We start from the raw sequence: 56187 nt of genomic DNA, 5'->3' as shown, positions 1-56187 counted from the left end.
TACGTGCGGGATTATGACTTCAGCGTTCTGCTGCTGGAGCACACCAGGAATCAGTCCGAGTTCAGTACGCCGGAGAATTTTGGAGATCTGCACGGCAAGCTGTTCAAGTGCTTCGTGAATTCAAGCGCCTACAAGGCCAATTTCAAGAAGCCGCCCGTTATCTGCCTGAGCGTGTCGAGTAGCAGGACCTATTATCGGACCGCCAATCAGCATCCGGTATTGGGTTTTGAATACGAGCAGGACGAATACTCGCTGACTGACGAGTATTTCAAAAAAATGGGGTTGAAGGTTCGCTATTTCATGCCTCCGAATAGCGTTGCGCCTTTGGCATTCTATTTTTCCGGAGATTTGCTTGGCGACTACACCGATCTCGAGCTTATCGGCACCATCAGCACGATGGATACGTTCCAGAAGATCTACCGGCCCGAGATTTACAACGCGAATTCCGCAGCCGGAAAATCCTATCGGCCAAGCCTGAAGCATCAGGATTTTTCACTGACCCGAATTGTTTACGATCGGGAAGAACGCAGCCGGCTGGCTATCGAGCAGGGAAGGTTTGTCGAAGAGCACTTCATCAAACCGTACCACGCTGTCCTTGAGCAGTGGTCCGCCAACTACGCGCTTTGATTAACCCAAAAACCACGGTCATCTATTGTGAAGAAATTGTTCCCGACTTCAACTGCCGGCAGCTTGCCCAAACCCTCCTGGCTCGCCCAACCCGAGACGCTCTGGTCGCCCTGGAAGTTGCAGGATGAGGGGTTGATCGAAGGCAAACGAGATGCTTTGCGCTTGTCATTGCAAGAGCAGCAACATGCGGGCATCGATATCGTCAGTGACGGCGAGCAAACGCGCCAGCATTTTGTGACGACGTTCATCGAGCACCTCAGTGGCGTTGATTTCGCGAACCGCAAGACCGTTCGAATCCGTGATCGCTATGATGCCAGCGTGCCGACGGTCGTCGATGCCGTTGCTCGACAAAAGCCGGTTTTTGTCGAAGATGCGAAGTTTTTGCGCCAGCAGACCACGCAGCCCATCAAATGGGCGCTGCCAGGCCCCATGACCATGATCGATACGCTTTACGACGATCATTACAAGAGTCGCGAAAAACTGGCCTGGGAGTTCGCAAAGATCCTGAACCAGGAAGCCCGGGAGCTGGAGGCCGCTGGCGTCGACATCATTCAATTCGACGAGCCCGCATTCAATGTTTTCTTCGATGAAGTGAATGATTGGGGCGTGGCGACCCTGGAGCGGGCGATTGAAGGTCTCAAGTGCGAGACTGCCGTGCATATTTGCTATGGCTACGGCATCAAGGCCAATACGGATTGGAAAAAGACGCTGGGGTCGGAGTGGCGCCAGTACGAGGAAGCCTTTCCCAAGCTGCAAAAATCCAGTATCGACATGGTTTCGCTGGAATGCCACAACTCACGTGTTCCCATGGATCTGATCGAACTCATTCGAGGTAAAAAGGTCATGGTGGGGGCCATCGATGTGGCAACCGATACCATCGAAACGCCTGAGGAAGTCGCCAGCACCTTGCGAAAGGCGCTTCAGTTTGTCGATGCCGACAAGCTCTATCCTTGCACCAACTGCGGCATGGCGCCTTTGTCTCGTGACGTAGCGAGAGGCAAGCTGAATGCTTTAAGTGCAGGCGCGGAAATCGTCCGGAGAGAACACTCGAACGCGTTCTGAGCTGAAGTCGATGCGATGCCTGGCAGGGTTGACGGCGACAGGTTTCAGGGAGTCCATTAAAAGGACTCCCTGAATCTGCTGGAATACGCCGCCCAGATTGCCCGAGCATCCAGATGAAGCAAGCATTTTTGTCGACTCCGGTTAAGCTGGCAAACGCAAGCGGGCCCGAAGGTCGTTTCCGATCGAAATGGGTCAGGCGACGCCGTGGACGGGGGCTTGCTCCGTTCAAGCCGCCGTTGTGGAAAGGCAAGGGGGCCGGATATCCGTTGATGGCGATGTTGCGCGTGCATCTGATGCGGCATTGGTTCGGCTCTAGCGGCCCCGCGACGGAAGAGGCGCTGTACGAGACCCCATCCTGCGCCAGTTCGCCAGTTCACCAGTTCGCAAAGGCTGAAGCGAGTCAACATTTCCCGACTGCTTCAGGCCTCCCTTGACATTTTCGAGCCCCCCCGGCATTCAGTATCTACCATGTCACTTTCCAGCACGGCCATCGAGCCATTGAGCTTTCGCGAAGCGCTCGGGCACTACGCATCCGGCATCACGGTCATTGCATCGCACGTCGATGGTGAGCCGATCGGCTTCACTTGCCAGTCGTTCCATAGCGTGTCGATGAGCCCGCCGCTGGTGTCATTCAGCGTCATGTCCGATTCGGCCAGCTATCCCAGGATTCGCCAGGCAGGTCGATTTGTCGTCAATATCCTGTCAGAGGGGCAAGTCAGTATCTCTAATCAATTTGCCCGGCGAGGCACGGACAAGTGGCATGGAGTCGAATGGCAGGAATCGCCGCTGGGCAACCCGATCATTGCCGGCAGCCTCCACTGGCTTGATTGTGAAATCCACGCCGAACACGTCGCGGGCGATCACCTGATCGTGATTGGTGAAGTGAAGGCGTTGAACCGGCAGGAAACGGCTGCTACGCAGCCATTGCTGTATTTCAAAGGGCAATATCGCAACATCGCCGCGCATGGCGAGGTCTGAGCGTTGACTTCCGTTGCCCGCTTTGACGCGTCGATCGATTGAAGGCGTGACCGTTTCCGTGAATTCGCCTGGCGCCGGAGCAAACGCGGCACTGCACCAATCCGTCAAATGTCGGGCCGGGTGGCGATCACGCCGGGTCGTCCAGCGGCCTGGATGACCTGTCCGGGATTCGAGGGAATCAGGAAGGAGGGCGTCAGTTGCCGGCCGCTGCTTGACTATCGAGTCCGCACGTTTGATTCGACGCAAGCGCGCAGCGATTGCGTCTCCCTTGCCCGCAATGGCGAGTACACTGAAAATGCCTTGGAAACAGGAGAATGCGATGATCGACGCTGGCCCCCAAAGAACCTTCCGAGGGCTGCCGCTAACCGTGGAGCAGGACGCGGAAGTGAGGCACTACATCAAGGATCGAACTCGGCGCGGGCTGCCATGGGACACGCCGGAGTTGAACGCAATGCTCAAGGACATGCTGCATCCCCCGGGTGACGGCGAAGGTGATCCGGCTTCCGCGGCGGACGAAACCCGGGCAGCCGCCGAGCGCGCGACGGCTTCGGTTGACGAAGCGATGGATCCCATCGAGGCGAACGAGGAGTGGCACGCGGCCATGGAGTCGGAGGGCATGAAAGGGCCGAGACGATAGACGCGGCGCAACGGACGCGCCGATTCCTGCAGCGCCGCATGCGGGGCATACGCGCCGTATGCCAGGCGTGTCAGGAATGCCACGTTCCGCGTTGCGCGTGCGCTGCGTCGCACCGGATGCGGCAGGACTGCCGACGCGCACGGCGCACCCATCGTAAGCAGCCCGACACGCAATCCGTCCGCAGGTGATTTCGGACGCAGCCGGTCACGGCACTCGCGTCGCATGGCGCCAGCGAAACTGCGAGCGGCATCTCGTCGCCTAGCGCCCGGCAGCGGGCGCCCTGTCAGTGTCTGAGCACGCAGACGGCCACGATTTCGTATCCGGGGTCGGCATGCACGTGCGCCGCCTTTTCCGCTTCCTCATACGAACCAAACGACGTGGCATCTTCAACCGCCGGTGCCATGCCGATATCGCCATCCTCGGCGGTGCAGAGGAACTGCTCGCCGGTCTTCACGACGTAGACGGACAACATGATTCCCTCCATCGTTTGCAGGGGGGAATTCCAGTCTAGCAGGCCGGAAAAGGGGTGCAGGCGGTTTGCAGCGTCCTTTCCGCGAGGCCTGCGACCGGCGCGAAAAGCCGTGCACAATACCGGCATGCAAAACCCAGACCTCGAACACCTCGTCACCGTCACCATGCCCTTTGGTAAATACAAGGGCCGGCTCATTGCCGACCTCCCCGGGCCTTACCTCAATTGGCTGGCCCGCGAAGGGTTCCCGCGCGGCGAAATCGGCCGTCAGCTTGCGCTGATGCACGAGATCGATCACAACGGCCTGCGGAGCTTGCTGGAGCCGTTGCGCAAACGCGGATAGCGCCGGTCGGATGCCATCGACGCAGCGCGCTGCGGCGGCCCCGCCTCGTCTGCGGAATCACCGCGCTGCCGCTGCTGACATAGAATAGAAAACAGTCCCTTGAGGACGAGTTGATGGCAAGAAAGGGGTGCCATATGAGACGCCTTTATTTCCTCGTACCCGATACGCAGATGGCGAAGGCCATCGTCGACGATCTACTGCGCGCACGTATCATCTGGCGCCATATCCACGTTCTCGCCGATCACAGTGTCACACTCGATCAGTTGCCCGAAGCATCGTTGCTGCAAAGCAGCGACGTCGTGCATGCGCTCGAACGCGGTGTCGCGCTCGGCGGCGCGGCCGGTGCGCTGATCGGACTCGTCGCGCTGGTATTTCCCCCGGCCGAGCTCGTGATCGCGGGCGGCGCCGTCGTCGGGCTGACGTTGGCGGGAGCGGGTTTCGGGGCGTGGACCGCCGCGATGATCGGCATCGCCGAGCCGAACGCGCGACTCCAGCGGTTTCGCGAGGCCATACAGGAAGGCCAGATCCTGATCATGGCCGACGTGCCGGCATTGCGAGAGCAGGAAATCGAAGAGATGGTCGCCCAGCATTTTCCGAAGGCGGACCTGGAGGGCGCTGAGCCTACTACACCGATCTTCCCCTGACGCGCAACAGCAAGCCGGCCCGCCCGACAGCCTGGTTCATCGATGCGTTTCGCCGCGCGCGCCGTTGCATGGCCGCGGCCGCGCGACGCCACGCGCCGACGGCCCGCCGATGCGCCGATCCGGAACCGCGAACGGAACGCCGCCGCCGTGCCACGCGACGAGCGGATCGTTCGCCGATTGTGCAGGCGACCCTGTCCGCCATGCCGGATCGGGCCAGGGACGCAGGGCCGACGCGGTGGCGCCTTCGGAACGGAAGCGCCGACGTCGAACCGTCGGCAAGGAGGTCGTATGGAACTGCACATTCAATCTCACCATTGGGAGCGTCGTACGCCCGACTGGGTCGCCGCTGCCGTGGCCGGGCTCGCGGGCGGTGCGCTGGTGATCGCGCTGGAATTCGTCTGGTCGACCCTCGTGCTCGGCACAAGCCCGTGGCAACCGACCCACAAGATCGCGGCGATGGTGATGGGCCGCAGCGCGCTTGGCCAGCTGACGCAGTTCAACCTTGAAATCGTGGCGATGGCGCTGCTGCTGCACTACGTGCTCGGCGCGATCATGGGGATGATGCTTGCCGCGATCATGGCGCCTTTCCGCTTCGATTCGAGCGTGGGCATGGAAGCCGTGATCGGGCTGGCGTTCGGGATCGTCGCGTATGGGTGGAACTTCTACGTCATGACGGCCGTGTTCCCGTGGTTCGTCTCCGAGCGCGGTTCCGGGCCCTTGCTGGCCAACCTGTTGTTCGGCGTGGTTGCGGCCATCACCTACGGCAGGCTGGAACGATTGCGCAAGCAGAACGCGGGCGACTGACCCATCGCGCTTCCCGCCGCGCCGAGCTTGAACGCGCGGCGCCCGCGGGAGACACGGAACCTGGTGTCGGCGGCTCTGGCGAGTGATACACGGCGAGGCGGCCTATGGCCCTTGCGATTGCCCTGGTCCTGATCATCCTGTTGGCGGTGGGGTTTCACTTTGCCAGTCCGTGGTGGATCACGCCGATCGCGTCGAACTGGGTGCGCATGGACGACATGCTGACGATCACGCTCGTCATCACTGGTGCATTCTTCGTCGCCATCAACCTGTTCATCGTGGTCGCACTGGTGCGCTATCGCCACCGCGGCGGGCATCGCGCCGCCTACGAACCGCATAACCGGAAGCTGGAATGGTGGCTGATCGGCCTGACCGTCGTCGGTGTGGCGGCGTTGCTGGCGCCGGGGCTGTTCGTCTACGCGGACTACATCCGGCCGCCGCGCAACGTGCTGCAGATGGAAGTGCTCGGCCAGCAATGGCAATGGCGATTCCGGTTCGCCGGCCCCGGCGGCAAGCTGGGCACGACCGACGTGCGCTACATCAGCAACGACAACCCGTTCGGCCTGAATCCCGCCGACCCGAACGGCCGCGACAACTACCTGATCGAGAGCCCCGAGGTACACCTTCCGCTCAACCGGCCGATCCAGGTCCTGACACGGTCGCGCGACGTGCTGCACGACTTCTACGTCCCGCAGTTCCGCGCGCGGATGAACATGGTGCCCGGCATGGTGACCACCTTCTGGTTCACGCCGACCAGGGCAGGGCGTTACGACATCCTGTGCGCGCAGCTCTGCGGGATCGGCCACTCCGGGATGCGCGGCGTGGTGGTGGTGGAGGACGAAGCCGCGTTCTCGCGCTGGCTGGCGCAGCAGACCACGTTCGCGCAGCAGCAGCTGGCCCGCGTGCAGGCCGCACCGGCCGCCGCGGGCGGCAGCGCGCAGGCGCTTGCCAACCTGGGCAAGACGCTCGCGGCGGCCAAGGGTTGCGTCGCTTGCCATACCGTGGACGGCAGCCCGCTCGTGGGCCCGACCTGGAAAGGCCTGTACGGCAAGACCGAAACGATGGCCGACGGCAGCACCGCGAAGGTGGACGAAGCCTATCTGCGCGCGTTCATCCGCAATCCGACGGCCCGCGTCGTGAAGGGCTTCTCGCCGATCATGCCGCACTTCGACCTGAGCGAGCAGGAACTGACCGCGCTGGTGGCCTATATCGAGGCACAGGGCGGGGCACCGGCCCGCACCGCGGCCCAGCCGTAGCGGAACAGACGGAGCAGACGCCATGACCTATGCGCACACCGACCACGTCTCGCAGAGCTTCTGGACCCGCTACGTGTGGAGCCAGGACCACAAGGTCATCGCCGTGCAGTACGCGCTGACGGCCATCGCGATCGGCCTGGTCGGCCTCGTATTGTCGGACCTGATGCGGCTGCAGCTCGGCTTCCCGGGCAAGTTCGCGTTCATCGACGCGAACCACTACTACCAGTTCGTCACCATGCACGGCATGATCATGGTGATCTACCTGCTGACGGCGCTGTTCCTCGGCGGCTTCGGCAACTACCTGATCCCGCTGATGCTCGGTGCGCGCGACATGGTGTTCCCGTTTCTCAACATGCTGAGCTACTGGGTCTACCTGCTGGCCGTGCTGGTGCTGGTGTCGAGCTTCTTCGTGCCGGGCGGGCCGACCGGCGCCGGCTGGACGCTCTATCCGCCGCAGGCCATCCTGCCGGGCACGCCGGGCGTGGAATGGGGCATCGTGCTGATGCTCGTGTCGCTGGCGATCTTCATCGTCGCGGCCACGATGGGCGGCCTGAACTACGTGACCACCACGCTGCAGGCACGCACGCGCGGCATGACGCTGATGCGCATGCCGCTCACGGTGTGGGGCATCTTCATCGCGACCATCATGGCGCTGCTGGCGTTTCCGGCGCTGTTCGTGTCGGCGGTGATGATGCTGTTCGACCGGACGCTCGGCACCAGCTTCTTCATTCCGGCCGTGGTGTCGATGGGGCAGACGCTCAAGCACGCCGGCGGCAGCCCGCTGCTGTTCCAGCACCTGTTCTGGTTCTTCGGGCATCCGGAGGTCTACATCGTCGCGCTGCCGGCCTTCGGCATCGCGTCGGATCTCATCAGCACGCACGCGCGCAAGAGCATCTTCGGCTACCGGATGATGGTGTGGGCCATCGTCATCATCGGCGCGCTGAGCTTCGTGGTCTGGGCGCACCACATGTTCATCGCCGGCATGAATCCGTACTTCGGCTTTTTCTTTGCCACCACCACGCTCATCATCGCCGTCCCGACCGCCCTCAAGGTCTACAACTGGGTGCTGACGCTGTGGCGCGGCGATATCCACCTGACCGTGCCGATGCTGTTCGCCATCGGCTTCATCAGCACCTTCGTGCTCGGCGGGCTGACCGGCCTCTACCTCGGCAACGTGAGCGTGGACATCCCGCTGTCGAACACGTACTTCGTGGTCGCGCACTTCCATATGGTGATGGCCGTGTCGCCGATCCTGGTGGTGTTCGGCGGCCTCTACCACTGGTACCCGAAGGTGACGGGCCGCATGCTCGACGACACGCTCGGTCGCGCGCACTTCTGGATCACCTTCGTCGGCACCTATGCGATCTACTTCCCGATGCACTATCTCGGCATCCTCGGCATGCCGCGGCGGTATTACGCGTACCAGGGCTACAGCTTCATTCCGCATTCGGCGCAGACGCTCAACACGTTCATCACGATCGTCGCGCTGATCGTCGCGGCGGCGCAGTTGCTGTTCCTGTTCAACCTCGCGTGGAGCCTCGTGCGCGGCCGGCGGGCCGAGGGCAACCCGTGGCGGGCCACCACGCTCGAATGGCAGACGCCTCAAACGCCGCCCGCGCACGGCAACTGGGGCGCGGCGCTTCCCGTCGTCTATCGCTGGGCGTACGAATACAGCCCGCCGGGGCAACAGGAAGACTTCGTGCCGCAGAACCAGCCGCCCGAGACCGCGCCTGAACCTGCACCGACCCATCCGGCACTGCACCCCGGCGAGGCGCACAAATGACCACGCTGCCGCGCCCCTTCGTGCCCGATGCGCCACCCGGCTTGCCGAATGCGGGCCGTACCGGCCTGGTCGTGTTCATGGCGGTTGCGACGATGCTGTTTTCGCTGCTGCTGCTCGCCTATGCGATGCGCATGCGTGAATCCGACTGGCAGCCGATCCCGCATCCGGCGCTGCTGTGGTGGAACACCGGCGCGCTCGCGCTGGCCAGCATCGCGATGCAGCGCGCCCGGCAACCGACCCTGCACCGCACGGCGTGGCTGGTGGGCGGCGGCGTGCTGGCGGCCGGGTTCGTGATCGGGCAACTGGCCGCGTGGCGCGTGCTGTCGGCGGCCGGGCAGACCGTTGCCGTCAATCCGTCCAACAGCTTCCTCTACCTGCTCACCGGCCTGCACGGGCTGCATGTACTGGGCGGCCTGGCGGCGTGGGGCGTGACGATCGCGCGGCTCCGGCGCGCCGACCCGTTCCGCGCTCAACGCGCCATCGCGCTGTGCGCGCTCTACTGGCATTTCCTGCTCGCAGTCTGGCTGGTGCTGCTGGCGGCGATGTGGTGGCTGACCCCCGGGATCGTCGTCGCCATCTGCGGGCCGGTGTATGGAGCCGCGCCATGACCGCGCCCACGATCCACACCGAATCCGCGGCCGAATCGCCTGCGGCCCCGCCCGCCGATGCCCGGCCCGACGGCTGGCGCGGCATCGTCACGGATTGGTCGTCCGACCGCGAAGCCTTCAGGGTGCCGTGGGGCAAGGCGATGATGTGGATCTTCCTGCTGTCGGACACCTTCGTCTTCAGCAGCTTCCTGATCGGCTACATGACGGTGCGCATGTCGACCACGGCGCCGTGGCCCGATACCGCGAAAGTGTTCGGGCTGAGCGTAGGCGGCGTGGAAGTGCCGTTGCTGCTGATTGCCATCATGACGTTCACGCTGATCAGCAGCAGCGGCACCATGGCGATGGCCGTCAACTTCGGCTACCGGCGCAACGCGAGGCCCGCCGCCGCGCTGTTGCTGGCGACCGCGCTGCTGGGCGCGACCTTCCTGTCGCTGCAGGCGTTCGAATGGAGCAACCTGATTTTCCGTGAAGGGATCCGCCCGTGGGGAAACCCGCTGGGCGCGGCGCAGTTTGGCGCGTGCTTCTTCACGATCACCGGGTTCCACGGCTTCCACGTGACCTGCGGCGTGATCTACCTGCTGCTGATCGCACGCAAGATCCTGCAGCCGGGGTTCACCGAACACGGCAACTTCCAGATCGTCGAGATCGCCGGCCTGTACTGGCACTTCGTCGACCTGGTGTGGGTGTTCATCTTCGCGCTGTTCTATTTGTGGTGAGGCAGGCCATGGAACATACCGATCCCGCCGATCGACCCGACGCCGCGCACGGCCAGCAGCATCCGATCGGCCTCTACCTGAAGATCTGGGGCCTGCTGTTCGTGCTGAGCACGTTCTCGTACCTGGTCGATTACTTCAATGTGCAGGGCCTGATGCGCTGGGTGCTGATCGTCGTGCTGATGATCGCGAAGGCCGGGCTGATTGTGTCGATCTTCATGCACATGATGTGGGAGCGTCTGGCGCTGGTGTACGCGATCCTGATACCGCCGCTGTGCCTGCTGGTGCTCATGGTGCTGATGGCGGCGGAAGCGCATCACACGTTCGGGATGCGGGCGCTGTTCTTTCACTGATGCGTTCTCCGGCCGATCCACGGGCGATGGGCGCCGTGTCGGAGCGGGCGGCATCGCGTCTTTGGGGAACGACGCGTCCCGGACATCCGTTCATGCAAACCTGAAGGGAGGCCCCCATGAAATTTTCACGCCGACGTTTTATTGCAGTCACCAGCGTTCTCGCCTCCGCGCTCGCCGTCGGACGCCGCGCGGCGGCGGCAGATGCCGGTGCCGGTGTCGTGCAGGAAACCGATGCAAATGCCCAGGCGCTTGGCTACAAGACGGACGCCAGCCGGGTCGACCATGCGAAGTACCCGAAATTCCGGGCGGGCGAGGCCTGTGCGAATTGCCAGTTCTTCCAGGGCAAGGCCGGCGCCATGACGGGGCCGTGCGCGATTTTCGGCGGCAAGCTGGTCAATGCGAAAGGGTGGTGCAGCACTTATACGAAAAAGGCGTAGCCAGGGAGCGAGCAACTGGCGATGTCGAAATTCACGTCACGCTGAATTTTTGCCATTCGACTCGGAACCCGGAACTCGGCGCTGTGCTGCGCCGACCGGTGGCCGACAGTCATCAGGCGCACGCGTTGCAACCGAAGCCATCGACTGCGGGGCTGGGCCGAACCTGATGCAGGGAGCGACGCGGACGCCGGGTTGTCCGGCTCATTTCGGCCACAAGTAGACACCCGGAAGCCTTCGGTGAATGGCGGTTAGCGAGAGACGAACCGTCACCCATCGATACGCGGCAAACGCATGGCTGAAATGCTGCGACATCATCCAGCGCGTGTTACGTCGACGCTTTCGCCAAACTCGTCCAGCAAGAAATTGATGAAGGCGCGGGCCGCCGCCCGGGTCGCGCGACCGAGGGGGAAATAGGCATGCACGTTGGTGCCGACCATCGACCAGTCGGTGAGGATCGGCACGAGCGATCCTTCCTCGAGCTCCCTGCGGCAGGCCCAGTATCCTATCGAGGTGATACCCAAGCCCGCCTTCGCGGCTGCAACCGCGCCTTCGTTGTCGCTGAACGATATATTGGGTTCGATTGGCACATTGCTGGTTATTCCGTTGTGCGTGAATGTCCAGGCGGTGCTGACAGTGGCCGCCGGTCCATAGACGATCCGGTGACCGACGAGCGCGTCCGGTGACAAGGGCGTGCCGCATCGCGCGAGATATGCAGGGGAGGCGACGATCAGTCGTGCGTAGCTCGTGAGCAGACGCGCCGTCGCATTGGAGTCTGGCAGGGTGCCTATCCGAATGGCGACATCGACCGCGTCCCGGACAAGGTCCTGGCGACGGTCGTCGAGCACCACGTCGATCCGCAGTCGCGGATGACGTTCAGCAAAACGGGGAAGTCGGGGGATGATCTCCCGCACCCCGGCACTCGTCGGCATCCCGATGCGCAGCGTTCCGCGAAGTTCGTCCTGCCGGACGCTCTGCCCGGCATCGTCAAGCTGGTCGAGCACGGCTTCGACGCGGATGAGATAGTCGGCGCCTGCCTCCGTCGGAATCACGGCGCGTGTCGTCCGCGCCAATAGAAGCGTGCCCAACTCGGCCTCGATGTCCGACACGGCGCGCGATGCCTGCGATTGCGAGATGGACAGCTCCCGCGCGGCGGCCGAAAAACTTTGCAGTCGGGCGACCCGGCAGAAAATCCGCAACGCGTTGATGTCCATCGTCTTCCTCCATGCGTCCTACGTTCTATCTATGCACATTCCGGATAGGTCATAACCGCGTTTCATGGCTAGTGCGTGGCGAGTCCGCCTTCTATATTGACACCGTAGCAGCACGAAACCGTCAATTCCGACAGGCCGCCACCTTCCTGGTTAGCGCGTTGGAGCATAGAGGATTAAACCATGAACAGCATCAATCACGATACGGCACCGACCCAATTCGTCGAGGCCAACGGCATCCGTTTCGCCTACCGCCGGTTCGGCAAGCAGGGCGGCGTGCCGCTTGTCTTCAATCAGCACTACACCGGCACCCTCGACCACTGGGATCCGGCGGTAACCGACGGTTTTGCAAAGGATCGCGAGGTGATCCTGTTTAACAACGCCGGCGTCGCCAGCTCCTCGGGCGAGACCCCGACGAGTTTCCAGGAGATGGGTGCCAATGCGATCGCCTTCATTCGCGCGCTGGGCCTGACCCAGGTCGACGTGCTCGGCATTTCGATCGGGGGCTTCGTGGCCCAGGAGATCGCGCTGCAGGGCGGCGACCTGGTCCGCAAGATCATCCTCGTCGGTACCGGGCATCGTTCACAGGACATGTCGGAAAGCCGCTCCGCTGAAATCTTCGCCGGCAGCTACGACCCGCCCGAACATCTGTGGCTTGCTGTCCATTTCGGACCTTCCGAAGCCAGCCAGAAGGCCGGCCTCGCCTTTCTTGAGCGCAAGCTGCGTCGTCAGGATCGCGATCCGCAAGTGAGCGAGCAAACCATTGCCGCTCAGGGCGAGGCGATCGGCAAATGGCACGTGCCGAACGATAGCGCATTGGCGTATCTGAAAGAGATCCGGCAGCCCGTGCTGATCGTCCAGGGCAGCAACGACGTCATCATTCCGACGAGGCATTCGTTCACGCTCCAGCAGCATCTGCCGAACGCGCAATTGATCGTCTATCCGGACTCCAATCACGGGTCGATTTATCAGTATCCGGAGACGTTCGTCGCCCATGCGACGACCTTCCTCGACGCCTGAAGCCCGCCGCCGACTCGTCAATCGAACCGGCGGCACCTGACGCGACGGAGCACCAGATGACCAGACATCGCCAACTCCACCTCGGCGCATTCATGCGGCCGGCGGCCATCCACACGGGTGCGTGGCGCTATCCGGGCGCCGATCCGCATGCGAATTTCAGCCTCGACCAGATGCGTCGCTCGATCCGGCGACTGGAAGAGGCGAAATTCGATGCCTTCTTCATGGCCGACCATCTGGCGTTATTGAACATGCCGATCGCGGCGCTGATGAGGAGCCACACGGTGACGTCATTCGAACCTTTCACGCTGCTCTCGGCGCTGTCGGCGGTGACTGAGCGGATCGGGCTGATCGCAACAGCCTCGACAACCTTCGATGCGCCGTACCACGTTGCCAGGCGGTTTGCGTCGCTGGACCACATCAGCGGCGGTCGGGCCGGCTGGAACGTGGTGACAACGGCGAACCCCGACGCGGCCCTCAACTTCGGCTACGAGTCCCAGATGGGGCATGACGATCGCTACGAGCTTGCACGGGAGTTTGTCGATGTCGTCACCGGTCTATGGGACAGCTTCGCCGATGACGCCTTCGTCAGGAACACCGAGAGCGGGGTCTTCGTCGATCCCGCACGAATTCATGCGATCAGTCATGCTGGTCCCTCACTGAAAGTGCGCGGCCCGCTCAACATCGCACGGCCTCCGCAGGGCTGGCCTGTGATCGTGCAGGCCGGTGCGTCACCGGCAGGGCGGCAGTTCGCGGCGGAAACCGCCGAGGTCATTTTCGGCGCCCCGCCGACGATAGAGGCCGCACGCAGCTTCAATGCCGATGTCCGTACCCGCATGGCATCGATCGGCCGCGCCCCCGACGCGCTGCGTTACTTGCCCGGCGCGTTCGTGGTCGTGGCCGACAGCAAGGATGAGGCGCTCGAGCGCCGCGCGACGCTCGACAGCCTAATCCACTACGACAGTGGCATCGGCTCTCTGAACGCGATGCTCGGAATCGACGTCTCTGGCCATGATCCCGATGGACCACTACCGGAGATCCCGGAGACTGAAGCTGGCCGCTCGCAGCGCGAGCGCATGGTCAATCTCGCGCGGGAGAAGGGTCTGACGATCCGGGAGCTGGCGCGAGCCGCCGGCAGCTATTCGGGCTTCGCCTTCGTCGGCACTGCAACATCGATCGCCGACGAGATGCAGGAGTGGTTGGAGACTGAAGCCGCCGATGGCTTCAACGTCATGTTTCCCTGGATTCCAGGCGGCCTCGACGAGGTGGTCGACAAGCTCGTCCCGGAGCTCCAGCAGCGCGGTTTGTTCAGACGCGAATATGAAGGGCACACATTGCGCGAGCATCTCGGCCTTCCACGGCCAACCAACCGTTTCTTTCCGCACGAGCCCAGCGAGGTCGTCTGATTTCATTTTCCGATAAAGGATTTCTCCATGGCACGCATCGTCACATTTGCTGAATATGGCGCACCCGATGTTCTGAAGATCGAGGACGTCGCATTGCCGGAACCGGGACCGGATGAGATCCGCATCGCCGTCAAGGCGATCGGTTTGAACCGTGCGGAATCGATGTGGCGCACCGGCGTCTATGTCGAACCGGTCAATCTTCCCGGACGGCTGGGCTATGAGTCCGCAGGCGTTGTCGAGGCCGTCGGAGAAAACGTCACGCACCTCGCGGTGGGCGATGAAGTTTCCACCATGCCGGCCTTCTCCATGAACGATTACGGCCTGTATGGCGACCATGTGTTGGCGCCAGCAAGTGCCGCCGTGAAGAAGCCATCGTCAATCTCGTTCGAAGAAGCGGTTTCAATCTGGAATCCCTTCATCACGCCGTGGGGAGCGTTCATCGAAAGCGGCATCGTGACGCATAGCGATACGGTGATCATCACTGCCGGTTCGAGCAGCGTGGGCATCGGTGCGATCCAGGTTGCGAAGCTTGCAGGGGCGAAGGTCATCGCAACGACGCGCACCAGGGAGAAGGTCGCGCCAATCAGAGCGGCCGGTGCGGACCATGTCGTCGTCACCGACGACGAGGATCTGGCGGTCGAGGTCGAACGGATCACCCAAGGCGCGGGTGCAACCGTCGCGTTCGATCCGATCGGTGGTCCCGCTTTCCCCAAGCTTGTCGACGCCCTGGCGCCGGGCGGCACGGTCATGATCTATGGCGCATTGAGCGACGAAGTGACACCGCTCCCGATGCTCCGGACGCTCGCAAAGGAGGTTGTAATCCGGGGCTATAACCTGTTCTCGATTACGACCACCCCGGCCCGTCAGGCCAAGGTAGCCAGATTCGTTTATGAAAATCTCGAAGCGGGCAAGCTGAAGGCAACCATCTCGAAGTACTTCCCGTTCGAACAAATCGTCGAAGCGCATCGCGAGCTGGAGAAGAACCAGCATATCGGCAGGATCGTAATCACGCTGTAATTTGCGGCAGTCGTCCGCAGCGAACTTCCGCGCAACGTTTTTTCAACTCGTCTTTGCAGCGGTTGCAAAGCATCGGGCGATTGATATGCGCGTGACTCACCCTCTACTCAATGGACAGCATCATGGCAAATACGCTTCAAGGAAAGATCGCTCTTGTGACGGGCGGCTCACGCGGTATCGGTGCCGCAACCGCCATCCAGCTCGCCGCGGAAGGCGCGACCGTAGCGCTAAGTTATTCCAGCAGCGAGACCGCGGCCAGAGCGGTCATTGCAACGATCGAAGCGTCCGGTGGCAAGGCTATTGCCCTGAAGGCCGACCAGGCGGACGCAACTGCGGTTAAAGCATTGATTGCCGACGTTGTCGAGCGGTTGGGCCGGATCGACATTCTGGTCAACAACGCCGCCGTTTTCGTGACGGGCACGGTGGCCGAGACCACCGACACATCGGGCTTCGAGCGACAGCAGAAGATCAATTACGAAGCCGTGGTAACCGCAATTCGGGAAGCATCGCGGGTAATGGATAGCGGCGGCAGGATTATCTCGATTTCGTCGGCCCTCGCGTGGCGATCGACCTGGCCAGGCCTTGCCGATTACAGCGCAACAAAGCGCGCGATTGAGGGCTACAGCAAAGGTGCTGCGCGGGATCTGGGCCCGAAGGGCATTACCGTGAACGTTATCGGAACCGGTTCGACGAATACCGAGATGAATCCTGACAACAGTCCCTTTGCCGAGGCGCAGGCAGCCGCCACGGCGCTTGGGCGCTTTGGTCGGCCTGAAGAGATCGCTTCCGTGGTCGCCTTCGTCGCCAGCCCGGCGGCGAGCTTCATTACCGGCGCGATCATTCCCGTTGACGGGGGCTACAGCGCGTAACGCAATACGAGCCATGTGACGCGATGGTCGCGTTTCGTGGCTCGGATGACTTTGAATCTTTTTTCGTAACGGGTTACCGAAGGAGTCTGAACATGAATCATTCGCCAGTAGTACTTGTGACGGGAGCGCTTTCTGGAATTGGTCGCGCGACAGCAATTGCCTTCGCTAAAGAGAAAGCGCGGCTCGTGATTTCGGGCCGTCGGCTCGAAGAAGGCAGGAAGTTCGCAGAGCAACTGCGTTCGTCTGGTGCCGATGTGGAATTTGTGCAGGCAGACGTGCGTTTCGAGGACCAGGTCCAAGGCTTGGTCGACCGCGTCATTTCCCGTTTTGGTCGTCTGGATATTGCGGTGAACAGCGCCGGTTACGAGGGCGAGCCGGCACCGATCGTCGAGCAGAACGTCGATCAATATGCGTTCGTTTTCGATACGAATGTTCTCGGCACGTGGCTGGCGCTCAAGCACGAAATCCGCGTGATGACGGCCCAGGGCAGCGGAAGCATTGTCAATGTATCGTCAACGATGGGCATTCGCGGCGCCCCCCGTAACGCACTTTACGTCGCCAGCAAGCATGCGGTCGAGGGCCTGACGAAATCCGCCGCACTCGAGACGGCGGCGCACAATATTCGAGTCAACGCGGTGGCTCCGGGGCCCATACAGACTGAAATGCTTGACCGCATAACGGGTTCCGAATCGAGCAAGGCCGCGATGCTCGCCACCGTGCCACTTAAACGCGCGGGAACGCCCGAGGAGATTGCAGATGCCATCGTTTTTGTGGCGTCGGATAAAGCGAGTTTTATGACCGGAGAAGTGCTTCGGGTCAACGGGGGACGCACTGCTGCGTGAGACTTGCTCACAGCCCACTCGTGATTGGATGACCTCGCTGCCCGCACTGCGGGCTCGAGATTTTGTGCCATTCAACACCTGAAGTTCAGGCCGCGTTGGCGGGTCTGCGCCCACCTTTTCATTGCATGCTCAGACATCCTATGCAAGCTCCCGCTCTTCCACTTTCTCTTTGAACGGATCCGTTCCAATGGTTGGGGCCGCGTCACAAGCACCGAAGTTGTAACCGGCATAGCGCGCGAACATTTGCATGTCGTTCCCTTCGGTGAGACACTTTTGCAACGCGTATGCTCGAGCGGATTCGGAAAGGAAAAATCGATGTTCGCCGTTACCGGGTTCCACACTCACCAACGACTTCTCAGTCAGTTCAGCAATGCCGCTGGCAACGTCAGACAGCGTATATGTCGTATCACCCACTAGCGCACGCAACGCTTCAAAAGTAAAAGCACTCCGGAATGCCGCAACGTGACCGAATAGTTTCTGACTCGATGGGCTCAGCGACGCAAAGCTCCGGTCGAAGCTGGCCCGTAACGTCTGGTGGTGCGCAAGAGCGGTCCTGTATCCATGCGTCAGCAACTCGAAGCGATCGTCGAGAAATGCGTGAACACCTCGAACGCCCAATGTACCGACACGTCCGACTGCCATTTCGATCGCCAATGGATTACCGTCTAGCCGACGACAGATATCACCAACGAGATGAGCGCTTTTTCTTAAATTATCAACGTCGAAACCTGACTGTTGCGCGCGCTGCAAGAACATTTGCACTGCCGCACAATCCAGAACCTCCGTGGTGGATGAACCTGGAAGCGGCACTTCAAGCGGGTGTACCTGGAAGACAACCTCACCTAATACCCGCAACGGTTCGCGGCTCGTTACGAGTACCTGTAAATTGTCACGCCGCATGCTAAGTGAATCGACAAGTCGAGCGACTGCATCGATGACGTGCTCTGCGTTGTCTAGCACTAGTAGTGTGCGGTCTTGCGGCAATGCTGCGACTAGCTCGTCAACCCCCGACCTGTCGTCCCGTATCGATACGCCGAATGCCGCAGCAACTTTTTGCAGAACCATGTCTGGAGAGGCAGCATCGGCAAGCTTGACGAAACGTGTGACGTCAAAGCGGCCGCATACTGCCGCATGAGCAACTTCAATTGCCGCGCTGGTCTTCCCGACTCCGCCGGCGCCCACCAGTGTCAATACACGCGTCGTGTCCAGCATTGCCGCGATATTGGAGACCAGTCTGTCGCGTCCCGTGAGTGCGCGGTGCCGTATCGGGATATCGCCGTCGCTCTGCCAGACCGGTGTAGCCACCGTCAATTTCGCGTCAGGGGCCTGCGTCTGCCTTAGTTGGTAGCCGCGACCGGGTACGGTCACAATCAGGTCGCGCTGCGGTCCGAGCAATTTTCGCAACGCGCAAAGGTGTACATGCAGATTGTTTTCTTCAACTACTGTTCTAGGCCAGACCGCGTCCATCAACTCGTCTTTCGTTACGAGACGTCCCGCCGCAGACAAAAGTACCGCGAGCACGTCAAAGGCACGCGAACCTACGTGGATAGCTTCCCCATCACGTCGCAATGAGCGCGTCGACAAATCGACTTCGAGTGTGCCTAGCAACATGGCATCAGACCTCGTCAATCAGACAAACCGGGCCACTGAGCCAGCAACCACGGCCTTCATCGGCCACATCCCGGAAGTTCACCGTGATCGCGGATGGACGTCCCATCGCCACGCCTTGACGCACGACAACGCCGCGTACCCCCTTCGCGACGAGCCCATAGCGATGCGCGCCGAACAGCAGCGCTGCCGCTGCGATGCCTGTCGCCGCGTCTTCCGGGTAGCCGGATGCGCGCGGGAATTGCCGTGCCTCGAACACGTGCGGTGCGTTGGCATCGAACGAAAACGGATACAGACCGGTCGACGACAGCGCGTCGCATAAGGCTTCGATGAGCTCTAGCTTCGGCGTGATCGCATTTAGCCGTGAGATTGTGCGGATCGGTACCAGCGTTTTGGTGCGGCTCGTCGTCGCGTTGGCGATGCCGAGGGGCAGCAGATCGTTCGCATCAAGGTTCAATGCATCGAGTGTTCTTGCGATGAGCGCCGCGTCAATGACCGGCTCGACGCGTCCCGCAGGCTGGCTGACTTCGATCCGCGCGTCGGACGTGTTGTACCGTGCTTCGACGCTTCCGCTCAGCGTCTCGATCAGAGCGGTGTTCGTGCGCCATGCGCCTGTGTGACGCAGCAGCCACAATGCGCCCAGCGCCGCGTGTCCGCACATCTCCATCTCGTGGTTGGGCACGAAAAAGCGGAAGCGGAAATCGTGGCGCGGGTCGACGGCGCGCATCACAAACCCACTTTCCAGACCATAGGCGCGGGCCACGTCTTTCATTTGCGCCTCGGTCCAGCCGTTCGCGTCGAGGGCAACCGGGGCCGGGTTGCCGCCTTCGTCAGTGGTGGAAAATACCCGTACAAGTCGTACTCGTTGTACGATGCTCATGCGATTGTTCCGAAATTAATCCTGCTCATCGGCGTGCTGCCCTTTGTGAAGCCGGCGCGAAGGCCAGTCCGTCATTTCTCGCAGCATGCACGATCGGCGTTTTTTCTTCGCTTCCGTTTGGGCCGGAACATGCTCACTATTGGGCCATGGCGGTTTGCGTTAGTGCGTTGCTACAATCCACCGGAAAATCCCAAGTCGCAGGTTCGCGTTATGTTTTATCAAACGTCTAAATCGCACATTCCCGCCGACCGTGTGGCCGCGACCTGTCGCATCACGATGGCCGATTACGTGACGTCATGGCACGAGCACGAAGAGTTCATGTTCCTGCTGCCACATCAAGGCGCGCTGACGCTGACCTCGGAGCGTTCGAAGCACGCGCAGCGCATCAGCGCCGGCGTGCTTGCGATGGTTCCGGCCGGGATTTTTCACGACACGGCGAGCAATCGCGGAGAGCATTGCCATACGGCGGTATATGTGGAGCGCGACTTCGTTTCGTTTTGTGCGCGCAAATCCAATGGTCGAATCGCCAAGGGCGAGGCACCGCGCTACTGCGCGCCGCCACATGCACTGCTTGGCGCGCTGCGTTTGCAAAGACAGTTCGACGCGGCCGGCAAAACGGGGGAAGCACATGATATGTCGCGGTATCAACACGATCTGGTCGATCGGCTGATTGCATCTGCGTGCGTGGAGGCCGTGCTAAGTGCCGCACCGAGCGATACCAATCCGAAGGTTTCGCGCGGACAACTGGTCGGTGAGATTAAGGCGTATCTTGACGTCATGCTGGCGGAGCGAATTGATATAGAGGCAATCGCTTCAGAATTCGCCATATCGCGACGTCATCTCACTCGGATCTTCCGCGAGGAGACAGGCGAAAGCCTCACCGCTTATCAAGTCCGACAACGTGTAATGCGTGCGCGTTCGCTCTTGGATGTTCCCGGCACGACCGTGCTGTCGGCGGCCTTGAGCGTAGGGATCGAATCGCCATCCTATCTGGCAAGGCTGTTTAACAAGTTCGGTATGCCTTCGCCCCGCGATCTAAAGGCATCGAGTCTGCCCGATGCAACTGACGCTTCTTCACTTGCGAGAACCCTATCAGACTCAAACCATTCACCCGGTAATCCTGGAGTGCCTAACCGCTCGCGATAAGGTTGCTGCCGGCGGTTTGGACGCGGCTGTTCCAGACTGTGACGCTGAACGGCCGATTCTGTTGGCCGTTATCGAGAATTTCGAAAGTCTGCGCCGGGTCGACTACGGTCGACCGCATCAGGCGGTAGCCCGCCATCATCGGTCATCGTCCCTCGACGGGCCTGACGGCCGTCCGCCGGCGCGAAGCGGACGGTGGTGCAGAGCACCCGACCGGCGCCAATGTAACCGGCGCATTGCGACTCGCCGAACGGCTTGGCCCGGACGCCACGATCGTGACGATCATGTGCGACACGGGCATGCAGTATCTGAAGTCGTTCGCGCAAGCGATCGGCCGATGGCCTTCGGGTGGATCGGGGCGGTCGATCAGTCGAACCTGATCAGGTCCTTGAAGATCAGGTGTCCCCAGCTTTTTCCGCGCGCGTGCACCAGCCATCCGCCTTTCGAAAGCCCGCCAAGCTGGATCGGCGCGAAACCGAGTTTTTCCGCAAGCGCACCGACCTCCGCTGCGGCGCCGTCATCGTCGCTCGCCAGGAACACGACGCGCCGGCCGCCGTGGACGGCCGGGTCCTGGTCGAGGACGGCAGCGACCAGATGGTTGAAGCCTTTCACCAGCCTCGCGCCGGCGAACGCTTTCGCGACGAAGGCCGAGGACGGGAGGCCGTCCAGTTCGTCAAGCGGGGCCTGCGTGTTCATCGCGTCGATGACCGTCTTCCCGGTCCAGTCGGCCAGTGCTTGGGCGACCGCCGGGTGCGACTCGAAACGAACCGCCAGAAAGAGGATGTCCGCCTTGACCGCTTCCGCAAGGGTGGTGGGGACGATCGTTGGCCCGATCGCGGCGGCATCGGCCGCAAAGCTTGCCGGATCGCGTGTGGTTGCAACGGCCACTTCGATGCCGTGGCGGGCGAAGGCCCTGGCAAGCGCGCGGCCGATCTTGCCGAAGCCGATGATTGCGTAACGCATGTGTTTCTCCTTCGTTTCGCGGTGGGCTCAGAGCTTGTAGCCGCCGCTCGCCTCGATCGTCTGGCCGGTCACCCAATGGCCTTCATCGGAAGCCAGAAACGCCACGACATCGGCGATTTCCGACGGCTCGCCAACGCGGCCCAGCGCGATTTGCGCCTCGAGCGCCTTGACGAGTTCGGGGTTCTCCCGAAGGGCGGCGTTCGCATCCGTTCGCGTGAAGCCCGGCGCGACGGCGTTCGCGGTGATGCCGCGCGGCCCCAGCTCGATGGCGAGCACATGGGTCAGCGTGTTGATCGCCGCTTTCGCCATCGAGTAGACGGGCGCCGCCGTAACGGGCTTCGTGGCGGCAGCGGAAGAAATGTTGATGATGCGTCCGCCGTCGGCGAGGCGATCGAGCGCGGCTTGAATGATGAAGAAGGGCGCACGGGCGTAGACCGCCATCAGGGTGTCCCAGCTCTCCGGCGTCGCGTCCTTGAAGCCAAGCCAGCCGGAATTGCCGGCGTTGTTGACCAGGATGTCGAGGGTTTTGCTGCCGTGCCGTCGGGTGAATTCGTCGTCGAGTCTTTCAAACAAGGCCGGGACGCTCGCCGGGGCGACGAGATCCGCATGGATCGCAAACGCGGCGCCTCCCGCTTTCTCGATGGCCGCGACCGTCTCGTCCGCGCCCGATCGGCTGGCGTTGTAGGTCAGTGCGACTGTCGCCCCGTCCCTGGCCAGACGTTCGGCGATCGCGCGGCCGATGCCCCGTGATGCGCCGGTCACGAGCGCGGTCTTGCCCTTTAGCGATTGGGTCATGTTGTCTTGCTCCTCAGAGTTGTGCCAGGCCGCCGTCGACGGCGACCTCGCTGGCGGTCATGAAGCTGCTGTCCGACGACGCAAGAAAGGCGGCCGCCGCCGCGATCTCCGCCGGATCGGCCATACGCTGGAGCGGCGTCAGCGCACCGTAGGCCCGCTGGCCTTCTTCGCCCAGCGCCTCCTTGGCCAGTTCGGTTGCCGTCGCCCCGGGCGACAGCACGTTGACCCGGATGCCGGTGCCCTTCAGGTCCTCCGCCCACGTCCGGGCGAGGTTGCGCACGGCGGCCTTGCTCGCGCTGTAAGCCGTGAATCCGGGCGCTCCCGTGGTTCCGGCGCTCGACCCGGTCAGGATGATCGAACCGCCCGCACCCATCAGCGGCAGCGCCTGCTGGACCGTGAAGATCGTCCCTTTCACATTGGTGTCGAAGATGTCGTCGATGTGCTCGGCGGTGATCTGGCGGAGCGGAAGCGGGCTTCCCGTCCCCGCATTGGCGAAGACGATGTCGAGGGTCCCGCGCTCCGCCTTCACTGCCGCGTAGAGCCGGTCGAGATCGGTCGAATCGGAGACAGATCCCTTCACCGCGCGGGCATGGGGCCCAAGGTCGGCCACCGCGGCATCGAGCGCTTCCTGCCGACGGCCGAAGAGGAAGACGAACGCGCCTTCCTCGATGAAGCGCTTTGCCGCGGCGCGGCCGATGCCGGTTGCGCCACCGGTGATCACGGCGGTCTTTCCGTTCAGTCTGTTCATGTCGTGCATCCTTCGAGACAAAAGTGACGAACCTGATTCTGGCGCGCTTGATTCATGAAGCCAATTGACTGAATATCTATAAGTACCATCTACTTTATAGATAGATATGCTGGACAACGTCACCATCAACCAACTTCGGGCGTTCGTCGCCGTGTGCGACCAGGGAAGCTTTTCCGGAGCGGCAAGGGAACTGAGGCGAGCGCAGTCGGCGATCAGTCACGCGATCAGCGCGCTCGAGAGCGCCTTCGACGTGGTGCTGTTCGAGCGCAACACGCGCAAGGCGACGCTCACGGCCGCAGGCCGCAGCCTCCTGCCCGATGCGCGCGGGGTGATCTCACGCACCGAGGAAATGAAGATGCGTGCGGCCGCGATTGCCGAAACCGGCGTCCCGCAGGTCTCGATCGCCGTCGACACCTATTTTTCGCGTGCGCACCTGATCGAATGCCTGCGCACGCTGCAGGCGGAGTTTCCAACGATTGCGATCAATCTGCGCATGACGACCATGCAGGGCGGCGAGCACCTGGTTCTGCAGGGCACGTGCGGATTGGCGGTGACGATCACGGACGTGCCCGAGCTGAGCCCGGGCACCATCGAACGACATCATTTATGGGATGCACAGATGGTGACCGTATGCGGGCCGTCGCATCCGCTGGCCGCCATGGCGCAGCCGATCCCGCGGGAAGAATTCGGCCGGCACATCCAACTCGTCGTCACCGACAACCAGCCCGATGCGGAAAAGACCCAGCAAGGGGTCGCCAGTGAACGCCAGTGGTGGGTGAACGACCTCGGCGCGAAGCACGACCTGCTCAGGGGGAGCTTGTGCTGGGGACACATGCCGCGCCATATGGTCGAGGCGGACCTCGCGAAGGGAACGCTCGTCGAGCTCAAACGGCGCGGGTGGCACATGCACCCCCTGACGTTCATGATCTCGCAGCGGCGCGGGTACGCGTTCTCCGGATGCGAGACACGGCTGGTCGAGCTTCTTGGCAAGTGCCCTTCGCAGAGGGGGGGAGAGTGAAGTCGACGTAATGTGCGGGCGATTTCGGGAATTGCAGTTGTCGCTGATGGGGCGGTCACGGTGTTGATGGACAGCACCCGTTCAGCCGGCAAGAGGGTAGAGCTCGCCTTCGTCGCCCCGGACGAGGGCAGCAAGCGCCACCGCCAGGTGCATGGCCGCCGCCATCGTTGGATCGACTGCGGATAGATTCCGAGGCGCATTGAAACTTGCGCGGCCCCTGTTCCAGCTAAAGGTCTTGATCCATTCGCCACCGACGAGGATCGACACATCGCCGGGTCTTCCCGGAATCGAAATCCTCTCGCCCGTCACGGGATTCACCGACGTGACTGCGCTCGAGTCTTCTTTCAAAGCGGCTTGCCCGCGGATGGCGGCCAGCCATTCATCCAGGGAGATGGGCGGATCACGTTCGATGTGGAGTCGATAAGCCATGGCAGAAGCGGGAACGAAGGGTGGGGATGACGCTAACACGAATGACGGGTTCGGAGAAAATCGGGTGATTGCAGTGGGTTGGATGCAGCCGAACGCATCGGGATGTATTCGCCAGGAGCGGTCAGTCGACATCGACGCTCCAATCGTCATCGACGGACTTGTAGCGCGGCGCTGAATGCTTTTGACGATTGTTGACAACACCGCACTCCGTCTCGGAATACTGTTGATCCATCTAGCCCCGTATGATCGCGGTTTTCAGATCCGTCGTCGGGACAGTGGGTGGGGGCGAGGGACTCATTGTGCATCCAGAGGATTGCTCAACGATTTTCATTGCTCGCAGATACAAGAGCCGAGCGTTTTTCTCATCGAAGCGGAAACTCATGAACCGCCGATTCAAATCATGGTTGCTGGCGTTCGTAACTAGCGCCGTCTCTGCCGGCATTGTGACAACGTTGAATCTGGTGCTTGCAACACCGGAACAGCCGCAGCCCGTTTGGTTGATCGAATTGCATGCGGCGTGTGCGTTCGTCGGCGCGTTTGCGATCACTCGCTTCATTCAGGGCACTCCTGCGTCATTGAAGGGACCTACCACCCGCTCCTCTGTTGCGCAAGGTGTTGTTGCCGATACTAGAATTGGCACCGTGAACTTCGTCGTGCCAGGAAACAGCGCGTTTTTCTCGCCAGTACGTTGCCTCATGATTCTCTGCTTTGTACTGTGCCTCATGGTGCAATTCATCCAGGTTGGCAAGTTGGCTGACGACGCAAGCGGTTCGCCCGCCGGCAACAGCCAGCAAATACGGAGGCTGACTACATGACGTCAATCGGTGAGCAGCGCTACGAACCATCGACGACTGCAGACGTCACGGAAGTAAAGAATGATGCGCGTCGCAGGTCCATGCGGCAAGCATTTGCCGTTGTTCTTCTCGCGCTGGGTATCGCGTCTATCTGCGTCGGACTTTACAACCTGATTCAAGCTTTCAACGCCATTGATTTCCCGATGGCATCCAAGCTATGGCTCACGCGGGCACTCACCGCAATGGTGGTCGGCTGGATTTGTCTGCACGTCAGCAGTAAGCGCATCGAATCCCTTTAGGGCGGCGGCTGAAGGTTCACTATTCTTCTTCCTCTGCGCTGTCGCACTCGTCTTTCGGTGTTCAAAGCTTCCGGGGATGTAGCTCAACCGTCATTGCCGGACCGAATTCGGCTGCGGTCGTTGGAGATTGGTCAAAAATAGCGTTCTTCTGCGCGGGTGTTTCACATCACATTTGCTTTTTTTGAAGGCACATATGGATGCACTAGCCAAGGCACTGGTACTTGCCGTTAGGTACATCGATCAGCGGAGCAACTCGCACACCGAGGACGACGACGTGAACGCACTTGAGGAGATCGCATCTGCACTTGCAGTCGCATCGACAGCAGAGCGCAAAGCCTTTGCCAAGGGCGCAACGTCGCTTGGCTTCCCGGAGCTAGTCGAGCAGGTCATCTTGGATTCGCCGCAATGATCTCCTGGCAAGCCCAACATCTCATCTGAGCCGAGGTTGGGGTGGCTAAGTCCGGCGTTAAACGACGTATCTTGTTGACCAGTGTTCGCTTATGAGAATTCCCCTCTGACCGCTTCGGGTCGGTTGTTGTAGTTCGAATAGTGGCACCTTCATGTCTGTCCCAGCGACCGACCAGAAGGCAATCTGGCCTCCAATCAAATGCGCCTGTCCAAAACCGATTCCTTTCGGACAGGGGGGCGCCCTGTCCGAAAATAAGGGTTGAGATGTTTTGGACATGGGCTTATATTCGAACACCCATTTCGTACAGATTGAGTGCCCGATATGTCCCGAACCTTTGCCTATGCCCGCGTCAGTACGTCGGACCAGACCACCGCGAACCAGTTACGAGAGATCGTGGCGGCCGGCTTCTCGGTCGACAAGCGCCGCGTCGTGTCGGAAAGCATTTCGGGGAGCGTAAGCGCCGGTCAGCGGCCGGGGTTTGCGCAGTTGCTCGTCAAGATGGAAGAAGGCGACGTGTTGATCGTGACGAAGCTCGACCGGCTCGGCCGCAATGCGATGGACGTACGGGCCACGGTCGAGGGATTGGCAGAACGCGGGATCCGGGTTCATTGTCTCGCCCTGGGCGGCGTCGATCTTACGAGCGCGGCCGGCCGGATGACGATGCAGGTGTTGAACGCGGTGGCCGAGTTCGAGCGGGATCTGTTGATTGAGCGCACACACGCTGGTATCGCTCGCGCGAAGGCGGAAGGCAAAGCGATGGGGCGGCCGTCCGCCCTGTCGGACGAGCAGCGGGCGGACGTGCTGCGCGAGTTGGACGCGGGGGCGAGCGTGGCCGCGCTTGCTCGGCGATTCGGCACGAGCCGCCAGACGATCATGCGGGTACGCGACGCAGTCTAAGCGGCGCACGCCGTTCGACTCACGTGTATAAGGCCGGACTAGACCAAACAGGCAGCGTCAGATCGTCTGGCCCAGTTCGGCCATTTCCAGTCATTTGCGCGCACGCCAAGGAGGACGCTCGAACGTCAGATTCTATCTAGACAACGGACCCTAGGCCGCCGATTAGAGGCGTCGAGCACCGCTCAGAGCGACCAGATCGCCTACTAATGCAGCCTGGGGTCGACGAGTGGCCAAAGCCATCATCGCGTCGATTCCTTCATCAGTTAGAGTAGGATTGAAAGAAGCTTTTCCCTGAAAATCGGCGCGACCCAAGGATCGTCCTTCACTCTATCGATAGCGGTATTCAAGTCTTCGCCCAACACGTGACGAACCTTCGCAATTGTTTGCGCAGCGAAGATCAGATCATTCAGAAATTCAGGCGGAGCGACATCATGGCCAACGTACATTCCAGCGGCAATGTCCGATCGCATCAGTCGGCCAAGCCAATGAATGTAGTCGGTAGCGACGCCAATTCGATGAGATTCTGGCGCAGCCGACAGTACCGCAACGTTTAGCGCGATAATGGAAAGGAACAGTGCGGCTTCATGCGCATCCCATGCAATCGTCTGCTCAAACCGTTGCGTCTCGATCAATCTAACGAATCCGTGGACTTTCGGGTTAAGTTTGGCACGAACGAAGTTGGTAGAATTTTGTTTGCGCGCAATGGTTTTTCCCAGATTTTCGAGGACCGAACGCCGCACGTCAAAAGGCAAAAACCAGCCACTCCGTTGTCCCGTGTCCGGAAGTCGTTCGAGAACGCCATTAAGCAATTTGTCGTCCAGCATGTTTGCAAGCTCGTCCGTCCCGCGGCTCCTGAGATAGTCGGAAACGAACACGACGATGGCGTCACGGTGCTTGACGACCTTAAACAGGGCGTCTGCGAAATTCTCTACGTCGATGTCCTCCGGCCAAGCGCACAAAAGCGCGTCAATACAGGCGCTTACCTGTGGTTTGAACTCGGAGTTGCGAATAATGACGTTCCAGACATCTGCCAAAAAGGCCTTAACCGGTGCTGCCCACGTAGGCTCTGTATCGCTGGAGGCAGAAGTTATTACTGCGCTAGGCGCAGGCGCTGTCGGTACATCTGCGCTCTTCCAAATAACTTCAGGCTGGAGTCCTTGGGTCTGGCCGCCGACCATTTCCAAAATGTAGGCATAGATACGCCACGACATTACTTGGTTGAGCTCGCAGATGGCGAAGGGCCAATCCCCGGCCGCCTTGCTCAGACTATTGGAAAGCAGATACGCCTTTGGAACGCCTTTCTGATCGACGACGCAAATGTAGCGATCGTGGAACGCCTGCTCCGAGCCGTTACCGTGTTTGATATGCACAATGGAGACTCGCCCGGCCAACTTCGGCGCCCATTCCGTAGCCATGCTGATCAGTTTAGCAAGATAATCACTGCCGGCCGTCGCAGCAGCCGTGTCAGCGTCAGGATCGACCTTGCCTGGCGATACGATGATAAAAAGCTCTGCGGTTTCGTTTCCTTGGCGGGCTACGACCCGCTTAAGCGAGTCGCTTCCAAGGTACGGGTCGACGAGATACGCTTTTGCCAGACCAGGTTGCTCGACCTTTTTTTTAATCCATCGAATGACCTCGAGCTGTCCCTCCGCGCCACGCTCGAACCAAACGTTTTCAAACGTAGGCGAAAGCGGTCCGACCAGTGCGGTCAAATTCGCATGATTCTTTCGCAAGATGTCGAGGCCGCCCGAGCGATTGGCGATCGACGGTCCTTCAAATGAAGTAGTGTGAACGCGGTGTCGAGCTTCAAGGTCAGGACTCTTAGGCGCACCCGGAAAAGGCGGAGGAAGTGCGTCAACAGCGCCCAAGGCTGACAGGGCGAACTGGAACCCTTGGTTGAACATGGCGTTCAACTGATCTACAAGCTTGCCAGCTTCGTCGAACACGCCTATCGAAACGTCGGTGATGTGCGCTGGCGCCGAAACGACGGTCTCAGGTGTGCCGGCGTCGATGTCGAGAAGTACCGCACTGAGAACTTCGTCGTGGTTTCCCAACGTGACTTGCAAGCTGAACTTTTGATCTAGCGGTGCGGCGTGGCGGCGCACGAACAGCCGCAGCGTGGGGGCTTTGGTTCGGAAGTCAGGCTTTTCAGGAACCACATCAAACAGTGGACCATCTAGATACATGCTCGCCGGTGCGCGGTAGAAATAGTCTATAGCTCCGATCGGTCTGTGCCGCCCGAAGATCTCACCGGTTCCGGAGATAGCACCGATTCTTGAGACCAGCATTTCAAGCGCTTCTGACACGGTGCCTGGTTTCAGCTTCTGGTCTAGCGCTTTTTTCAACGCCTTGAAGGGTGTTTCCGTCGCAATGCCTTTTCGATATAAAAGGCCAACGCCGCTTATGCGCGTCCTCTGATTTTTCTCCTCGACTGTGAGCGGGCCAAACGGCAGGCCCTCGATCGTTTGCCCGGCAGCGATCGGACATTCATCAGGTAATGTCAGACGGCCCTCATTGATCGCATTTTGAAGTCCGACCTCTTCGTCTGCTGGAATAATCTTATCCCAGACGATGAGATCAAACGGGGTATCTAAAACGGCTGAACGGCTAATGCCATCAATCGCGACATCGTTCGGCAAGTTGGGCTCGGGATAGATGCCAGGTCCGCGCACAGTTCGAATCAACGCGTAGCAAAGCGTAGGATTGAGTCCGTCGGCCACGACACCGAACACCGTGAGTGCTAAAGGCATGAACCGTTACTCCAGCAGGGAGGGATAAATTTGCTTCTGGTCGAGCCATCTTCGTATCGGCGAAAAGCCAAAACCGATGAGGTCGGAAAACTATCCAGTCAAAGCCCTTTTACCGACGGCAGTTCCGTTTAGAAGGCCATAAGTGCCCGCAGGCGTTAGTCGAGCCTCCTCGAGGATAACCTGAAAAAGGACCGCATCGGTGAGGCGATCTGATTGGAAACGTGAACCTTCTGTCCGGCGCGAACAAAGATGAAAGGAAGGACCGTTGCACCTCGAAACCAGACGTCTACTAAGGATGGTTTGCAATGACCGGAGCGGGTCGATCTGCGCCGGTCGCGTGCGCCGGGCGGCGGCCGGCCGAGTTCGGCCACTTTGAGACATCCAGGCCTACGACCACGATTGCCGACAATTGCCGAAAACCGGCGCCGCGTCCGCAATCACGGTAGTGGTTGGACTCACACTGCAAGCATCATCAGCACCCGGGCTCCTCAAGGCTGGTCGAGCCGAATCGCGTCGATGAATGCGCGCAGTGCGGGTGGCATTTGTCGAAGGCTCGGGTAATAGAGAAAAAATCGCGAGGGCTTCGGACTCCAGTCACGCAGTACAGGAACGAGCCTGCCTGTTGTGATGAACGCTTCCGCGTACGCCTCATACACGTAAGCCAGACCCGCGCCGTCGAGGGCGGCTCGCACCATCATTTCGTCGTCGTCGAACACCAGCGGGCCGCCAGCCGTGATTGTCAGCGCTTGTTCCGCCCGTTCGAATTCCCAGGCGTAGCGGCTTCCGCTTGGAAAGCGTCGACCAATACAGGCATGGACCATCAATTCGCGCGGCTCCGATGGCTGACCATGGGCAGACAAATATTCCGGAGAAGCAACGACAACGAAGCGCAGTGCATCGCCGAACGGCACTGCGATCATGTCTTTTGCGAGGCTCTCTCCAAATCGAATACCCGCATCGAAGCCCGCGCCGACAATGTCCACCAGACTATCGTCGGTGACGATTTCCACTTCGATGCGAGGATAGGTCTTAACGAAACGCGTGAGGATAGGCGCTAGCAGCAGCCGAGCCGCAGGACGCGGCACGTTGAGGCGGAGCTTTCCCGTCGGAGCCGCTTGGAACGCGTTCAATTCCGCCAACGCGTCGGCAATGTCGCGAATGGCCGGTTCCAGTCGAGAAAGCAGTTGCATGCCCGCTTCGGTGGGAGTCACGCTGCGGGTCGTGCGGTTCAGGAGACGAACACCAAGCCGCTCCTCCAGCCCGCGCAAAGCATGGCTAAGTGCCGACGCAGACACGCCGCGCTCGACTGCAGCCTTGCGGAAGTTACGATGGCGGGCAACGGCAGCGAAGGCGTCCAGCTCGTGTAGATCAGGCATAAATTGATGAATCAGGCTCAGTAGTTCATCCAGAATACCGTAACTTATCCAGCGATATAAAGCGTTCCATACTCTCGGAAACCACTCGGGAGGACGCACATGAAAACACGCGATTTGGGGCAGTCTGGACTTTCGGTCTCTGCCATCGGCCTCGGTACATGGGCCATTGCTGGTCCAGGTTGGGAATTTGGTTGGGGCGCACAAGATGATAAGGATAGCCTTGCCGCATTGGAGTACGCAGTCGAGCGGGGCGTGAACTGGATTGATACAGCTGCCGTGTACGGGCTGGGTCATGCTGAGGAGGTGGTGGGCGAGCTGCTCCGGCGGGTCCCGCCATCACGCCGTCCGCTGGTATTTACGAAGGGAAGCCTGATCTGGGATTCGGTTACGCGCCGCATTTCGCATTCGTTGGACCCAGCTTCCCTCGCCCGTGAAGTAGAGGATAGTCTGCGCCGCCTGCGGGTCGACGTGATCGATCTCTATCAGATACATTGGCCGGCGTTCCCGCCGGGCGGCCCGGATGACGGGATAGAAGCGGCCCTCACCACACTTGCGAAGCTACGAGCGGAAGGGAAAATTCGCGCGATCGGCGTGTCCAATTTCGATGTGCCGCAGATCAAGCGCGCTCAAGCCGTCACCGAGATTGCTTCACTTCAACCGCCGTATTCCGCCTTGATGCGCGACGTCGAGACCGACATCCTGCCCTACTGCGAACAGGCCGGAATCGGCGTCATTCCATACTCCACGTTGCAGTCTGGATTACTTGCCGGTTCCATGACTCGTGAGCGCATAGCCGGCTTACCGGATGACGACTGGCGGAAGACCCGAAGTCCAGACTTTCAAGAGCCTCGGCTGACGCAAAATCTGGCTTTAGTCGAAGCGTTCAGGCGTATCGGCGATCGACACGGATTGAGCGTGGCGGCGGTTGCTATTTCCTGGACGCTCAGACAGCCAGCGATCACTGGGGCAATTGTTGGTGCCCGTCGCGCCGACCAGGTGGATGGACTGATTGATGCTGCGGACTTTCGATTGAGCGATAAAGAAGTCGCCGAAATTGCACGGTACCTGCCGGAAGGGGCAGGTACCAACGTCCCCGAAGCCACATCTTGAATTTTTGGAGCCGAGGGCTCTACCACCATCTGTTCGTGACGCTCAGAGTCGATAGGTAAGCGAATGTCCGCCAACCCGGACGTCGAGCGTCCGTTCTGGGTCGGTAACGGCAAGGGTAGGCGTAGGTGTTGGCGTAGCTTTGTGCGCCGACCCTTGTCAGATAAGCCGCAGGTACTGCTGCATCGTTGGAGTGACGGGTGGAGGTGCGGCGGTGGGGTGAGTGCTCATGTGACCGGGAAAAGTTACTTTGGCTGCCCGAGTTTACCAGCGGCCCGCACGGGACCGCTCGAAGTTCGCCGTTCGGCCAGTTGCTGGAGATCACGACCGGCGGCGGCCGGCCAGAAGCGGTCCTTCGACTTCGACGCCCTGATCGTCCACAATCGGCATCGCAGATTCCCGCCCGAACCGCCATGACCATGTATACGCCTACGCTACGCCTAATCGACCGCCAGTCGTCGAACGACATCGAACGTCTGCAAGCCGTGCTCGAAGATGCGCCAGGCTATAGCCTGGCCGTGGAAGGCAGGCTGCCCCCTCCGAACGCCGCCATCGAGGTACTTGATGCGCTACCGCCCGGCAAAAGCCACTCGGACAAATTCGTCTACGATATCTCTCTCGACGTCGAGGCGGTTGGATGTTTGGAAATGGTACGGGGCTATCCAGAGGTCGACATCGCGTTCATCGGCTTGCTGTTGTTCCGGGAAAGTTCGCAGGGACGGGGCTTGGGCCCGCAGGTTTTGCGGCTCGCCGAAGCAATCGGAATGGGCTGGCAGTGTCGCGCATTACGCATTGCAGTCATCGATACCAATCCGAGAGCGTTCGAATTCTGGAAACGCGAAGGCTTCATTGAGTTGCTTCGCAAACCAGCGATGGATTTTGCCGCCCAAGCAATCGTGATGGAGCGTGCGCTACCGGCCGCAATATCTAGCTAAGGCAGATCGTTGTCCCATTGAGTTCGATACCTCGCGACTGTTCGTTATCGCCGTCAGTCGGTCACGACCGGTCATTCGACTGCACTGCACGAATCGTCGAAAATGACGGTATCGAAACGAACTTCGTCAGGTGCCAGAAGAAAGACGGAGGAAGCGTTGCAGCGGATATTTAAAAATGCCGCCGGCGGAGGCGCCGCCTCGATGTCGAACGTGTCGACACGGCCGGACTTGGCCGTTCGGCCGTTCCCGGTCCTCCCCATCTCGACGGCCGCCTTGAATCGGGCCTCAATCGCTCCGACCAAGGATGGCGGGCCACGAACGCATCGGGGCCGGCGCCTTGTCCAGACCGGGTTCCAGCTTCGGCGAACAGCGTGCCGGCTGAAGTGAATCCCGATAGCCGACCGCCTGCCCATGACGCTTCCAGGGTCGTCATGGAAAACTGTATGAATATACAGTATAGTGTCCGTCGAAATCGAGCCGCACGGGTACAACCTTGCGGCACGTGCGCCGCGCCTGCGGGCATCCGCCGCAGCGTTCCGGCACCGTGAAATCTGGCTAACTCATTCAGACGGGCAGGCAAATTGTCATCCAGCAATCTGATCCGCATTCGCGGAGCGCGTCAGCACAACCTCAAGAATCTTGATCTCGACCTGCGCACCGGCGAGATGACGGTCGTCACCGGTCCGTCGGGCTCCGGCAAGTCGAGTCTCGTGTTCGACACGCTGTACGCGGAAGGGCAGCGGCGCTACGTCGAGACGTTCAGCGCGTACGCGCGGCAGTTCCTCGACCGGATGGATCGCCCGCAGGTCGAGCGCGTCGACGGCGTGCCGCCCGCGATCGCGATCGACCAGACCAACCCGGTCCGTAGTTCGCGCTCGACCGTCGGCACGATGACCGAGCTGAACGATCACCTGAAGCTGCTGTACGCGCGCGCGGCCGAGCTGTTCGACCGCAAGACCGCGCGGCAGGTGCGACACGACACGCCGGAGACGATCTACGCGGATCTCGTCGCGCGCACCCAGGCGGACGATCCGCGCGTCGTCGTCACGTTCCCGGTCGAGCTGCCGGAGGCGGTGTCCGATGAAGAAATCGCGCAGTGGTTGTCGGCGAGCGGCTATACGCGCGTGCAGGCGCAGCGCGAGGTCGCGTCGCCCACCGGGCCGCGCAAGGTGCTCGACGTGGTGGCCGACCGCTTCCGCGTGCAGGGCGCCGACAAGGTGCGCGTCGTCGAGGCGATCGAGGCGTCGCTGAAGCGCGGCGGCGGGCGCGTGAACGTATACGTGCTCGCGGCGGAGCCGGAAAGCCCGGATGGCGCGGCCGCCGAGCCGCAGGTGTGGCGCTTCTCCACCGGGCTCCACGATCCCGACAGCGACCTGCGCTACGCGGAGCCGCAGGCGGCACTGTTCTCGTTCAATTCGGCGTATGGCGCGTGCGAAACCTGCCGCGGCTTCGGCCGCGTGATCGGCGTCGATCTCGGCCTCGTGATCCCCGACGCGCGCAAGACGCTGCGCGGCGGCGCGATCAAGCCGATGCAGACCCCCGCCTGGAAGGAGTGCCAGGACGACCTGATGCGCTACGCGGCGAAAGCCGGCATTCCGCGCGACACGCCGTGGGCCGAGCTGTCGGACGCCGAGCGCGACTGGGTCGTGAACGGGTCGCCGGACTGGAACGGCAAGTGGCAGAGCCAGTGGTACGGCGTGAAGCGCTTCTTCGGCTATCTCGAGTCGAAAGCGTACAAGATGCATATCCGCGTGCTGCTGTCGAAATATCGCAGCTACACGCCGTGTGACGTGTGCGGCGGCGCGCGCCTGAAGACGGAATCGCTGCAATGGCGGCTCGGCTCGAAGGAAAACGCCGACGGCGTGCTCGCGCCCGCCGGCCGTTTCATGCCGCGCGGCGTCGACTGGAGCCGCGCGCAGCTCGAAGCGCTGCCGGGCCTGACCGTGCACGACCTGATGCTGCTGCCGATCGAGCGCATCCGTCGCTTCTTCGATGAAATCTCGCTGCCGAGCGCGCTGCTCGACGACGCGCTGAAGCTGCTGCTCGCCGAGGTGCGCACGCGCCTGAAATACCTGTGCGACGTGGGGCTCGGCTACCTGACGCTCGACCGGCAGAGCCGCACGCTGTCGGGCGGCGAGGTGCAGCGGATCAACCTGACGACGGCACTCGGCACGTCGCTCACGAAAACCCTGTTCGTGCTCGACGAGCCGAGCATCGGGCTGCATCCGCGCGATCTCACGCGGATCGTCGAGGCGATGCAGCGGCTGCGCGACGCGGGCAATACGCTGGTCGTGGTCGAACACGATCCGTCGGTGATGCTCGCGGCCGACCGGCTGATCGACATGGGGCCCGGCCCGGGCGAGCGCGGCGGCACGATCGTCTACGACGGCACGCCGGGCGACATCCGGTCGGCGCACACGCTGACGGGCGAATATCTCGGCGGCCGCAAGCACGTCGCGCACGCGTCGAACTGGGCGCGCCGGGTGGTCGATGCGAACACGCCGCGCATCGTGCTCGAAGGCGCGAGCGAACACAACCTGCGCGACGTGACGGTCGAGATTCCGCTGCAGCGGCTCGTCTGCGTGACGGGCGTGTCGGGGTCCGGCAAGTCGACGCTGCTGCAGGACGTGCTCTATCCGGCGATGGCACGGCACCACGGCAAGGCGACCGAGTCGCCGGGCGCGTACCGCGGCCTCACGGGCGCCGACCAGGTCGGCGACGTCGTGTTCGTCGACCAGTCGCCGATCGGCAAGACCACGCGTTCGAACCCGGCGAGCTACGTCGGCGCGTTCGACGAGATCCGCAAGCTGTTCGCGAAGGCGCCGCTCGCGCTGCAACGCGGGTACGGCGCCGGCACGTTCAGCTTCAACTCGGGCGACGGCCGTTGCCCGACCTGCGGCGGCTCGGGCTTCGAGCACATCGAGATGCAGTTCCTGAGCGACGTCTACCTGCGCTGCCCGGACTGCGACGGCAGCCGCTACCGCGCCGAGATTCTCGAAGTGCGCATCGAGCGCAACGGCCGCGCGCTGAGCATCGCCGACGTGCTCGACCTCACGGTCAGCGAAGCGGCCGCGTTCTTCGCGACCGACGCCGAGGTGCTGCGTGTGCTGCAGCCGATCGTCGACGTCGGCCTCGAATACGTGAAGCTCGGCCAGCCGGTGCCGACGCTGTCGGGCGGCGAAGCGCAGCGCTTGAAGCTGGCCGGCTTCCTCGCCGAATCGGCGGCAGCCGTGAACGGGCGCCGGGTCGTCTCGGAAGAGGCGCGCATCGCGCGGGCGAAGCTGTTCATGTTCGACGAGCCGACCACCGGGCTGCACTTCGACGACATCGCGAAGCTGATGCAGGCGTTCGGCAAGCTGCTGGCGGCCGGCCATTCGCTGATCGTGATCGAGCACAACCTCGACGTGATCCGCGCGGCCGACTGGCTGATCGATCTCGGGCCGGAAGGTGGCGACGGCGGCGGTCGGGTGCTGTGCGCGGGTACGCCCGACGACGTGAAGGCCTGCGCCGAATCGCATACCGGCGTGGCGCTGTTGCAATACGACCGCGCGATGGATGCCGAACTGGCGGCCGCCGACGAAGGCAAGCCGCTGCAGGCCGTGCTGAACGCGGCGCGCGAGCGGCGGGCGATCGAAGGCGAAGATGTCGTGCGGATCGTCAACGCGCGCGAGCACAACCTGAAATCGCTCGACGTCGACATCCCGCACGGCAAGTTCAACGTGATCACCGGCGTGTCGGGTTCCGGCAAGTCGACGCTCGCGTTCGACATCCTGTTCCACGAAGGCCAGCGCCGTTACCTCGAATCGCTGAATGCGTATGCGCGCTCGATCGTGCAGCCGGCCGGCCGCCCCGAAGTCGACGCGGTGTACGGCATTCCGCCGACGGTGGCGATCGAGCAGCGGCTGTCGCGCGGCGGCCGCAAGAGCACGGTCGCGACCACGTCCGAGGTCTGGCACTTCCTGCGGCTGCTGTACGTGAAGCTCGGCCTGCAGCATTGCATCCACGACGGCACGCCCGTCACGTCGCAGTCCGTCGAATCGATCGCCGCACAGTTGCTGCGCGATCATCGCGGCGAGCACGTCGGGCTGCTCGCGCCGCTCGTCGTCAACCGCAAGGGCGTCTATACCGATCTCGCGAAGTGGGCGAAGGCGCGTGGCAGCACGCATCTGCGGGTCGACGGCGAGTTCGTGCCGGTCGATCCGTGGCCGAAGCTCGACCGCTTCCGCGAGCACACGATCGAGTTGCCGGTGGCCGACATCGTCGTGTCACCGGACAACGAGGCCGAACTGCGGCGCGTGCTCGACGAGACGCTCGAGCTCGGCAAGGGGGTGATGCATCTGCTCGCGCCGCTCGACGGGCTGCACGATGCGATGCAGAACGATCATTCGACCGCGCGCGTCGGCACGGTCAAGGTGCTGTCGGTGAAGCGCGCATGCCCGGTGTGCGGCACGAGCTACCCGGAGCTGGATCCGCGGATGTTCTCGTACAACAGCAAGCACGGCTGGTGCACGACCTGCGTCGGCACCGGCGTCACGCTCACGCGCGAACAGCGCGCGGCGTACGACGACACGGTGCTCGCCGGGGATGATCGAGGCCGCGAGCAGACGCTGCCGTCCGACGAGCAGGAACCGGAAGGCGTGGGCAACGAGCCATGCCCGGATTGCAACGGCACGCGGCTGAACCCGTCCGCGCGCGCGGTCACGTTCGACGCGCATCCGATCGTCGAGGTTGCGCAATGGACGGTGTCCGACACGCGGCGCTGGATCGACGGGCTGGAACTGACGGGGCGCGATGCGCAGATCGCGCGCGACATCGTCAGCGAGATCGGCAGCCGCCTCGCGTTTCTGGAGGAAGTCGGGCTCGGTTACCTGAGCCTCGATCGCGCGGCGCCGAGCCTGTCGGGCGGCGAAGCGCAGCGCATCCGGCTCGCCGCGCAGCTCGGCAGCAACCTGCAGGGGGTCTGCTACGTGCTCGACGAACCGACGATCGGCCTGCATCCGCGCGACAACCAGATCCTGCTGGACGCGCTGCGCAAGCTCGGCGACAAGGGCAATACGCTCGTCGTCGTCGAGCATGACGAGGACACCATTCGCCGGGCCGATCACATCATCGACGTCGGCCCGGGCGCGGGCAAGCGCGGCGGCACGCTGGTCGCGCAGGGCGCGGTCGCGGATCTGGCCGCGCAGGCCGATTCGGTCACGGGGCGCCTGCTCGCGCAGCCGATGACGCACCCGCTGCAGCCGCGCCGCAGTGTGAGCCTGCCGGGCAAGAAGGGGGGCGCCACGGTGCCGGAAGCCTGGCTGACCGTGCATGGCGCGCGGCTGCACAACCTGCGTGACGTCACGGTCGGCATTCCGCTCGCGCGGCTCGTCGCGGTGACGGGCGTGAGCGGCTCGGGCAAGTCGACGCTCGCGCGCGACGTGCTGATGACGAACCTGCTCGACGCGGTCGGCCGCTCGGTGCTGTCGTCGCCGGCCACGCGCCGCGCACGCAAGGCCGCGCAGCAGGACACGCCGGGCGCCAACCGCCGTTCGAGCGTGCTCGCGCGCAGCGCACCGCGGCCGTCGCTGAACGTCACGCATGCGTGGCAGGGCTGCGAGTCGCTGAGCGGCTGGGAGCAGATCGATCGCGTGCTGGAAGTCGACCAGACGCCGATCGGCAAGACGCCGCGTTCGTGCCCGGCCACCTATATCGGCGTGTGGGACACGATCCGCAAGCTGTTCGCCGATACGCTCGAAGCGCGGGCGCGCGGCTACACGGCGTCGCGTTTCTCGTTCAATACCGGCGACGGGCGCTGCCCCGCATGCGAAGGGCAAGGCGTGCGCACGATCGGGATGAGCTTCCTGCCCGACGTGAAGGTGCCGTGCGACGTGTGCCACGGGCAGCGCTTCAACCCGGAAACGCTCGCCGTCACGTGGCGCGGCCGGAACATCGGCGACGTGCTGACAATGGAGATCGACGAGGCGGTGGAATTCTTCGCGCCGATCTCGAACATCGCGCATCCGCTGCAGCTGATGAAGGATGTCGGCCTCGGCTACCTGACGCTCGGCCAGCCGTCGCCGACGCTGTCCGGCGGCGAGGCGCAGCGGATCAAGCTCGTCACCGAGCTGACGAAGGTGCGCGACGACATCACGCGGCGTGGCCAGAAGGCGCCGCACACGCTGTATGTGCTCGACGAACCGACGGTCGGCCTGCACATGGCGGACGTCGCGAAGCTGATCCGCGTGCTGCACCGGCTCGTCGATGCGGGGCACAGCGTCGTCGTGATCGAGCACGACCTCGACGTGATCGCGGAAGCCGACTGGATCATCGATCTCGGGCCGGAAGGCGGCGTGGGCGGCGGCACGATCGTCGCGGCGGCGCCGCCGGAAGTGCTCGTGCAGGTGAGCGCGAGCCACACCGGGCAGGCGCTCAAGCCGGTGCTGGCGCGAACGGGTACGGACGAAGGGGAAGCCGAGCACGAGGGGGAAGCGCGGGTAGGGTGAGCGTGACGCTTCGTATCGACGGCCCCGCTGCCGGGCGAGGATGTCCCCCAACCAACTTGCAAGTGGCTGGGGGCGCACCGCAATCCGACCCACGCACCCCTCTTCGAGGGGTGTTTTCTTTCAAGCGCCACGACGAGCCGGAGACGCCGGCCGATCTGGCTCAGCCCAATTGCCTGGGACTCCGGCAGGTCAGCGGGGCCATTCATCCACGGGAGTTTGCGTCGCCGGAAGCGTCAGGGCATGGCTTCACCGCGGAGCCGCCGGGCAGCATCGCCACCAACGAGGGCGATGGGGATGATGATCCGCGCGAAGCGATCGTAGCTTCCCGCGCCCGAGGCTGCCGCGCGAAGTCGAACGGCCGGCAAGCGGGGCGATCGCAGTCCTGGATCGCTGCGCCGCGCCCCATGCATTCACGCTTGCGGCGCGACCGATGCGCCGGTGATGCCATGCCGCCGCAGCGAATCCGCGACGAAACCCGACGCCTTCATTTCCTCGACGAACGCATTCAGCGCCGCCGCGGCCGCTTCGCCGCGGCTCTTCGGCACGCCCATGGCCTGCCGGATCACCATGAACCGCTCGTCGAGCAGGCGCAGGCCGGGCGTTTTCGCTGCATCGGCCTCGAGCTGCTGCTTCACGCCTGCCGCCACTTCCAGTTGTTGTTCGAGGAAGGTTGGCACGACGGCTTGCGACGTCGGCGCACGCACGATCTGCGCGGCCTTCAGTTCGCGCGTGAGGAACAGGTCGTAGGCGCTGCCTTTGCCGACGGTCACGCGGTTGTCCGGCTGGTCGACGTCCGCGTTCGTGCGGATCGGCGACGCGTCACGCACCAGATAGAACCCTTCGATCAGCACATACGGCGCAGTGAACGCGACCGTTTCGCCGCGCAGCGGATCGATCGCGAAGAAGCCGAAATCGGCACGCTCGTCGGTCAGCGCCTGCACCGACTTTCCGGCGGTGTCGAACACTACGAGCTCCAGTTCGGCCGACAGGCGCTCGGCGAACGCGCGCGCGAGGTCGATCGACACGCCGAACGGTTCACCCGTCGCCGGGTCGCGGTTCGCAAGGATCGGGTTGCCGAGGTTGATCGACGCGCGCAGCTTGCCGGTCGGCGTGAACGCGGAGAGAACGGAAGGGGCGAGGGGCATGGGAGGCTCGTTGCGGTCGTAGGGTCAGGGTTTGGGGCGCGTCGAGGTACGACGGTGCGTCGGCATCGAGCTTATCACCGGGCTTTCGTCATGGAGCGGCGTCGAGCGGCGCAAGCCTGCCTGCGTCGCCAGCCGGGAGACGCGATAGATGCGCCTTCCCCCTCGTCTTGTGGCCCGAACGGTTATCGATGGGCGAAGGAGTTGAACGGATGCGACAGGCGAGTGGATGCGGGAAAAGAGGGGGATTTGCTTGCTCCGCGCCGGCGGCGGCGGGCGGTTGGCCGTGTCGTCGCACCGCGTCGGCGCCGTCCAGCCGGGAACAGTGGGCTTTGATTCGCCCGGCAACCGCTAGAATTACGGTTTTAGTCCGGAATACGTCCATGTCTTTTGCCTCGCTTGGCCTGATCGATCCCTTGCTGCGTAATCTGCAGGACCTCAATTACCAGGCCCCTACGCCGGTGCAGGCCAAGGCGATTCCTGCCGTGCTCGGTGGCAAGGACGTGATGGCTGGGGCCCAGACCGGCACGGGCAAGACGGCGGGTTTTGCGCTGCCGCTGCTGCAGCGGCTGGTGCAACACGGCCCGGCGGTGTCCAGCAACCGCGCCCGTGTGCTGGTGCTGGTGCCCACGCGTGAACTGGCTGAACAGGTGCTGCAAAACTTCGTCGCTTACGGCAAGGGCCTCGATTTGCGATTTCTGGCCGCTTACGGTGGCGTGAGCATCAACCCGCAGATGATGAAGCTGCGCAAGGGCGTGGATGTGCTCGTGGCCACGCCGGGCCGTCTGCTGGATCTCAATCGCCAGAACGCGGTGCAGTTCGACCAGGTGCAAGCGCTGGTGCTGGACGAAGCCGACCGCATGCTGGATCTTGGCTTTGCGCGTGAGCTCAACGCCGTCTTTGCCGCGCTGCCCGCCCAGCGCCAGACCCTGCTGTTCTCCGCCACGTTTAGCGACGACATCCGCGCGATGGCGGCGACCATTCTGCGCGGCCCGGTCAATATCAGCGTCAGCCCGCCCAATGCCACGGCCAGCAAGATCAAGCAGTGGGTGGTGACGGTGGACAAGCGGAACAAGCCCGACCTTTTCATGCACCTCGTCGCCGAGAACAAGTGGGAGCATGCGCTGGTATTCGTCAAGACGCGCAATGGCGTGGATTACCTCGCGGCCATGCTCGACGAAGCGGGCTATGCGGTCGACACCATCCACGGCGACAAGCCGCAACCGGCGCGCCTGCGTGCGCTGGAACGCTTCAAGACGGGCGAAGTACAGATGCTGGTGGCCACCGATGTGGCCGCGCGCGGGCTGGATATCGACGACCTGCCGCTGGTGATCAACGTGGACCTGCCGATCGTGGCGCAAGACTATGTGCACCGTATTGGCCGTACCGGCCGCGCCGGCGCCAGCGGTGTGGCGGTGTCCCTGGTGTGTGCCGACGAAGCGCCGCAACTGGCGGCGATCGAGGCGCTGATCAAGCAAACGCTGCGCCGTGAAGAAGAGCCGGGTTTCGAGGCTGAACACCGCGTGCCGGAAACCAGCGCGACGGGCCAGATCATCAAGAAACCCAAAAAGCCCAAGAAGCCGAAAGTGCCGCAAGCTGCGTCGGGTGCCATGCCGGCGCCGGGTAAAAAGCCGCGTCCGCAAGGTGGTGAGAGCAAACACAAGGCTGCGGCGCCGCGCGCTGGGCTTGCGGGTCAGGGCAAGCGCTCGTCCAGTGGCAGTCCGTTCAGCGCGCAGAAGCCACGCAGCAAACCGGCCGGCCAGCCGGCCGCGGGCGCGCGCAAGCCGGCTGGCAAACCTGCTGGCGGCCGTGGCAAGCGCCCGTCCTGATTCGTTGGGATGAGGCGTGCCAGCCATGGAGGCATGGTTGGCGTTTTGGGGGCCGCCGCTGCTGGCTGTGAAAACTCAAGGGCAGCGGAACTGCCCGATTCGCCAGGTTCAATGCAAATCACTTGCGACGATCGACGCCAACGCCCGATCGCCGTCGCGTTGGGCCGTGTCTTCCGTGGAAAAGATGTCGGTACTGAATGCGATCAGTTTGAAGCCGGATCCCGCGGAGCGGGGAACCGTGATGCCCCAGTGCCAGCCTCCATCTTGCTGGAACACGTGGAGGGCATGAGGCGCTTGGGCCAGTGCGGGTGAAGAAGTCGTCATGGCGTGCTCTCCCGTCGTAGGGCGACTGCGGGGCAACTACATCGGACGCGCGAACCCAGTCTACGAGCACTTTTGCTGCGGCGCAATATTCGAGTCTCGCGAACATGCCAACGTGTGAATCGCCACAATTTTGAAATACAAATATGCAACGTCGGAGATGACTGGCATATTGATGTGACGATTAGGATTGTTCGGAGGCTTTATGGATCGCAGTTCGCTTGTGTGGGCGGGGGTGCCGCATAGCAGCGACGGCGTCGTGTTTCAGATTCGGGTCGGCCGCGGGCTTCAGCGTTTTCATATTGCTCGATTGATTCTCGAGAAGGCGTGCGACCTTGAGAGACTGGCGTCTGACGCGCGACAGCTCGAATGCTTTTACGAGCATTTGGCGCCGATCCTGGCGGTCGCACGGAAGACGCGCTCAAAGGCGAAGGCCGATACGGTGTCGCTGAATGTGTCGGATTTTGTTCGAACGGGCAGTGGCCGGGGCGAGCAGGGGGCTTGGGCGGGAATGCGGTAATTGACAGGGACTGGGAAACATTTCTTTCGCGCAGTCTCGTGATTGAGCCTCGCGATGAAAGGGCGTCGCTCAATGACCGCATCCCCATGAATGAAAAACGCTGGCCGGTGAACTGGCCAGCAAAATGGTCCTGGCGATCCGAGGTTGAGGTGTGCCAGGACCGTAGACACTGAACGGCGTGCGCAACAATCTGTGATCGCAGTTTAGGCTGGGCTAGCGCATGCGGCCAGACGTGCACTCACGCCCGGAAGCCTGAAGGCATCGTAGGGCTGCTTGGGCACGTCCCATGTTGCGATCATCGCGGCAGTCGGCAGATAGTCAGGATCGGCCGACGCGACCCCGGCCCACACGCCTTGAGACACCTGTCTGCCATGGAGATAAAAGTGCAGCTCACGGCCGGCGCGTTCGCAAATACACCTGATTCTCTCCACCGACTGGCCCAATCCTCTAATCCGTGCGACTTGGTCGCGATCCAGCTCGAACACGGCACTCATCACGCCGTCACAATCGCCAATGGCAATCATGTTGCTGTCATCAGTCAACGCCCACGTCGGATGCGGCGTGCCTAAGCGCAGCATAAAGTAATCTGCAGATTCCGAACCAACCATACTGTTTCTCCTGCAAACATGCATCGCTCTACTAACCGAGGATCAATAAAAACGAACGTTCATCCAATCCTGTTCTCGTCGTCGCACCTGGATGCTCGAGTGGATGCGCTCCAGCGCGTTGCAATGGGCGGGCGCAACATGGAAGCGCCCTGCGCCCGCAGCTTCCGAAGCACCTACACGCTTGCCTGACGCGTCACGGTTTCCGCGGCGAGACTGTCCGAACCGGAAAGTCTCACCGCAACAGCCGCTGCCGCCGTGCTCCCGTAGACGTTGAGGGCGGTTCTTCCCATGTCGAAAAAGGCGTCGACGCCCAAAAGCAGCAGCACCGCATCGGCCGGCAACCCGATCGACGTCAGAACGATGGTGATGGCTACGATCGCCCCGGAGGGCACATTGGCTGCGCCGTCGATGGTGATGATCGTCAAGATCAAAATCGTAATCACCAGCGGCCAGGACCAGGCAAGGTGATATGCGTCGGCCAGATAGCCGACCGCAAGGGCCGTGTAGAGGACCGCGCCGTCGCGATTGAAGATATATGCGAGCGGCAAGATCGTGGACGCCACGCCGTAGGGAACGCCCAATTCAACCAGCTTCTTCAGGTGCAACGGGTAGGTAATTTCAGACGAACGCGTCGTGAAACCCAGGATCAGGGGTTCCTTCACCTTTCTGAAAACGGCGAGCGGCGACTGGCCGGCGACGCGAATGACGAGGGTGAGGACAACCGCCAGAATTGCCATGCCGAGATAGGCCACGCCCAGAAGTTCGACAAGCGAGTGCACGCCGGTAAAACCCTTGGCCGACAGCAGCTGCGCGATCGCGGCGAAGATCGCGAGCGGCGACCATGCGATCACCCACTGGGTCATCTTGAACAGTCCCGACAGCAGCGCCTCGAAAACGGCAATCGCAGGCTCGGCCCGCTCCGGGGCAGCCGCCAATGCCGCACCGAAAATGACTCCGAAAACGAGTACTGGGAGCGAGTTCCCTGCAGAGAGCGCGGCGACGATGTTTGCGGGGATCAAATCGACGAGAAATTTCGTCCAGTCGATGCTGGACGCGAGTGCTGCGGGCATCGATCCGGAGTGAATGACGCTCGCGCCGAGACCCGGTCGAAATGCAAAGTTGAGCAGCAGGCCGAGCGATGCCGCCAGGCCCGTCATGAGAACGAAGAAGCCGATACTGGATAGTGCGACCTTTCCAAGCCGCTCGCGAAGTCGGCCCGCACGAAAGACCCCGACCGTGACCGACAGGAAGATCAATGGCATGACGACCATCTTGATCGCGTGGCCGAACATGGTGCTTAGAAAGCCCAGCTTCGCGGCAAAGCCAGGAGCAAACACGCCGCAAGCGACGCCCAGGACAAGCCCGCCAAGCATTTGTATCGGGAGGGAAAGCCCCTTATTTTTCGTGTTCATGCCGCGCCTTTAGTAGTTTTATCCGTGCGGGAGTACCGTCGACGATGTGATTCCACATGTGCTGACGTGCAAGCTCGCCGTTGTTCGCTTCGATTGCGTGAAAGATGTGCAGGTGCTCGATCGTGCCGCGCCGAACGGTTTCGGCGTCACTCCGCGGGAGTTCGTTCAGGGCCAAGGTTTGAGCCCGCAATAGACCATATGCCGTCGAGATTCGCGCGTTCCTTGCGGCGGCAAACAACGCTTGATGAAACACCCAGCCGACGCGTTGCTCGAGCATGATGTCCGCGACGTCCTGGTCAATCAGCTGCTGCATTTTCTCTGCCGCCTCGCGAAGGTCAGCCGTTACGCCCGACCTGGCTGCAAGAAACGCAGCGGTGCTCTCGAGAGCGAGCCGCATTTCAAAGATTTCGCGGAGATCGCTCGTCGTCGGCGATGCGATATAGGTCCCACTCTTTTCGATCACGACGACCAGCCCTTCGGACTCGAGCAAATGCAATGCGCTGCGCACGGGCATTTGGCCGAAGCCAAGTTCGTCCGACAGGCCTCGATGGGATACTTTCTGCCCAGGCGCAAGACGCCCGTCAAAAATCCTCGATCGGATCTCGTCGTAGGCAAGCTCTGCATCGGTCGAAACTTTCGACGTCATCTGTGATCGCAGTTATCGTATGATTGGAAAAGAGATGGCTGATAGGAAATTACCCTTACTGGTTGTGCCCGGCAACTGCTATTTTTGCCAGTAGGGTTGCCGAAAGAGAACCTGAAGAAAATCAGCGTGACGAAAGGGGCGGATATTTAAATGACTTCACAAGATGTGCGCTTTACCATCTGCGCCGTTCGTGCGGAAGAAACCTATCCCCTCAGGGCCGCAATCCTGATGGCCGGAGATGAGGAGGGGAGCGCCCTGCACGGAGACCTCGCCCCAACGACACGGCACTTTGCCGTTCGTGATAATCGCGGCATTGTTGCTGTGGCATCAGTGTGTAAAGAAGGGCAATCCGGTATTTTGAACCCTGAAGCCTGGCGCCTTCGCGGCATGGCTGTCCATCCATCGGTACGCGGTCTGGGATTCGGACGCCTTCTGGTCAATCTATCCATTCGCCATGTCCGCGAACAGCATGGAATGCTGCTCTGGTGCACGGCGCGCGAATCGGCATACCCATTTTATGAAATGCTCGGCTTTAATCGCGATCCGGTACCGGTTTCAATGCCGGGTCGCGACGACATGAGATTCTATTTAATGCAGTTCCAGATCGTGTGCTGATTTTCGTCCGCTACTGACGTCAGACAACCTGACGCTGTCTGCGCGATCTGCTTCAGCCTTCCATGTTGAGCCGTCTCCGATCGGGGCTGATCGTAAACGACATTTTTCCCTCATTTCAGGCCAGGTGGCGCAATTTGAGGGTTCCTCGTAAAATGCGCCTTTCCGGGGTTCTCAGTTGATGATTGCGTGATGCATCGAATCGGATTCTTTGTTTGCCGTGGCTACGACGCGCTTGATCTGGGCGGGCCGCTGTCGGCCTTCAATCAGGTGATCACAGCGGCGGGCCATACGCCCTATGATCTCCATGTCATCTCGCAGTCCGGCGGACCGGTTCCGTGCAATACGGGCGTTTCAATCGAAACGAAGCCGATCGGCAGGCGCACGTTCGACACGGTCGTTTTCGTGGGCGGCGATATCGATCCGATGCAGACACCGGAGAACATCGCCGCCGCCAGGAAACTGGGCGCGCGGGCCGCGCGAGTGGCAAGCGTGTGTACGGGGGCGTTTCTGCTTGCGGAAACCGGCTTGCTGGACGGCTTGAGAGCGACGACGCACTGGCGATACGCTGCTCAATTGCAGTCGCGCTTCCCGCTCACCCGGGTCGAGGGCGACAGTATCTATATCGAGGAAGGCCGCATCTGGACGTCGGCGGGCATCGCGTCCGGAATCGACCTGGCGCTCGGCATGATCGAAAAAGACATGGGCGCGGAAGTTGCGCGCGCTGTCTCCCGGCTCCTGGTGGTCCCGTATCGTCGGCCAGGCGGTCAGTCTCAATTCTCGGCCATGTCGCAGATGGAGCCGGAATCGGATCGCATCCGCATCGCGCTGAATTTTGCGAGGGAACATCTGGCGGAAGCGTTGCCGGTCGAACGGCTCGCCGAGGCCGCGAGTTTGAGTGTGCGACAGTTCGGGCGCGCATTTCGCCGGGAAACCGGCGAAACTCCCGCCAAGGCGGTCGAGCGCTTGCGAGTCGAGGCGGCGCGGCTGCGCCTGCAGAGTGGCAGCGAACCGATCGAACAGATTGCGCTGGCAGTGGGATTCACCGATCCGGAACGGATGCGGCGGGCCTTCATCAAGCTGCACGGGCACCCGCCGCAGGCGATTCGACGCGAGAGCCGCTCGAACGGCGCGCGCTGATCGACCGTCGGCCGCCGGCCGATCAGCGCGCCGCCTGGCCAAGGTCCTTCTGACGAACTAGTGGCGCTCCGGGCAGGTCACGATTCTCAATGGTCATCCGTGGTCAGCGGGCCGTAATCGTTCCACATGTCGCGATGCAACTTCCACGCGCCGCCCTCTTTCAGAAAGACGAGAATCTGCTTGCCGCGGTATTTGAGCTTTCCATCGTGGTCATGGATCTCCGCATCCGAAACTTCCGTCACGATCCGGTCGTTACCGTAGAACTCGTCATTGCTGAACGAAACGATCGCGGGCTTTGATCCGGCATACCCCTTGGTGAAGTATTCGACGATCGCGCTGCTCCCGGTTACCTTGTCGCCTCCGGGCGGCAAAAGCGTGCCGTCGGCGGTGTAGAGGCGGCCGATCGCCTCGTAATCCCCTCGCGCAAAGGCATTCGCCCATCGCGCATTCTCGGCTTTGATGGCCGCTTCGGGCGGACGTTGCGCACCACCGGCAGTCGCCGGCGCAGCAAACGCAAAAAAGGTGACGCTGGCTGCAAGCGCAGCAGTGAAAATACGCGTGTTTTTCATCGAACGGTTTCCAATCGTGGCTTGAATTGAGAGGACTGCGAAAATTGGAGGGTGAGGCAGGCAATGTCGGTTGAGGTGTCCATCGCGGCTTGCAGATGGGTTGGCTCACATTGCCCGCACGCGTTTCAACGAACGCCGGGTATGCGTGCGAGCCCCCTGGATGCACCGGGCAGTTCCTTGTCGACCATCGCGATGACGTCCGGCCGCGCGTCTCTCGGATGGCCGGAGTGGAACGGCGGCGCGGGATCATATTCGATCGCGAGCTGCGTGAATTCGGCGGCCTGTTGACCGCGCAGTTTCGCGGCCACGCGCAGAGCGAAGTCGATGCCGGCCGTCACGCCGCCGCCGCTCATGAACCGGCCGTTGTCGTCTTCGACGAAGCGATCGGGCACGGGAATGGCGCCATATTCGGCCAGCTTGTTGACGAAGGCCCAATGGCACGCGCTTCGCTTGCCCTTGAGGACGCCCGTTGCGGCGAGCACGAGCGAACCGTTGCAGACGGACGTCACGTGCTTGGCGCTTTCCGCCAGACGCCGGATCTGCGCTTGATACGCGGGTCGCATCGGCGCCGACAGGTCGGACCCGCCGGGGACCAGCAGCACGTCGGTCCTGTCGATATCGGCCAGCCGCTCGGTCTTGCCGTACACGACGCCGAATTCGAGCGTCACGTCGCCGCCATTGAGGCTCGCATAGCGAACGTTCGTATTCGGTAGCCGATGGAAGATCTCGCTGGGGCCGGCGAAGTCGAGCAGCGTTCCGCCGTCGTAATTGACGATCAGGATATTGAGCGGGTCACCCGGGGCAAGTTCTCCGGCGCTGCCGGTCTGTGCAAGCGCAGGGGTGGCGTGCCCAAGCAGGGCTCCGCCGCCGAGGACGGCGCCGAGCGTGGCGATGCTGCCAAACTTGAGCACATCGCGGCGGGAACGACCGGCCACGGTGAGTGGCTGTCCGGACGGTTTGTTTTCGCTACTGTCGGTCAAGATCATTTCTCCTTGCGCGTCGGCCCTTGTGCGAGCGCAACCAGGCTGGGCCGGATGGAATAACCGCCGCGACGCAATGCGTGGCGGACGTGAGATCGGATAAGGGGGATGAGCCGCGATGACATGCAGGGCCTGGAATCGGCCGTCGCAGGCTCAAAGCTGCGAGGCGCCGCCATCGACGACCAGTTCGGCGCCGACGACGTACGAGGATTCGTCGCTGGCGAGATAGAGCGCGGCGTTGGCGATGTCCTCGGCCTTGCCCATGCGGCCCACCGGAATGGCTTCGGCGAACTCGGCCTTGCGATCGCGAACCCATTCGTCCGGCATGCCCCACCTCGAGAGCAGCGGCGTGTCGATCGCGCCTGGCGCGATCGCGTTGAAGCGGATTTTCCGGTCGAGAAACTCGTAGGACCAACTGCGGGCAAGCGATCGGACGGCGGCCTTCGTGGCTGCCGTCAACGAGATGCCGTGCTTGCCGGTCTGCGCGACGAACGAGGTATTGAGAATGACCGACGCGCCCTCGCGCAGGTCCGGCAGCACCGCTTGAAGCGTGAACACCACGCCCTTGACGTTGATGTCCATGATCTCGTTGTAGAGCGCGTCGTCGATGTCGTTGGCTGCGGACGGGAACGCCCAGCCGGCGTTCGCGAACACGACATCCAGGCCGCCGAACTTCTCCTTGATCTCGGCGGCGATTGCCCGCATGTCCTCGATCGAACGAACGTCACCCTTGAGAACGAGCGCATGCTCGCCGAGCTCGGCCTTCACGCGCTCGAACACCGTTTCGTCGCGACCCGTCACCGCTACCCGGGCGCCTTCGGCAATGAACAGCTTCGCGGTGGCAAGACCGATGCCGCTGGTACCACCTGTGATTAACGCCGACTTGTTTTTAAGCCTCATTTTCTGCTCCTTTCTCCGTCGTGATTGATCGGGCCGAAAGCTCAAAACGCAATCGCGTTTTTACCTTTCTCGGCTCGATCGTCCACGCGAAGTATGGAACGCGAGGCGAATGGCGCAAAGGTCGAATAACCCTCAAAAAGCGTCACTCGGCTTAATCGGGCGACCAATGGATATCGGCGTTGGACGGTGGCGTCGCGTGTCCGGATACGTGTGGCTTCATGCTTCACGCTCGTAAAGCAATTCATATCCTCGACTCGTGCGCTTGACCCGGGCGAACCCGAGTTCCCCCAAATGCATGCCTGCGATCAGGAGCCCGTCCGAGCTGACCCGATCGAGAAGCCGTGATCGGGTGGCAGCTGCCAGCGATGCATCGTGATCGAAGGCAATCGATACGTCCGGCCGCCGAATCTGGATATGCGGAAAATGAACCACGTCCCCCCACACGAGAAGGCCTTGATCGCGGGATTCAAGAACATATCCGGTGTGGCCATCGGTGTGTCCCGGCAGCGGCAGCGCGCCGATGCCGGGGAGCACGTGTCCGTCCTCGAACATGCGAAGCCTGTCGCCATAGGCATCGAACACCTGACGCGCCTTCGCGAAGTTGCCGCGAGCCCGCTCGCTGGCGCGACTGAGGTTTCCGTCGTCCTGCCAGAACCTGACCTCTCGCTGATGCACGACCAGTTCCGCGTTCGGAAACGCGACCTGGCCCGCATCATTCACCAGCCCCCCGACATGATCGGGATGGGCGTGGGTAAGCAGGATGGTGTCGATCGCAGCGGGTTCGATACCGGCACGCACCAGGTTCGTCCGGAGTTGGCCGCCCCATTGCTTGAACCCGCCCGCCCCGCCATCGATGAGCACGGTGCGGCCCGCTCCGCGTACGACGTAGCAGTTGATATGCACCGTCGCCGGCTCTTTTTGTCCCGCGTCCCGCTGCATGCTCGACGCCTCGTCCGGATCGATATTCGACAGGAAGTCGAGACTCGCCGTGAGATATCCATCGCTGATGGCGGTAATCGTGAAGTCCCCGACTTGCTGGCTCGGAAAGGTAAGGGTGGACATCGTGTTTCTCCGAATCGGCTAGTTGCGAGCGTGAATGTTCGACGCGGTGTAACCAAAACACCGAATGCGCGCCGTGAGGCCGGTGCGGCGAGCGATCGCCTGATCCAGCGCTGCCATGAACCGTTCCATGACCGCTGGTGTGCGAGACGCCCCGTCGCGATAGCGGATGTCTGCGAAGACGGGGTGTCCATGCCCGTGGCGAACCGCCAGAAAAATGACGTGGACGTTCTTGAGTTCCGCCTCGAGCACATGCGTACAGAGTTCGACGCAGTCGCGCGACAGCTCGGCAAGATTTTCATCAGCCGGCATCCGCTTCGCATCGATCGAGAAAGTGACGTTCGGCATCGTGGCCTACTCCTGCGCGATCGACAGGGCACGTGTGCTTGTCAACTGCTTCGTCATCGGCGCGTAAAGGTGAACGCCTTCCGGGCGCGGCTCGACGAGCAGCGCGCTTTGCGGTGGCACGACGGCGAGCCAACGTCGCTCCGGAAACTTCTCCAGCGCAACGGCCTGCATGGCCAGCGGTTCGAGGCCCGACCGAATCAACGGATCGGGGCCGCCGGCACTCAGTGCGAGGCGTTCACCTTCCTTTATCGCCGGCGCGAGGCCGATATCGCTGTAGAGATTCCGATGCCAGTCGGTGATGTGGCGTTGCCATTTCGCGAAATTGCCGCCGCCTTTCCGGCGATATTCGTCGCCGGTCAGGACATCGAGGCCGTCGATCGTGTGGATCGCCAGATAGACAGGGCAACCGCCCGTGATCGCCTGGAACCGCTGCGACGTGTGAAACCCCGTCACCGAGATCAGGGCGGGCAGCTTTTCAAGGCTGTAGAAGTCGTTCCATTCGGCTTCACTGTCGCGGTCGGCGAAGCTGCATTCTACGGTGTAGATCATTGGATTGTCCTTTGGGCAGGATGCACATCCATCCGGGAACGTCCGATGTTCAGTGCAGTAACGTAATGCTAAGCTCGCAATTTCGCGGCATAAAACGAATTAAAGTCAGCCTTCAGTGATATTTGATCAAGCTGATGGCGAACACACCCTGACCGACACGACGCCCATGTCCCGCAAGATCCCAAGCAATGCCGCACTCCAGGCGTTTGAAGCCGCGGCCCGACACGGCAGCTTTGCCCGAGCCGCCGAGGAACTGGCGCGGACCGAGGGCGCCGTCAGCCGTCAGATCGGCCGGCTGGAGGCGTTCCTGGGCGTTACCCTGTTCGAGCGGATCGGCAATCGGGTACGGCTTGCGCCGAACGGCGCGCGCTATGCGGTGCAGGTTCGCGAGATTCTGGATCGACTCGAACGGGACAGCCTGTACCTGATGGGGCAGCCGATCGAAGGCGCGAGTATCGATATCGCCGCCATTCCAACCTTTGCCACCCGCTGGCTGATTCCCCGGCTGAAACACTTTCAGGATCGGCATCCGAACATCACCGTGCATATCGCCGAGCGGATGGAACCGTTCCTGCTGGCCGGGAGCGGTTTCGACGCGGCGATTCATTTCGCGCATCCGGCATGGGCGGGGATGCATCTGCATCCGCTGCTGGAGGAAGTGCTGGTGCCCGTCTGCAGTCCGGCGCTACTCGCCGGCGCCGGGGCGAACCCGTCGCTGGATGCATTGCCACGTCTTCACCGGCGACAAAACCCGGACGCGTGGCAGGCCTATGCACAGGCGGCCGGCATCGTGCTGAGCAATTCCGCGGTCGGCGCGCGTTACGACCTTCATTCGATGTTGATCGAGGCGGCGCTGGCCGGCCTGGGTGTCGCGCTGGTGCCGCGCCTTTACATCGACGCGGAGCTCGAGCAGGGCCGCCTGGTCGCACCGTGGCCGGTGGGCACGGCGGTGACGAAAAACTTCTGCCTCGTCCTGCCCGAGCCGATCGAACTGGCCGACGGGCCGTTGCAGGCGTTCGCGACCTGGATCCTGAATGAAGCGCGGGCCTCGGCGCCACACGGTCGCGACTGACGCGCGTCGCCAAACCGTTACCGCTGCGCAAACGGCTTCTTCAGGCTGACGCGCCGGGCGCGGGTTGCGCTCGGGTACACTCGTGATCCCGTCACGCACGCGGCACCAGCATGGACAGTCAGCTTTGGATCATCTGCGGGCTTACCTTCGTCATCCATGTGATCGCGACACTGGCGTATGCGGTGCGCATCGCCGGCGTTCGCACGCGTCGCATTGCGTTGTCGTTTTCGTTGTTCGGGATCATCGCGCTGGTGTCGCGAACGGCCAATTCCTTTCAGGGGCCGTTCATCGCGAAACGGGTTGAAATGGACATCGCGCACCGGATGGGGAGCGGATTGCTGGCCGACTTCCGGTGGTTCCTGCTCGCCGCCACCGCGGCGACCATCGCCGGGTCGTTCCTGATCCCGACGTTCCAGCGTTATTTCAGTCGCGCTGTCGAACACTTCCAGGTGAACCGCTCGATTCCCCGCCTGCTGCTGCACGCGTGCAGTCGTGCGGGTATCAACTATCTCCGCGTCGGTGCGCGACTGCCGTCCAGCCAGAACGTCACGCAACTGACCGCGAACATCGGCGTGTCATGGGGCGTCATTGCGCTGAACGTTGCCGCGATGGCGATCTGGACGGTCGGCGTGTTCGCGTCGCTGTATGCGGGCTATCTGAAGCCCGAACTGCGAGTGACGTGCGCGAACCTGTCGTCCGTCATCAACGGATTCGCGACCGTCGTGCTGGCGGTCGTCATCGACCCGCAGGTTTCCGTCATGACCGACGACGTCATCGAAGGGCGGATATCGGAGAACAGCTTTCGGCGCGCCATCACGACACTCGCGCTTGCGCGCGTGCTCGGCACGGTGTGCGCGCAGGCGGTGCTCGTGCCGGCCGCGCTTGTCATCGTGCGCGTTGCCGAGCTGATCTAGCGCGGCAACCGGGCAACCGACAATCTCACCAGCGGACCATCGCCATGAAACCCGTCGCTGTCGTATTGCACGGCCCGACCAGTGCAGGAAAGAGCAGTCTGGCGCGGGCGCTCCAGCAAAGTTCGGGCGTGCCGACGTTTCACGTGTCGCTCGACGCGTTCGTCGAAATGTCGCGCCGGCGTGACATGCGATCGGACGAAGAACGGAATCAGGCGCTGAGACTTCACCTGCTCAACCTGCAGTCGACGCTCGCACGGATCGCGGCCAGCCATTTCGAGATCGTGCTGGACCTTGTGCTTCGGGATTTGTCCGCGCTCGACGAGTGCATCGCCGCGCTGTCGCCGCGTCAGACCTTCGTCATCGGCGTTACGTGCCCGCTCGACATCCTCGAGCAGCGCGAACGCGCGAGACCGGATCGGGGCGAAGGCATGGCTCGATCGCAATTCGGGCATCCGGCGTATTCACGTCCGTACTCGCTGCGCATCGACACATCGACCTGCACGCCGGAGGAAGGCGCGCGCCGCATACGTGCGCACGTCGACGCGCAGCGCGAATGATCGTCACCGGATGGGGTCCGGGCAGTCAGTGAGCCTTCCCCTTTGAATTCGCCGGCAATGAAGCGCGTCAGCCACGCGGATTATGTCGTTCGCGCGCGACAAATGGCATTGTGCCGATACGCGGGGAATTCTCGATGAAACCGATTCCGGTGTTTTTATGCCGATCTCCATTTATTCACGTTTCAAACGAATTGCCGTGTTGACGGGGCGGCCAGTGCGGCTCTGGCGGGTGAACGGGCGTTGCCGCCCCTTCGTGTCCAGGCAGGGGATTCATGGATTGAATGCGCATCGATTCAAAATATAAATTTCGGAAAGACCCTGGCACGGGATATGCTCAGCGGGCCTTGTCCGGTCGGAACACATGCCGGATATTCGTCAGGGTAATCAGGCAAGAGCATGAACCGGTTTGCTCCGGCAAGACGATCGACTAGAGGGTCGATTAGAGGATCGAACGTTTGTGAAATCCGCGCGGGAGTGCCAAGCTGCGCGCGGAGCAAAGTCGTACACGGATTGATTGAGTTGGGTGACTTGAAACGCAGGCCGTAATTCCTTGCGACGGCCACTACTGACAGTTCAGGATATGACACTACTGATTGGGGTCCCTCTGGAGACGGCCCACGAGGAGCGGCGCGTAGCGACCGTTCCCGACGTGGTCGAGAAGCTGATCAAGCTCGGGTTCTCGGTGGCCGTGCAAAGCGGCGCCGGCACCGGCGCGAACTTCAGCGATGACGACTACCGCACGGCCGGAGCCGAAGTGGTGGCGACGGCTGCCGATCTGTGGGGCCGCAGCGATATCGTCCTCAAGGTGCGCCCGCCGAGCAGCGAAGAAGTCGCGCTGATGCGCGAGGGCGGCGCGCTGATCGGCTTCGTCTGGCCGGCCCAGAACCCTGAACTGATGCAGCAGCTGGCCGCGAAGCGGGCCACGGTGCTGGCGATCGATTCGCTGCCGCGCACGCTGTCGCGCGCGCAGAAGATGGACGCACTGACGTCGATGGCCGGCGTGAGCGGCTACCGCGCCGTCATCGAGGCGGCCCACGCATTCGGCCGTTACTTCAACGGGCAGATCACGGCCGCGGGCAAGGTGCCGCCGGCCAAGGTGTTCATCGCCGGTGCGGGCGTCGCCGGCCTCGCGGCGATCGGCACGGCCGCGGGCCTCGGCGCGATCGTGCGCGCCAACGACACGCGCGCGGAAGTGGCCGACCAGGTCAAGTCGCTGGGCGGCGAATTCGTCAAGGTCGACTACGAGGAAGAGGGCTCGGGCGGCGGCGGCTACGCGAAGGTGATGAGCGAAGGCTTCCAGCAG

Annotated in this window: 56 protein-coding genes and 1 pseudogene (2 of these 57 cut by a window edge); 36 read left to right on the top strand and 21 right to left on the bottom strand. The window is 62.2% G+C overall.

The annotated features are described in order from the left end of the window. The 5 genes and pseudogenes from LGN17_RS20190 to LGN17_RS20170 form a co-directional block, all read left to right on the top strand. Nucleotides 1–627: the 3' portion of a DUF1852 domain-containing protein gene (locus LGN17_RS20190; RefSeq protein WP_226198337.1), read on the top strand. Its footprint begins 357 nt before the window's first position; 627 of the gene's 984 nt are visible here — the last part of the coding sequence; its start codon lies off the left edge, out of view; the stop codon is at nucleotides 625–627. Between the two features lie 27 nt (nucleotides 628–654). After that, nucleotides 655–1689 (top strand): methionine synthase, encoded by a 1035-nt coding sequence (locus tag LGN17_RS20185; protein ID WP_226198336.1) that lies wholly within the window; start codon nucleotides 655–657, stop codon nucleotides 1687–1689. A gap of 181 nt (nucleotides 1690–1870) precedes the next feature. Further along, nucleotides 1871–2059: pseudogene (locus LGN17_RS20180) on the top strand (transposase); the annotation flags it as partial. 98 nt (nucleotides 2060–2157) lie between these two features. Further along, nucleotides 2158–2667 (top strand): flavin reductase family protein, encoded by a 510-nt coding sequence (locus LGN17_RS20175; RefSeq protein ID WP_226198335.1) that lies wholly within the window; start codon nucleotides 2158–2160, stop codon nucleotides 2665–2667. Between the two features lie 319 nt (nucleotides 2668–2986). After that, nucleotides 2987–3304 (top strand): hypothetical protein, encoded by a 318-nt coding sequence (locus LGN17_RS20170; RefSeq protein WP_226198334.1) that lies wholly within the window; start codon nucleotides 2987–2989, stop codon nucleotides 3302–3304. A gap of 283 nt (nucleotides 3305–3587) precedes the next feature. Here LGN17_RS20170 and LGN17_RS20165 read toward each other — a convergent pair whose 3' ends face one another. After that, the gene (locus LGN17_RS20165) at nucleotides 3588–3776 is read right to left on the bottom strand and encodes a hypothetical protein (RefSeq protein ID WP_175952373.1); all 189 of its coding nucleotides are present in this window, start codon (nucleotides 3774–3776) and stop codon (nucleotides 3588–3590) included. A gap of 124 nt (nucleotides 3777–3900) precedes the next feature. Here LGN17_RS20165 and LGN17_RS20160 point away from each other — a divergent pair, with 124 nt between their 5' ends. The 9 genes from LGN17_RS20160 to LGN17_RS20120 all read left to right on the top strand — a co-directional run bounded on the left by LGN17_RS20160 (nucleotide 3901) and on the right by LGN17_RS20120 (nucleotide 10711). Then, a complete protein-coding gene (locus LGN17_RS20160) occupies nucleotides 3901–4116 on the top strand; it encodes a DUF3820 family protein (protein ID WP_226198333.1) in 216 nt (71 codons plus the stop codon). Between the two features lie 134 nt (nucleotides 4117–4250). Continuing rightward, the gene (locus tag LGN17_RS20155) at nucleotides 4251–4760 is read left to right on the top strand and encodes a hypothetical protein (RefSeq protein ID WP_043184322.1); all 510 of its coding nucleotides are present in this window, start codon (nucleotides 4251–4253) and stop codon (nucleotides 4758–4760) included. A 288-nt stretch (nucleotides 4761–5048) separates the two neighbouring features. Then, nucleotides 5049–5564, top strand: coding sequence for a hypothetical protein (locus tag LGN17_RS20150; protein WP_175952375.1), 516 nt, complete (start codon nucleotides 5049–5051; stop codon nucleotides 5562–5564). Between the two features lie 104 nt (nucleotides 5565–5668). Continuing rightward, a complete protein-coding gene (locus tag LGN17_RS20145; RefSeq protein ID WP_226198332.1) occupies nucleotides 5669–6817 on the top strand; it encodes a cytochrome c oxidase subunit II in 1149 nt (382 codons plus the stop codon). A gap of 22 nt (nucleotides 6818–6839) precedes the next feature. Next, entirely contained in the window at nucleotides 6840–8600 is a 1761-nt protein-coding gene (ctaD, locus tag LGN17_RS20140; RefSeq protein ID WP_226198331.1) for a cytochrome c oxidase subunit I, read from the top strand. After that, on the top strand, nucleotides 8597–9208 hold the full coding sequence (locus tag LGN17_RS20135; RefSeq protein ID WP_226198330.1) for a cytochrome c oxidase subunit 3: 612 nt from the start codon (nucleotides 8597–8599) through the stop codon (nucleotides 9206–9208). Before ctaD ends, LGN17_RS20135 begins: the two co-directional genes overlap by 4 nt. Then, entirely contained in the window at nucleotides 9205–9924 is a 720-nt protein-coding gene (locus LGN17_RS20130; protein ID WP_175952379.1) for a heme-copper oxidase subunit III family protein, read from the top strand. The genes LGN17_RS20135 and LGN17_RS20130 overlap by 4 nt, the downstream gene beginning before the upstream one ends. A gap of 8 nt (nucleotides 9925–9932) precedes the next feature. Further along, on the top strand, nucleotides 9933–10274 hold the full coding sequence (locus LGN17_RS20125; RefSeq protein WP_226198329.1) for a cytochrome C oxidase subunit IV family protein: 342 nt from the start codon (nucleotides 9933–9935) through the stop codon (nucleotides 10272–10274). A 116-nt stretch (nucleotides 10275–10390) separates the two neighbouring features. Then, a complete protein-coding gene (locus LGN17_RS20120; RefSeq protein WP_226198328.1) occupies nucleotides 10391–10711 on the top strand; it encodes a high-potential iron-sulfur protein in 321 nt (106 codons plus the stop codon). A 311-nt stretch (nucleotides 10712–11022) separates the two neighbouring features. Here the strand turns inward: LGN17_RS20120 and LGN17_RS20115 are convergent, their stop codons facing one another. Then, nucleotides 11023–11922: a LysR family transcriptional regulator gene (locus LGN17_RS20115; protein ID WP_226198327.1), complete on the bottom strand. Its 900-nt coding sequence runs from the start codon at nucleotides 11920–11922 to the stop codon at nucleotides 11023–11025. Between the two features lie 180 nt (nucleotides 11923–12102). Here LGN17_RS20115 and LGN17_RS20110 point away from each other — a divergent pair, with 180 nt between their 5' ends. The 5 genes from LGN17_RS20110 to LGN17_RS20090 all read left to right on the top strand — a co-directional run bounded on the left by LGN17_RS20110 (nucleotide 12103) and on the right by LGN17_RS20090 (nucleotide 17070). Further along, the gene (locus LGN17_RS20110; RefSeq protein ID WP_150987680.1) at nucleotides 12103–12939 is read left to right on the top strand and encodes an alpha/beta fold hydrolase; all 837 of its coding nucleotides are present in this window, start codon (nucleotides 12103–12105) and stop codon (nucleotides 12937–12939) included. Between the two features lie 56 nt (nucleotides 12940–12995). Next, nucleotides 12996–14342, top strand: coding sequence for an LLM class flavin-dependent oxidoreductase (locus LGN17_RS20105; protein WP_226198326.1), 1347 nt, complete (start codon nucleotides 12996–12998; stop codon nucleotides 14340–14342). Nucleotides 14343–14369: 27 nt separating this feature from the next. Continuing rightward, nucleotides 14370–15359, top strand: a complete 990-nt coding sequence (locus LGN17_RS20100) for a zinc-dependent alcohol dehydrogenase family protein (RefSeq protein ID WP_226198325.1) — start codon at nucleotides 14370–14372, stop codon at nucleotides 15357–15359. Between the two features lie 122 nt (nucleotides 15360–15481). Then, nucleotides 15482–16228 (top strand): SDR family NAD(P)-dependent oxidoreductase, encoded by a 747-nt coding sequence (locus LGN17_RS20095; protein ID WP_226198324.1) that lies wholly within the window; start codon nucleotides 15482–15484, stop codon nucleotides 16226–16228. 92 nt (nucleotides 16229–16320) lie between these two features. Next, complete coding sequence (locus LGN17_RS20090; protein ID WP_226198323.1) at nucleotides 16321–17070, top strand: SDR family NAD(P)-dependent oxidoreductase; 750 nt, start codon at nucleotides 16321–16323, stop codon at nucleotides 17068–17070. 138 nt (nucleotides 17071–17208) lie between these two features. Here LGN17_RS20090 and LGN17_RS20085 read toward each other — a convergent pair whose 3' ends face one another. Together LGN17_RS20085 and LGN17_RS20080 are read right to left on the bottom strand one after the other, a co-directional pair. After that, nucleotides 17209–18681: an ATP-binding protein gene (locus tag LGN17_RS20085; protein WP_226198322.1), complete on the bottom strand. Its 1473-nt coding sequence runs from the start codon at nucleotides 18679–18681 to the stop codon at nucleotides 17209–17211. Between the two features lie 4 nt (nucleotides 18682–18685). After that, on the bottom strand, nucleotides 18686–19558 hold the full coding sequence (locus LGN17_RS20080; RefSeq protein WP_226198321.1) for a PhzF family phenazine biosynthesis protein: 873 nt from the start codon (nucleotides 19556–19558) through the stop codon (nucleotides 18686–18688). On the opposite strand from LGN17_RS20080, the gene LGN17_RS20075 reads away from it, so the two are divergent. Continuing rightward, complete coding sequence (locus LGN17_RS20075; RefSeq protein WP_226198320.1) at nucleotides 19544–20704, top strand: helix-turn-helix domain-containing protein; 1161 nt, start codon at nucleotides 19544–19546, stop codon at nucleotides 20702–20704. The two genes, LGN17_RS20080 and LGN17_RS20075, sit on opposite strands and share 15 nt — an antisense overlap. 363 nt (nucleotides 20705–21067) lie before the next feature. Here LGN17_RS20075 and LGN17_RS20070 read toward each other — a convergent pair whose 3' ends face one another. Genes LGN17_RS20070 through LGN17_RS20060 form a run of 3 tightly spaced genes read right to left on the bottom strand, consistent with a single transcriptional unit; the run spans nucleotide 21068 to nucleotide 23207 of the window. Further along, nucleotides 21068–21664, bottom strand: coding sequence for an NADPH-dependent F420 reductase (locus LGN17_RS20070; protein WP_226198319.1), 597 nt, complete (start codon nucleotides 21662–21664; stop codon nucleotides 21068–21070). A 27-nt stretch (nucleotides 21665–21691) separates the two neighbouring features. Then, complete coding sequence (locus tag LGN17_RS20065) at nucleotides 21692–22459, bottom strand: SDR family NAD(P)-dependent oxidoreductase (RefSeq protein ID WP_226198318.1); 768 nt, start codon at nucleotides 22457–22459, stop codon at nucleotides 21692–21694. 13 nt (nucleotides 22460–22472) lie between these two features. Then, on the bottom strand, nucleotides 22473–23207 hold the full coding sequence (locus tag LGN17_RS20060) for an SDR family NAD(P)-dependent oxidoreductase (protein ID WP_226198317.1): 735 nt from the start codon (nucleotides 23205–23207) through the stop codon (nucleotides 22473–22475). Nucleotides 23208–23313: 106 nt separating this feature from the next. Here LGN17_RS20060 and LGN17_RS20055 point away from each other — a divergent pair, with 106 nt between their 5' ends. Further along, nucleotides 23314–24225 (top strand): LysR family transcriptional regulator, encoded by a 912-nt coding sequence (locus LGN17_RS20055; protein WP_226198316.1) that lies wholly within the window; start codon nucleotides 23314–23316, stop codon nucleotides 24223–24225. A gap of 81 nt (nucleotides 24226–24306) precedes the next feature. Here LGN17_RS20055 and LGN17_RS20050 read toward each other — a convergent pair whose 3' ends face one another. After that, entirely contained in the window at nucleotides 24307–24654 is a 348-nt protein-coding gene (locus tag LGN17_RS20050) for a hypothetical protein (RefSeq protein ID WP_226198315.1), read from the bottom strand. Between the two features lie 380 nt (nucleotides 24655–25034). Here LGN17_RS20050 and LGN17_RS20045 point away from each other — a divergent pair, with 380 nt between their 5' ends. From LGN17_RS20045 to LGN17_RS20030, 4 genes are all read left to right on the top strand, one after another. Then, entirely contained in the window at nucleotides 25035–25469 is a 435-nt protein-coding gene (locus LGN17_RS20045; protein WP_226198314.1) for a hypothetical protein, read from the top strand. Further along, on the top strand, nucleotides 25466–25747 hold the full coding sequence (locus tag LGN17_RS20040) for a hypothetical protein (protein WP_226198313.1): 282 nt from the start codon (nucleotides 25466–25468) through the stop codon (nucleotides 25745–25747). The genes LGN17_RS20045 and LGN17_RS20040 overlap by 4 nt, the downstream gene beginning before the upstream one ends. Nucleotides 25748–25940: 193 nt before the next feature. Next, entirely contained in the window at nucleotides 25941–26156 is a 216-nt protein-coding gene (locus LGN17_RS20035; protein ID WP_226198312.1) for a hypothetical protein, read from the top strand. 321 nt (nucleotides 26157–26477) lie between these two features. Continuing rightward, complete coding sequence (locus tag LGN17_RS20030) at nucleotides 26478–27053, top strand: recombinase family protein (protein WP_135351091.1); 576 nt, start codon at nucleotides 26478–26480, stop codon at nucleotides 27051–27053. A 263-nt stretch (nucleotides 27054–27316) separates the two neighbouring features. Here LGN17_RS20030 and LGN17_RS20025 read toward each other — a convergent pair whose 3' ends face one another. Together LGN17_RS20025 and LGN17_RS20020 are read right to left on the bottom strand one after the other, a co-directional pair. Beyond that, nucleotides 27317–29803 (bottom strand): VPA1262 family N-terminal domain-containing protein, encoded by a 2487-nt coding sequence (locus tag LGN17_RS20025; protein WP_226198311.1) that lies wholly within the window; start codon nucleotides 29801–29803, stop codon nucleotides 27317–27319. A gap of 488 nt (nucleotides 29804–30291) precedes the next feature. Beyond that, nucleotides 30292–31179, bottom strand: a complete 888-nt coding sequence (locus tag LGN17_RS20020; RefSeq protein WP_226198310.1) for a LysR family transcriptional regulator — start codon at nucleotides 31177–31179, stop codon at nucleotides 30292–30294. 99 nt (nucleotides 31180–31278) lie between these two features. On the opposite strand from LGN17_RS20020, the gene LGN17_RS20015 reads away from it, so the two are divergent. The 3 genes from LGN17_RS20015 (at nucleotide 31279) to uvrA (ending at nucleotide 39706) form a co-directional block, all read left to right on the top strand. Continuing rightward, nucleotides 31279–32289, top strand: a complete 1011-nt coding sequence (locus LGN17_RS20015) for an aldo/keto reductase (protein WP_226198309.1) — start codon at nucleotides 31279–31281, stop codon at nucleotides 32287–32289. A gap of 410 nt (nucleotides 32290–32699) precedes the next feature. Beyond that, a complete protein-coding gene (locus tag LGN17_RS20010) occupies nucleotides 32700–33221 on the top strand; it encodes a GNAT family N-acetyltransferase (RefSeq protein ID WP_226198308.1) in 522 nt (173 codons plus the stop codon). 581 nt (nucleotides 33222–33802) lie between these two features. Next, on the top strand, nucleotides 33803–39706 hold the full coding sequence (gene uvrA / locus LGN17_RS20005) for an excinuclease ABC subunit UvrA (RefSeq protein ID WP_226198307.1): 5904 nt from the start codon (nucleotides 33803–33805) through the stop codon (nucleotides 39704–39706). 410 nt (nucleotides 39707–40116) lie between these two features. On the opposite strand, the gene LGN17_RS20000 is transcribed toward uvrA, so the two are convergent. Further along, complete coding sequence (locus tag LGN17_RS20000) at nucleotides 40117–40851, bottom strand: ABC transporter substrate-binding protein (RefSeq protein WP_226198306.1); 735 nt, start codon at nucleotides 40849–40851, stop codon at nucleotides 40117–40119. A gap of 380 nt (nucleotides 40852–41231) precedes the next feature. Here LGN17_RS20000 and LGN17_RS19995 point away from each other — a divergent pair, with 380 nt between their 5' ends. Further along, nucleotides 41232–42677, top strand: a complete 1446-nt coding sequence (locus tag LGN17_RS19995) for a DEAD/DEAH box helicase (protein ID WP_226198305.1) — start codon at nucleotides 41232–41234, stop codon at nucleotides 42675–42677. A gap of 108 nt (nucleotides 42678–42785) precedes the next feature. Here LGN17_RS19995 and LGN17_RS19990 read toward each other — a convergent pair whose 3' ends face one another. Then, the gene (locus LGN17_RS19990; RefSeq protein ID WP_226198304.1) at nucleotides 42786–43001 is read right to left on the bottom strand and encodes a hypothetical protein; all 216 of its coding nucleotides are present in this window, start codon (nucleotides 42999–43001) and stop codon (nucleotides 42786–42788) included. 202 nt (nucleotides 43002–43203) lie between these two features. Between LGN17_RS19990 and LGN17_RS19985 the strand changes: the two genes are divergently transcribed. After that, nucleotides 43204–43518: a hypothetical protein gene (locus LGN17_RS19985; protein ID WP_226198303.1), complete on the top strand. Its 315-nt coding sequence runs from the start codon at nucleotides 43204–43206 to the stop codon at nucleotides 43516–43518. Nucleotides 43519–43721: 203 nt separating this feature from the next. On the opposite strand, the gene LGN17_RS19980 is transcribed toward LGN17_RS19985, so the two are convergent. From LGN17_RS19980 to LGN17_RS19970, 3 genes are all read right to left on the bottom strand, one after another. Continuing rightward, complete coding sequence (locus tag LGN17_RS19980) at nucleotides 43722–44126, bottom strand: hypothetical protein (RefSeq protein WP_226198302.1); 405 nt, start codon at nucleotides 44124–44126, stop codon at nucleotides 43722–43724. Between the two features lie 173 nt (nucleotides 44127–44299). Beyond that, complete coding sequence (locus LGN17_RS19975; protein ID WP_226198301.1) at nucleotides 44300–45538, bottom strand: dicarboxylate/amino acid:cation symporter; 1239 nt, start codon at nucleotides 45536–45538, stop codon at nucleotides 44300–44302. Beyond that, the gene (locus LGN17_RS19970) at nucleotides 45522–46184 is read right to left on the bottom strand and encodes a GntR family transcriptional regulator (protein ID WP_226198300.1); all 663 of its coding nucleotides are present in this window, start codon (nucleotides 46182–46184) and stop codon (nucleotides 45522–45524) included. The genes LGN17_RS19975 and LGN17_RS19970 overlap by 17 nt, the downstream gene beginning before the upstream one ends. Before the next feature lie 150 nt (nucleotides 46185–46334). On the opposite strand from LGN17_RS19970, the gene LGN17_RS19965 reads away from it, so the two are divergent. Both LGN17_RS19965 and LGN17_RS19960 read left to right on the top strand, forming a co-directional pair. After that, on the top strand, nucleotides 46335–46799 hold the full coding sequence (locus LGN17_RS19965; protein WP_226198299.1) for a GNAT family N-acetyltransferase: 465 nt from the start codon (nucleotides 46335–46337) through the stop codon (nucleotides 46797–46799). Nucleotides 46800–46988: 189 nt separating this feature from the next. After that, nucleotides 46989–47936, top strand: coding sequence for a GlxA family transcriptional regulator (locus LGN17_RS19960; protein WP_226198298.1), 948 nt, complete (start codon nucleotides 46989–46991; stop codon nucleotides 47934–47936). 86 nt (nucleotides 47937–48022) lie between these two features. Here the strand turns inward: LGN17_RS19960 and LGN17_RS19955 are convergent, their stop codons facing one another. The 6 genes from LGN17_RS19955 to LGN17_RS19930 all read right to left on the bottom strand — a co-directional run bounded on the left by LGN17_RS19955 (nucleotide 48023) and on the right by LGN17_RS19930 (nucleotide 52341). After that, a complete protein-coding gene (locus LGN17_RS19955) occupies nucleotides 48023–48505 on the bottom strand; it encodes a YybH family protein (protein ID WP_226198297.1) in 483 nt (160 codons plus the stop codon). A 125-nt stretch (nucleotides 48506–48630) separates the two neighbouring features. After that, nucleotides 48631–49485, bottom strand: coding sequence for a DJ-1/PfpI family protein (locus LGN17_RS19950; RefSeq protein WP_226198296.1), 855 nt, complete (start codon nucleotides 49483–49485; stop codon nucleotides 48631–48633). Nucleotides 49486–49638: 153 nt separating this feature from the next. Next, complete coding sequence (locus LGN17_RS19945; protein WP_226198295.1) at nucleotides 49639–50385, bottom strand: SDR family oxidoreductase; 747 nt, start codon at nucleotides 50383–50385, stop codon at nucleotides 49639–49641. A 216-nt stretch (nucleotides 50386–50601) separates the two neighbouring features. Beyond that, entirely contained in the window at nucleotides 50602–51447 is an 846-nt protein-coding gene (locus LGN17_RS19940; protein WP_226198294.1) for an MBL fold metallo-hydrolase, read from the bottom strand. A gap of 18 nt (nucleotides 51448–51465) precedes the next feature. After that, nucleotides 51466–51792 carry a hypothetical protein gene (locus LGN17_RS19935; RefSeq protein WP_226198293.1) on the bottom strand — a complete coding sequence of 109 codons (327 nt, stop codon included), beginning with the start codon at nucleotides 51790–51792 and terminating at the stop codon, nucleotides 51466–51468. Between the two features lie 6 nt (nucleotides 51793–51798). Next, nucleotides 51799–52341, bottom strand: coding sequence for a sugar ABC transporter (locus tag LGN17_RS19930; RefSeq protein ID WP_226198292.1), 543 nt, complete (start codon nucleotides 52339–52341; stop codon nucleotides 51799–51801). A 166-nt stretch (nucleotides 52342–52507) separates the two neighbouring features. Between LGN17_RS19930 and LGN17_RS19925 the strand changes: the two genes are divergently transcribed. From LGN17_RS19925 to LGN17_RS19910, 4 genes are all read left to right on the top strand, one after another. Continuing rightward, the gene (locus tag LGN17_RS19925; protein WP_226198291.1) at nucleotides 52508–53413 is read left to right on the top strand and encodes a LysR substrate-binding domain-containing protein; all 906 of its coding nucleotides are present in this window, start codon (nucleotides 52508–52510) and stop codon (nucleotides 53411–53413) included. 110 nt (nucleotides 53414–53523) lie between these two features. Beyond that, entirely contained in the window at nucleotides 53524–54327 is an 804-nt protein-coding gene (locus LGN17_RS19920) for a lipid II flippase Amj family protein (protein ID WP_226198290.1), read from the top strand. A 44-nt stretch (nucleotides 54328–54371) separates the two neighbouring features. Then, a complete protein-coding gene (locus LGN17_RS19915) occupies nucleotides 54372–54884 on the top strand; it encodes a chloramphenicol phosphotransferase CPT family protein (RefSeq protein ID WP_226198289.1) in 513 nt (170 codons plus the stop codon). Nucleotides 54885–55464: 580 nt separating this feature from the next. Next, nucleotides 55465–56187, top strand: the start of a protein-coding gene (locus LGN17_RS19910) for a Re/Si-specific NAD(P)(+) transhydrogenase subunit alpha (RefSeq protein ID WP_226198288.1). 870 nt of this gene lie beyond the right edge of the window; only the first 723 of its 1593 coding nucleotides appear in the window; it begins with the start codon at nucleotides 55465–55467; the stop codon falls past the right edge of the window.

The sequence above is a fragment of the Burkholderia sp. AU30280 genome (assembly GCF_020420125.1).
Taxonomy (GTDB): Bacteria; Pseudomonadota; Gammaproteobacteria; order Burkholderiales; family Burkholderiaceae; genus Burkholderia.
This window is presented reverse-complemented; position numbering and strand designations above follow the sequence as displayed.

Coding starts and splice junctions, on each gene's coding strand:
- LGN17_RS20175 (WP_226198335.1), top strand. CDS start 2,158: ATGTCACTTTCCAGCACGGCCATCGAGCCATTGAGCTTTCGCGAAGCG.
- LGN17_RS20170 (WP_226198334.1), top strand. CDS start 2,987: ATGATCGACGCTGGCCCCCAAAGAACCTTCCGAGGGCTGCCGCTAACC.
- LGN17_RS20165 (WP_175952373.1), bottom strand. CDS start 3,776: ATGTTGTCCGTCTACGTCGTGAAGACCGGCGAGCAGTTCCTCTGCACC.
- LGN17_RS20160 (WP_226198333.1), top strand. CDS start 3,901: ATGCAAAACCCAGACCTCGAACACCTCGTCACCGTCACCATGCCCTTT.
- LGN17_RS20155 (WP_043184322.1), top strand. CDS start 4,251: ATGAGACGCCTTTATTTCCTCGTACCCGATACGCAGATGGCGAAGGCC.
- LGN17_RS20150 (WP_175952375.1), top strand. CDS start 5,049: ATGGAACTGCACATTCAATCTCACCATTGGGAGCGTCGTACGCCCGAC.
- LGN17_RS20145 (WP_226198332.1), top strand. CDS start 5,669: ATGGCCCTTGCGATTGCCCTGGTCCTGATCATCCTGTTGGCGGTGGGG.
- ctaD (WP_226198331.1), top strand. CDS start 6,840: ATGACCTATGCGCACACCGACCACGTCTCGCAGAGCTTCTGGACCCGC.
- LGN17_RS20135 (WP_226198330.1), top strand. CDS start 8,597: ATGACCACGCTGCCGCGCCCCTTCGTGCCCGATGCGCCACCCGGCTTG.
- LGN17_RS20130 (WP_175952379.1), top strand. CDS start 9,205: ATGACCGCGCCCACGATCCACACCGAATCCGCGGCCGAATCGCCTGCG.
- LGN17_RS20125 (WP_226198329.1), top strand. CDS start 9,933: ATGGAACATACCGATCCCGCCGATCGACCCGACGCCGCGCACGGCCAG.
- LGN17_RS20120 (WP_226198328.1), top strand. CDS start 10,391: ATGAAATTTTCACGCCGACGTTTTATTGCAGTCACCAGCGTTCTCGCC.
- LGN17_RS20115 (WP_226198327.1), bottom strand. CDS start 11,922: ATGGACATCAACGCGTTGCGGATTTTCTGCCGGGTCGCCCGACTGCAA.
- LGN17_RS20110 (WP_150987680.1), top strand. CDS start 12,103: ATGAACAGCATCAATCACGATACGGCACCGACCCAATTCGTCGAGGCC.
- LGN17_RS20105 (WP_226198326.1), top strand. CDS start 12,996: ATGACCAGACATCGCCAACTCCACCTCGGCGCATTCATGCGGCCGGCG.
- LGN17_RS20100 (WP_226198325.1), top strand. CDS start 14,370: ATGGCACGCATCGTCACATTTGCTGAATATGGCGCACCCGATGTTCTG.
- LGN17_RS20095 (WP_226198324.1), top strand. CDS start 15,482: ATGGCAAATACGCTTCAAGGAAAGATCGCTCTTGTGACGGGCGGCTCA.
- LGN17_RS20090 (WP_226198323.1), top strand. CDS start 16,321: ATGAATCATTCGCCAGTAGTACTTGTGACGGGAGCGCTTTCTGGAATT.
- LGN17_RS20085 (WP_226198322.1), bottom strand. CDS start 18,681: ATGTTGCTAGGCACACTCGAAGTCGATTTGTCGACGCGCTCATTGCGA.
- LGN17_RS20080 (WP_226198321.1), bottom strand. CDS start 19,558: ATGAGCATCGTACAACGAGTACGACTTGTACGGGTATTTTCCACCACT.
- LGN17_RS20070 (WP_226198319.1), bottom strand. CDS start 21,664: ATGCGTTACGCAATCATCGGCTTCGGCAAGATCGGCCGCGCGCTTGCC.
- LGN17_RS20065 (WP_226198318.1), bottom strand. CDS start 22,459: ATGACCCAATCGCTAAAGGGCAAGACCGCGCTCGTGACCGGCGCATCA.
- LGN17_RS20060 (WP_226198317.1), bottom strand. CDS start 23,207: ATGAACAGACTGAACGGAAAGACCGCCGTGATCACCGGTGGCGCAACC.
- LGN17_RS20055 (WP_226198316.1), top strand. CDS start 23,314: ATGCTGGACAACGTCACCATCAACCAACTTCGGGCGTTCGTCGCCGTG.
- LGN17_RS20050 (WP_226198315.1), bottom strand. CDS start 24,654: ATGGCTTATCGACTCCACATCGAACGTGATCCGCCCATCTCCCTGGAT.
- LGN17_RS20045 (WP_226198314.1), top strand. CDS start 25,035: ATGAACCGCCGATTCAAATCATGGTTGCTGGCGTTCGTAACTAGCGCC.
- LGN17_RS20040 (WP_226198313.1), top strand. CDS start 25,466: ATGACGTCAATCGGTGAGCAGCGCTACGAACCATCGACGACTGCAGAC.
- LGN17_RS20035 (WP_226198312.1), top strand. CDS start 25,941: ATGGATGCACTAGCCAAGGCACTGGTACTTGCCGTTAGGTACATCGAT.
- LGN17_RS20030 (WP_135351091.1), top strand. CDS start 26,478: ATGTCCCGAACCTTTGCCTATGCCCGCGTCAGTACGTCGGACCAGACC.
- LGN17_RS20025 (WP_226198311.1), bottom strand. CDS start 29,803: ATGCCTTTAGCACTCACGGTGTTCGGTGTCGTGGCCGACGGACTCAAT.
- LGN17_RS20020 (WP_226198310.1), bottom strand. CDS start 31,179: ATGCCTGATCTACACGAGCTGGACGCCTTCGCTGCCGTTGCCCGCCAT.
- LGN17_RS20015 (WP_226198309.1), top strand. CDS start 31,279: ATGAAAACACGCGATTTGGGGCAGTCTGGACTTTCGGTCTCTGCCATC.
- LGN17_RS20010 (WP_226198308.1), top strand. CDS start 32,700: ATGACCATGTATACGCCTACGCTACGCCTAATCGACCGCCAGTCGTCG.
- LGN17_RS20000 (WP_226198306.1), bottom strand. CDS start 40,851: ATGCCCCTCGCCCCTTCCGTTCTCTCCGCGTTCACGCCGACCGGCAAG.
- LGN17_RS19995 (WP_226198305.1), top strand. CDS start 41,232: ATGTCTTTTGCCTCGCTTGGCCTGATCGATCCCTTGCTGCGTAATCTG.
- LGN17_RS19990 (WP_226198304.1), bottom strand. CDS start 43,001: ATGACGACTTCTTCACCCGCACTGGCCCAAGCGCCTCATGCCCTCCAC.
- LGN17_RS19985 (WP_226198303.1), top strand. CDS start 43,204: ATGGATCGCAGTTCGCTTGTGTGGGCGGGGGTGCCGCATAGCAGCGAC.
- LGN17_RS19980 (WP_226198302.1), bottom strand. CDS start 44,126: ATGGTTGGTTCGGAATCTGCAGATTACTTTATGCTGCGCTTAGGCACG.
- LGN17_RS19975 (WP_226198301.1), bottom strand. CDS start 45,538: ATGAACACGAAAAATAAGGGGCTTTCCCTCCCGATACAAATGCTTGGC.
- LGN17_RS19970 (WP_226198300.1), bottom strand. CDS start 46,184: ATGACGTCGAAAGTTTCGACCGATGCAGAGCTTGCCTACGACGAGATC.
- LGN17_RS19965 (WP_226198299.1), top strand. CDS start 46,335: ATGACTTCACAAGATGTGCGCTTTACCATCTGCGCCGTTCGTGCGGAA.
- LGN17_RS19960 (WP_226198298.1), top strand. CDS start 46,989: ATGCATCGAATCGGATTCTTTGTTTGCCGTGGCTACGACGCGCTTGAT.
- LGN17_RS19955 (WP_226198297.1), bottom strand. CDS start 48,505: ATGAAAAACACGCGTATTTTCACTGCTGCGCTTGCAGCCAGCGTCACC.
- LGN17_RS19945 (WP_226198295.1), bottom strand. CDS start 50,385: ATGAGGCTTAAAAACAAGTCGGCGTTAATCACAGGTGGTACCAGCGGC.
- LGN17_RS19940 (WP_226198294.1), bottom strand. CDS start 51,447: ATGTCCACCCTTACCTTTCCGAGCCAGCAAGTCGGGGACTTCACGATT.
- LGN17_RS19935 (WP_226198293.1), bottom strand. CDS start 51,792: ATGCCGAACGTCACTTTCTCGATCGATGCGAAGCGGATGCCGGCTGAT.
- LGN17_RS19930 (WP_226198292.1), bottom strand. CDS start 52,341: ATGATCTACACCGTAGAATGCAGCTTCGCCGACCGCGACAGTGAAGCC.
- LGN17_RS19925 (WP_226198291.1), top strand. CDS start 52,508: ATGTCCCGCAAGATCCCAAGCAATGCCGCACTCCAGGCGTTTGAAGCC.
- LGN17_RS19920 (WP_226198290.1), top strand. CDS start 53,524: ATGGACAGTCAGCTTTGGATCATCTGCGGGCTTACCTTCGTCATCCAT.
- LGN17_RS19915 (WP_226198289.1), top strand. CDS start 54,372: ATGAAACCCGTCGCTGTCGTATTGCACGGCCCGACCAGTGCAGGAAAG.